Origin of the sequence: Alloyangia pacifica (genome assembly GCF_900116195.1) — a bacterium.
GTDB classification, from domain to species: Bacteria; Pseudomonadota; Alphaproteobacteria; order Rhodobacterales; family Rhodobacteraceae; genus Salipiger; species Salipiger pacificus.
Genome location: NZ_FOZW01000011.1, coordinates 114,244 through 170,519, shown reverse-complemented (window position 1 = coordinate 170,519; position 56,276 = coordinate 114,244). Strand labels below are relative to the sequence as shown.

Here is a 56,276-nt window from a genome sequence, read left to right as displayed (position 1 = left end):
GCCGGCGTGGTGATCGAGACCCTGCAGACCCGCGTCGCCGAGGACGGCCTCGATTTTCCGTTGATGTTCGGGGCCCGCGGCTCCGCGATGATCGGCGGTGCGCTGTCTACCAACGCGGGGGGCTCTAACGTGCTGCGCTACGGCAACGCCCGAGAGCTCTGCCTCGGGATCGAAGCCGTACTCCCCTCGGGCGAGGTCATCCACGCGCTCGGAGGTCTGATCAAGGACAACCGCGGATATGATTTCCGCAACCTGCTGATCGGCGCCGAAGGGACACTGGGGATCATCACCGGGGCCGTGCTGCGCCTCGTGCCGACGCCCAAGGTCCGTGCGACGGCGTTCCTCGCGCTGGATGGCATCGATCAGGCTCTGCACGTCCTCAATTGCTTGCAGGATGCCTCCGGCGGACAGGTCGAGGCGTTCGAATGGATGCCCGGCGTGACGGTAGAGGCCATCCGGTCCGTCATGCCCGAGCTGCGGGCGCCTCTGGAGCAAACCGCGGAGACCGGGATTCTGGTCGAGCTCGCCTCGACCCGGGCCTCGGATGCGGCGATGGACGAGAGCGGCGAGGTGGCGCTGCAGACGACGCTGCTCTCGGCAATCGAGGGGTTGATGGAAGAGGGGGGCGTCATCGACGGGTTCTTCGCGACTTCCGAGCAGCAGCGCCGGGACCTCTGGCACCTGCGCGAGGCGACGCTCGAAGCGCTGGTCAAGCTCGGCCCCTTCGTGGCGCTGGATGCCTCCTTGCCGCTGTCCCGAGTGCCGGAATTCCTGTCGCGCGCGGACCCGCTCGCCGAGGCGGCACGATTGCGCGTGCTTCCCATCGGCCATCTCGGAGACGGCAACCTCCACTATTCGGTCGTCGCGGCCGAGGGGCACGACTGGGATCCGCAGCGCGTCGCCGCCTTTTCCTCGCAGGTCTATGACCTTCTCGAGGACTTGGGGGGCTCGTTCAGCGCCGAGCACGGCATCGGCCGCTCGAAAGCCGCGACGCTGGCGAAGCGCAAAGAGCCATCGCAATTCGCATTGATGCGGGCCATCAAGGCCTCTGTCGACCCGCAAAACATGCTGGGAAGCGGGATCTTCTTTCCCTTGGAGACATGACGGTCGGCCGGGGAGGGCGCGTCATCGCGCTCAAAAGAAGCACGCATAAGTTCATCAGAATGAAATTGATGTGACATATCGCTCGGTGTCCCTTAGAATGGCATAGTCCGGCGGCGCGCCGGGCCGACTTGGGGAGCGCTGCGATGAATGAGGTTGCTGGACAGTTTTCGGCGGACTGGGAACCGGCGTTGACCGAGGCCCCGCGGGCGCCAGCGTTCATCGTCACGCTCTATGGCGACGTGGTCGAGCCGCGCGGCGGCATGCTCTGGATGGGCACCTTGATCGAGTGCTGCGCAGTTCATGGCCTCAACGAAAGCCTCGTGCGCACTGCGGTCTCGCGCCTGGTCGGGGCTGGCCGCCTCGAGGGTGTCCGTATCGGGCGACGGAGCTACTATCGCTTGTCCGATGCGGCGAGGGACGAGTTCCGGGACGCCGCACGCCTGTTGTTTTCACCTGTTCCTGCACCGGACGACTGGCTTCTGTGCCTGTCCGACGGCCTGCGGGAGGCTGATTTGCCCGGCGCATGGGCGCGCCTCTCGCCGAACGTCGCCATCGCCCCCAACCGCGAAGACGTGGCGCCGCTTGACGGCATCCTGATGCGGGCGAAGCATCTCGACGGGCACGGCGATCTGCGATCCCTTTCGCGCGAAAGATGGGCGCTCGATGACGTGGCGACTGCCTACGAAAGTTTCGTGAAGCGGCATAGCGGGCTGCTTGAGCGGATCGACGGCGGGGCGCATTTGAGCGCGGCGGAGTCGCTCGCCTTGCGGCTTCGCCTTGTTCACGACTACCGGCATGCGGCGCTCATCGATCCGCGTCTGCCGCGCGCTGCCTGGCCGCAGGATTGGCCCGCCGAGCGTGCTCGAAAGCTTTTTGTCGCCGCCTATGTCGGTTTGTCGGATCGGGCGGATGCCTATGTTGGTGCCGAATTTGTCAATAATGACGGGATGTTGATGGCGCGTAACGAGGAGACGGATCGGCGGCTGTTCCAGCTCAAACGGGAGGCAGCGGCCTAGAGGTTCGCGGGAAGGGCGCCCATAAACATCACGCCAGTGGCCAAGACGGCTATTAACACGTGCTGTATTCCGTGCTAGATAACTGACCGAACGGTCGGTCATTAAAGGTCGACATCGATTCTCGAGGGAGGAGATACGGATGTCTGAGGCATTCATCTGTGACGCGGTACGCACCCCCGTCGGCCGATATGGCGGGGCACTTTCCGGCGTCCGTGCCGATGATCTGGCTGCCGTGCCGCTTTCTGCCCTGATGGCGCGCAATGCGTCGGTGGATTGGGCCAGCGTGGATGACATCATCCTCGGCTGCGCAAACCAGGCAGGGGAAGACAACCGCAACGTGGCCCGCATGGCGGGCCTGCTGGCGGGTCTTCCGATCGAGGTGCCCGGCACCACGGTCAATCGCCTCTGCGGCTCGGGCATGGATGCCATTGGCCTGGCCGCGCGCACCATCCGTGCCGGTGATGGCGACCTGTTGCTCGCCGGCGGTGTCGAGAGCATGAGCCGCGCGCCCTTCGTGGTGGCCAAGGCGACCTCGGCCTTTTCGCGCAATGCCGAGATGTATGACACCACCATCGGCTGGCGCTTCAAGAACCCCAAGCTCGACAAGGTGTTCGGCACCCATTCGATGCCCGAGACCGCAGACAACGTGGCCGAGGATTACGGCGTCAGCCGCGCCGATCAGGATGCTTTTGCCGTGCGCTCGCAGGACCGCTGGGAGGCCGCGCACAAGGCCGGCGTCTTCGCCGAGGAGATCGTTCCGGTGACAATCCCGCAGCGCAAGGGCGAGCCGCTTGTGGTTGATACCGACGAGCACCCGCGTCCCGGCACCACGGTCGAGAACCTGGCGCGGCTGCGCGGCGTCAACGGTCCCGATCTCAGCGTCACCGCGGGCAATGCCTCGGGCGTCAACGATGGCGCGGCGGGGGTGATCGTCGCCTCCGAAGCAGCGGCGGCGAAGAACGGCCTCAGCCCGCAGGCGCGCGTCGTTGCCATGGCGGCGGCGGGCGTCGCGCCCCGCGTCATGGGCATCGGTCCGGTTCCGGCGACCCGCCGGGTCCTCGCCCGTGCCGGGATGACGCTGGACCAGATGGACGTCATCGAGCTCAACGAGGCCTTCGCGGCGCAGGGGCTCGCGGTGCTGCGAGAGCTCGGCCTGCCCGACGACGCAGCCCATGTAAACGCCAATGGCGGTGCCATCGCCATGGGCCACCCGCTTGGCATGTCCGGCGCGCGGCTCGTCCTGACCGCGACCCGGCAGCTGCACCGCACCGGCGGCCGCTACGCCCTCTGCACCATGTGCGTGGGCGTGGGGCAGGGGATCGCGATGATCCTCGAACGTATCTGACCCCTCAGCAAGGAGGCACGACCATGTATGCACAGATGGTGAAATCGGAAGGCATGAAGTCGCTCGAGGAGATGAGCCCCGAGGAGCGCGCCTTTCAGGAGCGGGTCGACCGCGGCGAGAAGATCGAGCCCAAGGAATGGATGCCCGAGGGCTACCGCAAGACGCTGATCCGCCAGATCGGCCAGCACGCGCACTCGGAGATCGTCGGCCAGCTGCCCGAGGGCAACTGGATCACCCGCGCGCCGACGCTGGAGCGCAAGGCGATCCTGCTCGCCAAGGTTCAGGACGAGGCTGGGCATGGGCTCTACCTCTATTCCGCCGCCGAGACGCTGGGCGTGTCGCGCGACGAGCTGTTCGAGAAACTGCACTCGGGCGCGATGAAGTACAGCTCGATCTTCAACTACCCGACGCTGACCTGGGCCGACATGGGTGCGGTGGGCTGGCTGGTCGACGGCGCGGCGATCATGAACCAGGTGCCGCTGCAGCGCACCTCCTACGGTCCCTACAGCCGTGCGATGATCCGCATCTGCAAGGAAGAGAGCTTCCACCAGCGGCAGGGCTACGCGATCATGATGAAGATGGCGCAGGGCACGCCCGAGCAGAAGGAAATGGCGCAGGATGCGCTGAACCGCTTCTGGTACCCCTCGCTGATGATGTTCGGCCCGTCCGACAAGGACTCGGTGCACTCCGCGCAGTCGATGGCGTGGAAGATCAAGATGAACACCAACGACGAGCTGCGCCAGAAATTCGTCGACGAGACGGTGCCGCAGGCCGAGTACCTCGGTCTCACCGTGCCCGACGAGACGCTCAAGTGGAACGAGGAGCGCGGTCACTACGATTTCGCCGAGCCCGACTGGGCCGAGTTCTTTGAGGTGATCAAGGGCAACGGCCCCTGCAATGAAGAGCGACTCGGCGCGCGGCGCGAGGCCTGGGACAAGGGCGCGTGGTTCCGTGACGGGCTAACCGCCTATGCCGAGAAGGCCGCCGCCCGTCGCGCGGCTTCGAACGTCGCCGCCGAATAAGCGCATCGAGGAGGATGTGACATGACCAAGAAAGAATGGCCGCTCTGGGAGATCTTCATCCGGGGCCAGCACGGGCTGAACCACCGCCACGTCGGCAGCCTGCACGCACCGGATGCCGAGATGGCGATCAAGAACGCCCGCGACGTCTACACCCGCCGCAAGGAAGGCGTGTCGATCTGGGTGGTGCCCTCGGCGGCGATCACCGCCTCGGCGCCCTCCGAGAAGGGCCCGCTCTTCGATCCGGCGGAAAGCAAGGTCTATCGGCACCCGACCTTCTTCGACATCCCCGACGAAGTGGGGCACATGTGATGCCCTCGCTTCCCGATGCCGCAACGCCGGATGTCGCCCGGCTCGCCGAGCGCGCCGCAGCCGCGCAGTCGCATGATCCGCATATCGCGGACGTGGCGCTGAAACCCGCCTTCTTCGACTGGCTGTGCCGGATGGGGGACAATTCGCTGATCCTCGGCCATCGCATTTCGGAATGGTGCGGCCATGGCCCGGTGCTGGAGGAGGACATTGCGCTGGCCAACACCGCGCTCGACCTGATCGGCCATACCCAGATGTGGCTCGGCCTTGCCGCCGAGGTCGAAGGGTCAGGGCGTAGCGCCGATGACCTCGCGTTCCTGCGCGACGCGATGAAGTTCCGCAACCTCAAGCTGGTCGAGCTGCCGAACGGTGACATGGCGGTGACGCTGATGCGCGAATTCCTGTTCGATGCCTTCCATTACGAACTGCTGACCGCGCTGACCAAATCGTCGAGCCCGCGCGTGGCCGAGATCGCCGCCAAGGCGCTCAAGGAGGTGTCCTACCACCTCGAGCGGTCGTCGGATCTGGTGGTCCGGCTGGGCGATGGCACCGAGGAAAGCCACGCCCGGATGCAGGCGGCGCTGAACAAGGTCTGGGGTTACACCGGAGAGATGTTCGCCGCCGACGCGGTGGATGACGCTGTGGCCGAGGCCGGCATCGCGCCCGCGCTCGCGGACCTACTCCCGCTCTGGCAGCGCACCGTGGCCGAGGTGCTGGACGAGGCGACGCTCAGCCAGCCCGAGCAGCGTTTCGACGCGCAGACCGGCGGCAAGCAGGGGCGGCACACCGAGCACTTGGGCTACATCCTTGCCGAGATGCAGTTCCTGCAGCGCGCCTACCCGGGCGCAAGCTGGTAAGGCCGATGACCGCGGTTCTGCCATCCACCGAGCAGGTCTGGGACTGGCTGGGCGAGGTGCCCGATCCCGAGATCCCCGTGGTCTCGGTTACCGAGCTCGGGATCGTGCGCGAGGTCCGCTGGGAAGGCGAGACGCTGGTGGTGGCGGTGACGCCGACCTATTCCGGCTGTCCCGCCACCTCGGTGATCGACCTGATGATCGAGACCCAGCTGCGCGAGAAGGGCATTACCGACCTGCGGCTGGAACGCCGGTTGTCGCCGCCCTGGACCACCGACTGGGTGACCGAGGCCGCGCGTGACAAGCTGCGCGCCTACGGCATCGCCCCGCCGGTGGACGGCACCGCATCAGACGGTCTGATGGCGGGCCGCGCGGCGCGGCTCTCGGGCCGGTCGAACCTGGTGATTGCCTGCCCGCGCTGCGGCTCTTCCCACACCGAGCGGGTCAGCCAGTATGGCTCGACCCCCTGCAAGGCCAGCTACCGCTGCCGCGACTGCCTCGAGCCTTTCGACTACTTCAAGTGCCACTGAGCCATTCCGGTGCCCCGGCGGGGCATCCCCTAGCTACGTCCCTGTCCAGACAGGAGGAGGTCTGACATGCCCCGTTTCCATCCCCTCGAAGTGACCGACGTCCGCCGCGAGACCCGCGACGCCGTGGTGGTCACGCTCAAGCCGCGCGACGAGGACGCGGAGAATTTCGGTTTCACTCAGGGCCAGTACCTGACCTTCCGCCGCGATTTCGACGGTGAGGAGCTGCGCCGCTCCTACTCGATCTGCGCCGGGCTCGACGAGGGTTGCCTCAAGGTCGGCATCAAGCGTGTTGATGGCGGCGCCTTCTCGACTTGGGCCAATGAGGATCTGAAACCCGGCGACACGCTTGACGCTATGGTGCCGCAGGGGCGGTTCTTCAGCGTGCTCGACCCGTCGAGCGCCAAGAGCTACCTCGGCTTCGCCGGCGGCTCCGGCATCACGCCGGTGCTGTCGATCATCAAGACCGTGCTGTCGCGCGAGCCGAATGCCACCTTCACGCTGGTCTACGCCAACCGCCAGGTCGGCTCGATCATGTTCCGCGAGGAACTGGAGGATCTTAAGAACACCTATCTCGGCCGTTTCTCGGTGATCCACATCCTCGAAAGCGAGGGACAGGAGATCGACCTCTTCACCGGGCGCATCGACGCCGAGAAGATGGACATGCTGTTCCGCCTCTGGATCGATGCCGAGAGTGTCGACACCGCCTTCATCTGCGGCCCCGAGCCGATGATGCTGACCATCGCGGAAAGCCTGCGCCAGGCCGGGCTGACCGATGCGCAGATCAAGTTCGAACTCTTCGCCTCGTCGCAGCCGGGCCGCGCCAAGAAGCGGGCGGTCTCGCAGCAGGCCGCTGCCGCGGGCAACACCTGCGAGGTTTCGGTCACGCTCGACGGCGCGACGCGGACCTTCCAGATGCCGAAGGACGGAACCGCCGTGCTCGATGCCGCCATCGAGAACAACATGGACGCGCCCTATTCGTGCAAGGCGGGCGTCTGCTCGACGTGCCGCGCCAAGGTGCTCGAAGGCGAGGTCGAGATGGAGATCAACCACGCGCTCGAGGACTACGAGGTTCGCGCCGGCTACGTGCTGTCGTGCCAGTGCATTCCGCTCTCCGACAAGGTGGTGCTCAGCTATGACGAATGACACCGACACCATGCCCATCGCCGACTATCTCGCGCAGGGCGGCAAGCTGACCTCGCCCGAGAACGTGCCGCCGCGCTACCGCGGCGAGCTGTTGCGGCTGATGTCCTCCTTTGTCGACAGCGAGCTGGCGGGTTCGGCCGGCTTTGCCGAGGCGATCAACTGGGCGCCGGGGATCAAGGCGCGCATCGCCGCCAGCCGGATCACGCTGGAAAAGGCCGACCATGCCGAGCGCGTGCTCGATCTGATGGAGGGCTTCGGCACCGACAAGGCGCTCTACGAGCGGGCGCACGACTGGGCCGCGCGAGAGAGCCGCGACAGCACGCTCGAGGCAAAGCGCTACGGCGGCGACATGCGGCTCTCGGTCTTCCACTACCCGCTGACGGGCTGGACCGACGCGGTGGTGATGAACGTGCTCATGGGGCTCGCGACGCAGCACGCCGTGGGCGAGCTGGCGCGCTGTTCGTACCAACCGCTGGCCGAGGTTCTGCGGGACATTCTCCCGCGCGAGAAGCGGCACATGGAGCTGGGGATCGAGGGGCTCGAGCGGATCGGGGCGACGGACGAGGCGCGGGCCTCGGTCGCCTACTGGATGCCGCGCGTGGCCGAGACCTTCGGCCCGGCCGTGTCCGAGCGCTTCGAGAAGCTCAAGGCCATGGGCCTGCGCCACACGGACAACGAGACGCTGCGCGCTGCGTGGCGCGCCGAGGCGGAAAGCACGCTTTCCGGCCTTGGCCTGAACTGAACAGGAAGGACGAGCAAATGCTGGACACGGGACGCACCGCGCGCCGCCTCGAGAGCTACGTGCAGGGCGCATGGCGCGCCGGGCAGGGCGAGGGCAAACCGCTTGCCAATGCCGCGACCGGGGAGGTGCACGCCTATATCGGTTCCGACGGGCTCGATTTCGCCGGAGCACTGGACTGGGGCCGCGAGGTCGGCGGCAAGGCGCTGCGCCAGTACACCATCCACGAGCGGGCGCTGATGCTCAAAGAGATCGGCCTCAAGCTCATGGAGATGAAGGACGAGTTCCACGCCGAGAGCCTCGCCACCGGCGCCACCGCCCGTGACGCCTGGCCGGATATCGACGGCGGCATCGGGACCATGCTCACCTTCGCCTCGAAGGCGCGGCGCGAGCTGCCGAACGCCAAGGTCATCCCCGAGGGCGCGGTCGAGGGGCTGTCGCGCGACGGCAGCTTCGTCGGTCAGCACATCCTCGTGCCGATGCAGGGCGTGGCGATCCACATCAACGCTTTCAACTTCCCGGTCTGGGGGATGCTGGAAAAGATCGCCCCTGCGCTGATCGCCGGCATGCCGTGCCTCGTCAAACCCGCCTCGGCCACCGCCTACCTGAGCGAGCTGGTGGTGCGGCGCATCCTCGAGATGGGCATCCTGCCCGACGGCGCGCTGCAGATCATTTGTGGCGGCGTCGGCGATCTTCTGGACCACGTGACCGGGCAGGACATCGTCACCTTCACCGGCTCGGCCACGACCGGGCGCAAGCTGAAATCGCATCCGGCGATCGTTGAAAACTCGGTGCGTTTCACCATGGAGGCGGACAGCCTCAATGCCGCGATCCTCGGCCCGGACGCGGCCCCCGGCACGCCGGAATTCGATCTCTTCATCAAGGAAGTGCATCGAGAGATGACCGCCAAAGCGGGGCAGAAATGCACCGCGATCCGCCGCGTTCTCGTTCCCAAGGCGCATGAGCAGGCGGTGATCGAGGCGCTGTCCGAGCGGCTCGGCAAGACGCCGCTGGGTCTGCCGGACGATGCCAACGCCCGCATGAGCGCGCTGGCCTCTCTGGGTGACCGTGATGGCGTGCGCGAGAAGATCGCCGAGATCGCCCGCGAGGCGGAGATCGTCTTCGGCGATCCGGCCAAGGTCGCGCTGGTCTCGGGCGACGCCGAGAAGGGCGCTTTCCTGAACCCGGTTCTGCTGCGCTGTGCCGACCCGATGAACGCCTCCGCCCCGCATGACATCGAAGCCTTCGGCCCGGTGGCGACGGTGATGGCCTACGAGGGGCTGGATCAGGCGATCGAGATGGCGATGATGGGCAAGGGCTCGCTGGTCTCGTCGGTCTTCACCAATGATCCCGACGTGGCGGCGGAACTGGTGATCGGCGTCGCGCCCTTCCACGGGCGGGTGATGCTGGGCAACCGCGACAGCGCCAAGAGCTCGACCGGCCACGGCGCGCCGCTGGCGCCGCTGGTGCATGGCGGGCCGGGCCGCGCCGGCGGTGGCGAGGAGATGGGCGGCATGCGCGGGGTGAAGCATTTCATGATGCGCACCGCCGTGCAGGGCACACCGAGGCTGCTCTCGGCGGTCACCGGCGAATGGGTCGCGGGCGCACCTGCCGAGCAGGGCACCCACCCGTTCCGCAAGTCGCTGGCCGAGCTGAGCATCGGCGACCAGCTGGTCACCGAGCGCCGGGTGATCACCGAGGAGGACGTGGAGCACTTCGCCAACTTCACCGGCGACACCTTCTATGCCCACATGGACAGCGACGCGGCCAAGGCGAACCCGTTTTTCGACGACCGCGTGGCGCATGGCTACCTCATCGCCTCCTTCGCGGCGGGTCTCTTCGTGCAGCCCGATCCCGGCCCGGTGCTGGCCAACTACGGCGTCGACAACCTGCGCTTCCTGACGCCGGTCTACTTCGGCGACAGCCTGCAGGTGCAGCTGACCTGCAAGCAGATCAACCCGCGCGAGGGCACGATCTACGGCGAGGTGCGCTGGGATTGCCGCGTCACCAACCAGAACGACGAGGTGGTGGCCGAATATGACGTGCTGACCATGGTGGCCAAGAGCTGGCCGCTGCCGCAGGAGGGTTGAACATGGCGATCTGGTCCTGGGACGGGGTGGTGCCGGTGGTGGCCCCCTCGGCCTTCGTCCATCCCGAGGCGGTTCTGATCGGCGACGTGATCGTGGGGGCCGGCTGCTATGTCGGCCCCGGCGCGGTGCTGCGCGGTGATTTCGGGCGGATCACGCTGCACCCGGGGTCCAACGTGCAGGAGACCTGCGTCGCCCATGCCTTTCCCGGCAAGGATGTCGTGGTCGAGGAGCGCGGCCACGTCGGACACGGCGCGGTGCTGCACGGCTGTCACATCGGGCGCAACGCGCTGGTGGGGATGAACGCGGTGGTGATGGATGAGGCGCTGATCGGCGAGAACAGCATCCTCGGCGCCATGGCCTTCGTGCGGGCGGGGACGGAGATCCCAGCCAATGTGATGGCCGTTGGCTCGCCCGCCAAGGTGCTGCGCGAGCTGACCGAACAGGAGATCGACTGGAAGTCGCGCGGCACGGATGTCTACCGGCAGCTTGCGGTGGACGCCAAGACCAAGCTTGCCCCGGCGCAGCCTCTGACCGAGGTGGAGAAGGGGCGCCGCCGCGTGACGGCGCCCGAGTACGACCCGCTTGTGGTCGAACGCGCGGCGCTCAGCGGACGGCCTTGACCCCCTCTAGGATCAGGGTCGTCGCCACGCGGGCATAGTCCTCGCGGCTGATCTTGCCGCCGTCGCGGAACCACATGTAGACCCAGTTCATCATGCCGAAGAGCGACATGGTGACCGGCATCAGAAGGGGCCGCTCGGGCGTGTCGAGCTGCGGGTGTATCTCGTTCAGAACGTTCGAGAAGTGCTTGACGATGCGGCGCTCGATCTTGGTGATGCCGGCTTTCTGCTCGTCCGACAGCGCAGGGCCGGCGTTGAGCTGGACCTTGTGCTGGTCGTCGGCGCCCTTGTAGGCGTCGAGCACGGTCATCACCAGCTTCTCGAGACGCTCGCGCGGGGGCAGGGCGGGGTCGTCCGCCTCTTCCAGCGCCGCGTCGAGTTCGTCGAGATGTCCCTCGATGATCGCGAATATCAGCGCGTCCTTCGATGGGTAATAGTGGTAGAGCAGCGACTTGGAGACCCCGGCCTCGGAGGCGATCTGGGACATCGACGCCTTTTCCATGCCCTGCGTCGCGAAGACGTTGGCGGCGGTCAGAAGCAGCTGGTGCTGCTTTTCCTCGAAGTCGCTGGCGCGCGTTCTTGCCATATGCGCGAATGCTCCTCTTGGTCCGGCGGGGGAATGGCGGCGCGCCAGTCCTTAGCCGCCGGACGGGGTATTTTCTAGTCTGCCCGGAGGTTACTTCGGGCGGTTGTCGACGACGCGCTTGGCTTTGCCTTCGGAACGGGCAACGCCCTCGGGATCATGCACCTCGATCTTTGTCGAGACGCCGACCACCGACTTGATGTGATGCGACAGCTCCTTTGCCGAGGCGGCGCGGGCGTCGGCATCGCAGCGGGCCGGGGTGCATTCGACGTGCACGGTCATGATGTCCATGCGGTCCTTGCGGCCGAGCTCGATCTGGAAGTGCGGCGCGAGGCCCTCGCATTTCAGGATTTGCTCCTCGATCTGCGTCGGGAAGACGTTGACGCCGCGCAGGATGATCATGTCGTCGCTGCGGCCGGTGATCTTCTCGATCCGGCGCATCGAGCGGGCGGTTCCCGGAAGAATGCGGGTGAGGTCGCGGGTCCGGTAGCGCACCATCGGCAGACCTTCCTTGGTGAGCGTGGTGAACACCAGTTCGCCCATCTCGCCGTCAGGCAGCACCTCGCCCGTCGTGGGATCGATGATCTCGGGGTAGAAGTGGTCTTCCCAGACGTGCAGCCCGTCCTTGGTCTCGACGCATTCGTTGGCGACGCCGGGGCCCATGATCTCGGACAGGCCGTAGATGTCGACCGCGTGCATGTCGAAGGCCTGCTCGATCTCCTCGCGCATGGCGTTGGTCCAGGGCTCCGCGCCGAAGATGCCGACCTTCAGCGAGCTCTGGCGCGGGTCGAGGCCCTGGCGGCGGAATTCGTCGAGGATCGAGAGCATGTAGGAGGGCGTGACCATGATGATCTGCGGACGGAAGTCCTGCATCAGCGTGACCTGGCGCTCGGTCATGCCGCCGGAGATCGGCACCACGGTGCAGCCGAGACGTTCGGCGCCGTAGTGGGCACCAAGGCCGCCGGTGAACAGGCCATAGCCGTAGGCGACGTGGCAGATGTCCCCCTTGCGGCCGCCCGAGGCGCGGATCGAGCGCGCCATGCAGTCGGCCCAGGTGTCGATGTCCTTCTGGGTGTAGCCGACCACGGTGGGCTTGCCGGTGGTGCCGGACGAGCCATGGATGCGCACCAGCTGCTCACGCGGGACGGCGAACATGCCAAACGGGTAGGTGTCGCGCAGGTCCTGCTTCATGGTGAAGGGGAACTTGGCGAGATCGGCGAGCGTCTTGAAGTCATCCGGATGCGCGCCGTGCTCGTCGAAGCGTTTGCGATAGAAGGGAGAATTCTCGTAGGCGTGGCGCAGCGACCAGGCCATGCGCTTCTGCTGAAGCGCGGAAATCTCGTCACGGCTGGCGATCTCGATCGGATCGAGGATCTCCTTCATGGGGGTCATGTCAGTCATGGTCTCTCCTCCCTTCAAAGGTCAGCCCTCCGCCCGCGTTTCGGGCAGCAGTGGCCGGTTGAGCGTCCGCGAATGGCCGCGGAATTCTGCGATGACGGTCCCGTCCTCCCGGGTGATCGTCACGTCATAGATGCCGGAGCGGCCCTTGCGCGACACCTCGCGCGCGGTGGCCGTCAGCCGATCCCCGAGCGCGCCCGGGGTGATGTAGGTGACCGAGCAATGCTGCGCGACGGTCATCTCGTTGTAGGTGTTGCAGGCAAAGGCGAAGGCGCTGTCGGCGAGCGTGAAGAGATAGCCGCCATGGGCATTGCCGTGGCCGTTGGTCATCTGATCGCTCAGCTCCATCTCGAGCGTCGCATGGCCGGGCGCGATGTGGGTCAGCTTCATGCCGAGCCGCTGCGAGGCGCTGTCGGCGTTCCACATTTCCTTGGCGCAGGCCTCGGCGAGATCCTGGGCGGTCATGGTCTGACTGTCCTTCATGGCTCACTTCCCCCGGAAGCTGGCGGGACGTTTCTCGAGAAAGGCGGTCACCCCCTCGGCGTAGTCGTCGGAGCGGCCCGCCTCGCGCTGGCAGTCTCGCTCGCGGTCGAGATGCGTGTCGAGATCGTTCGTCGCGGCCTCGTGGATCAGCCGCTTGGTCAGCCCCAGCCCCAGCGTCGGCCCGGCGGCGAGCTTTGCGGCCAGCGCTTCGGCTTCGGGGATCAGCGCCTCGTCAGCCAGTGCCTTCCAGATCAGCCCCCAGTCGGCGGCGGTCTCGGCCATCAGCGGCTCGGCGGTCATGGTCAGCGCCTTGGCGCGCGGCTCGCCGAGGATGCGGGTCAGCGACCAGCTGCCGCCCGCATCGGGGATCAGGCCGATTTTCGAGAAGGCCTGGATGAACTTCGCCGACTTCGCCGCTAGGACGATGTCGCAGGCAAAGGCGATGTTGGCCCCGGCGCCCGCCGCCACGCCGTTCACGGCGCAGATCACCGGCTTTTCCAGTGAGCGGATCAGGCGGAGCGTGGGATTGTAGAAGGTCTCGATCGTGTGGCCGAGGTCGGGCTTCGGCCCGCCCTTTCGCGGATCGCGGTCGCCGAGGTCCTGCCCGGCGCAGAAGCCGCGCCCGGCACCGGTCAGCAGCACGGCGCGAATCGAGTCGTCATCGTGCGCACGCTGGATTTGAGCGCGCAGGGCAAGATGCATCTCCTCGTTGAAGGAGTTCAGCTTTACCGGACGGTTGAGCGTCAGCTTCAGAACGCCGGAATCCAGCTCCGCCAATACGGTTTGCGATGTCGTCATGTAATCCTCCCAGCCCCCCTCCACGGGGCCTGTGACATTTACCGTTGCATAAACCGACCGGACGGTCAATGATACTGGTTAAGCTTTGGGAGGAGCCATGACAGACCTGTTCACCCGCCATAAACCGCTGCTGGAAAGTGCCCTGAAGGCGCTGGAAACGCGCGAATTCTGGACTCCGTTCCCCGAGGTCCCGAGCGGGAAGATCTATGGCGAGACCGCGAAGGAAGAAGGCGAATCGTCCTATGCTGCCCTGCTTGGCAGCGCCTTCGATCTACCCGGCCACCCCGAGGAGGGGCGCGTTGGCTCCGAGGTCTCGCCCTGGGGGGCCGAGCTTGGCATCACCTATCCCGCTGCGGCGCCCGAAACGCTGGTCGCCGCCTCCGAGCAGGCCGCGCCCGCCTTTGCCGATTCTTCGGTCGAGGTCCGGACCGGCGCGCTGCTCGAGGCGCTGGTGCGGCTCAACAAGATGAGCTTCCTGCTCGGCCACGCCACCATGCACACCACCGGCCAGGCCTTTGCCATGGCCTTTCAGGCAGGCGGTCCGCACGCGCAGGATCGCGGTCTGGAAGCGCTTGCCATGGCCTATTCCGAGCTGACCCGCAGCGCCCGTGATGCGGTTTGGGAAAAGCCGCAGGGCAAGCACGCGCCGCTGGTGATCGAGAAGCACTGGGAACTGGTGCCGCGCGGCATCGCGCTGACCGTGGGCTGCAACACCTTCCCGACCTGGAATGGCTATCCGGGGATCTTTGCCAGCCTCGCCACTGGCAACCCGGTGATCGTCAAGCCGCACCCGCGCGCCATCCTGCCGCTGGCGCTGACCGTGCGGGTGCTGCGCGAGGTGTTCGTCGAAGCTGGCCTGCCGCAGGACGCGGTGCTGCTCGCCGTCGATACGCCGGATGCCCAGATCACCAAGGAGCTTGCGGCACATGAGAAGGTGGCACTGATCGACTACACCGGTTCCACAGCGTTTGCCGACTGGATCCGTGCCAACAGCCGCGCGCAGGTCTTCACCGAGGAGGCCGGGGTGAACTCTGTCACCATCACCGGCACCGACGACTTCGCCGGCATGTGCGCCAACCTCGCCTTCTCGCTGTCGCTCTACTCGGGGCAGATGTGCACCTCGCCGCAGAACCTCTACATCCCGCGCGGCGGGATCGACACGGATGAAGGCGAAAAGACCTTCGATGCGGTGGCCGAGGGGATCAAGCAGGCGATCGACGCGCTGCTCTCGGATCCGGCGCGCGCCGCCGGGGTCTGCGGCACCATCGTCAATCCCGCTACGCTTGAACGTATCGCTTCCGCGCGTGGCGCGGGCCGGGTGATCCGCGACAGCGCCGAGACCGGCCACGGACGCAGTGCCACGCCGCTCATGGTGGTGGTCGAGGGTGCCGACGGCCCGCAAAACGACGAATGCTTCGGCCCGGTCTCGTTCCTCGTGCCCTGTGACAGTGCCGAGGACGCCATCGCCCGCGCCGCCTGCGTCGCCCGCAGCAAGGGCGCAATCACCGCCGCGCTCTACGCGACCGACGAGGCACTCATCAGACGTGCCGCCAAGGCCTTTGCGCAGGCGGGGGTGAACCTTTCGGTGAATCTCACCGGCAATATCTACGTGAACCAGTCGGCGGCCTTCTCCGACTTCCACGTCACCGGGGCGAACCCGGCGGGCAATGCCAGCCTGACCGACGCCGCCTTCGTCGCGCCCCGCTTCCGGCGCGTGATGATCCGCTGGCCAAAAGCGGCCTGACGGCGCCCGGCACCCGATACAAGACGGACACCAATCTGGGAGGAGTTACCATGATGTCCAAGACCACCACCGCGCTTGCCACCCTGGCCGCGCTCGGCGCCCTGACCGGCGCCGCGCAGGCCGAGATCCGCCTCGGCGTCAGCGTTTCGGCCACCGGCCCGGCGGCCTTCCTCGGCGACCCCGAGGCCAAGACCATCGAGATGCTGGTCGAGCAGCTGAACGAAGAGGGCGGCATCAACGGCGAGGAGATCGCGCTGACGCTCTACGACGACGGCGGCGATCCCAACAAGGCGCGCACCTTCGCCACCCGCCTCGTCGAGGATGACGAGGTCGTGGCGATCCTCGGCGGCTCGACCACGGGCACCACCATGTCGATCCTGTCGGTGGCAGAGGACGAGGGCATTCCCTTCATCTCGCTGGCCGGCGCGATCTCGATCATTGACCCGGTGCGCGAGTTCGTCTTCAAGACCCCGCACACCGACCGCATGGCCTGCGAGAAGATCTTCACCGACATGCAGGCGCAGGGCATCACCAAGATCGGCATGATCTCGGGTACCGACGGGTTTGGCGCCTCGATGCAGGCGCAGTGCAAGGAGGTCGCGGGCGATCACGGCATCGAGATCCTCGCCGACGAGACCTACGGCCCGCAGGACGCCGACATGACCCCGCAGCTGACCCGCATCCGCAACACCGACGGTGTGCAGGCGGTGCTGAACCCGGGCTTCGGCCAGGGCCCGGCGATCGTCACCCGCAACGTCGCGCAGCTCGGCTTCGAGATCCCGCTCTACCAGAGCCACGGGGTCGCCTCGGACGCCTTCATCGATCTCGCCGGGGCCGAGGCCGCCGAGGGGCTGCGCCTGCCGGGCACTGCCCTTTTGATCGCCGACAAGCTGGCCGAGGACGACGCACAATACGAGGTGGTGACCTCCTACACCGAGGCCTACAAGGCCAAGTACGATCAGGACGTCTCGACCTTCGGCGGCTACGCGCATGACGCCTTCGCGCTGATCGTCGACGCCATCACCCGCGCCGGTGACAGCGAGGATCCGCAGGCGATCCGCGACGCACTGGAAGAGACCAGCGGCCTGGTCGGCACCACCGGCACCTACAGCTTCTCGCCCGAGGATCACCTCGGCCTCGATCTCAGCGCCTTCCGGATGCTGGAGATCAAGGACGGCGACTGGCTGCCCGTCGAGTAACCCCCTCCGGCTCCGGGCCCCGTGCCCGGAGCCGCATCCCCAAACCGCTAAGCTCTGGGAGCCCCAATGGACGCCCTGCTGCAATTCCTGTTCTCCGGTCTGACCGTGGGCGCCGTCTACGCGCTCGTGGCGCTGGGATTCACCATCATCTACAACGCCTCCGACGTGGTGAACTTCGCCCAGGGCGAATTCGTCATGCTGGGCGGGATGATCACCGTCTTCACCTATCAGGCCGGGCTGCCGCTGCCGCTCGCCGCCGTTGTCGCGATCCTCGTGACATCGGCCATCGGCGTGGCGCTGAACAAGCTGGCCATCGAGCCGGCGCGCGGCGCGCCCGTGGTCTCGCTGATCATCATCACCATCGGCGCCTCGATCGTGATCCGCGGCGCGACGCAGCTGATCTTCGACAAGCAGCTGCACCGCTTCCCGTCCTTCTCGGGCGACGATCCGATCCACGTGCTGGGCGCGACGATCCTGCCGCAGAGCCTGTGGGTGATCGGCGGCGCGCTGGCGGTCTTCGTGGGCCTCTGGATCTTCTTCACCCGCACCCTGACCGGCAAGGCGGTGCTTGCCACGGCCAACAACCGCGTCGCGGCGCAGCTGGTCGGGATCAATACCGGCTGGGTTATGACCCTGTCGTTCGGGCTTTCGGCGGCCATCGGCGCCTTCGCCGGCGTGCTGGTCACCCCGATCACGCTGGTCGGCTATGACGTCGGCGTCGCGCTGGCGCTGAAGGGCTTTGCCGCCGCCATGCTCGGCGGCATGGGCAACCCCAAGGGCGCGCTGGTGGGCGGGCTGCTGCTTGGCTGCTTCGAGGCGCTGACCGCGGGCTATCTCAGCTCGCAATACAAGGAGGCGGTGGCCTTCATCGTCATCCTCGCCGTGCTCTTCGTCATGCCGCAGGGCCTCTTCGGCAGCAAATCGACGGAGCGCGTGTGATGACCGGACGCAACAAATGGATTTCGCTCGGCGTGCTGGCGCTGCTCATCGCGCTGCTGCCGCTGTTCTTCCCCTCGGGCTACTACTACCGCGTCGGCGCGCTGATCTTCGTCAACGCGCTGTCGGTGGTCGGACTGGTGATCCTGATCGGCTATGCCGGGCAGATCAGCCTCGGGCACGCGGGCTTTGCCGGGATCGGCGCCTATGCCTGCGCGCTGGCGCCCGAGCACCTCGGGCTGCACCCGGCGCTGGCGGTGCTGCTCGGCGCCGTGGTCTCGGGCGTCATGGCGGCGCTGATCGGCAAGCCGATCCTGCGGCTCAAGGGCTACTACCTTGCAGTGGCGACTCTGGGCTTCGGCATCCTCGTGTCGATGGTGCTGACCAACGAGCGCGCGCTGACTGGGGGGCCCGACGGGATGAACGTCGCCGACCTCGGCCTGCGCGGGTTGCTGCGCGACATGGGCTGGCGGCTTTCGGGCGGCGAGTTCTGGTACATGATCTGCGGCGTGGTGCTGCTGGTCGGGGCCTGGCTGGCGCTCAACCTCTTCGACAGCCCTTCGGGGCGCGCCATGCGGGCGCTGCACGGCTCGGAAGTCGCGGCCTCCACCGTCGGCGTCGACGTGCCGCGCCAGAAGCTGCGCGCCTTCGTGATCTCGGCGGTCTACGCCTCGGTCGCGGGCTCGCTGCTGGCCTTGCAGAACGGCTATATCACGCCGGATGTGGCGGGCTTCATGCATTCGGTCGAGATGGTCACCATGGCGGTGCTTGGCGGTGTCGGTTCGGTGCTGGGCGCGACCTTCGGCGCGGCAATCCTGACGCTGCTGCCGCAGGTGCTGACGGTCTTCGCCGAATACGAGCAGCTGGTGCTGGGTCTCGTGATGGTGCTGGTGATGATCTTCCTGCCGCAGGGGCTCTTGCCCTCGATCGCGCGGCGCCTGAAGGGGAGGGACGAATGAGCCTTCTGGACGTACAGGGCCTCGGCATCAGCTTCGGCGGGCTGAAGGCGGTCAACGACGTGAGCTTCAAGGTCTCGCCGGGCGAGATCGTCTCGGTCATCGGGCCGAATGGCGCCGGCAAGACCACGCTCTTCAACATGATCTCGGGCGTCTACCAACCCGGGCGCGGCTCGGTCTCGCTGAGCGGCACCGAGGTGACGGGGGTGGCCCCCAACCGGCTGGCCGAGATGGGTCTGTCGCGCACCTTCCAGAACCTGCAGATCTTTCAGGAGATGACGGTGCTCGACAACGTGCTGGCGGGCTATCATCTCTCAGAGCGCGGCTCGGTCTGGGCCGACCTGCTGTCGCTGCCGGGGATGCGCCGCCGGGCTGCGGAGGCTCGAGAAGGGGCGCGCAGGCTGCTGGAGCGCGTGCGGCTCGACAAGGCCGCCGAGCAGGTGGCGGGCAACCTCAGCTACGGCGCGCTGAAGCGGCTGGAAATCGCCCGCGCGCTGGCGCTGAACCCCAAGATCCTGCTGCTGGATGAGCCGGCGGCAGGCTGCAACGCCGTCGAGACCGAGGAGATCGACCACCTGATCGCCGAGCTTGCCGCCTCGGGCATCGCCATCCTGCTGGTCGAGCACGACATGAAGCTGGTGATGCGGATCTCGAACCACATCGTCGTGCTGGACCATGGCGAGAAGATTGCCGAGGGCGATCCTGCCACCGTCTCGCGCGACCCGGCGGTGATCGCCGCCTATCTCGGCACCGAAGAGGAGGAGCCTGCCCATGCTGACGGTTGAGGGGCTGCGCTCGCGCTACGGGCGCATCGAGGTGCTGCACGGGCTCGACCTCGAGGTCAGCTCGGGCGAGATCGTGACCGTTGTGGGCGCCAATGGCGCCGGCAAGACGACGCTGCTGAAGTGCCTTTCGGGCACCCAGCCGGTGAGCGACGGCAGCATCGTCTTCCGCGGCGAGAGCTTCGCCACCGTGCCCGCCCACAAGCGGCTGAAGCGGGGGCTGGCGCAATCGCCCGAGGGGCGGCAGATCTTCACCAATCTCACGGTCGAGGAGAACCTGCGCCTCGGAGCCTTCCTGTTCACCGATGAACGGGTGGATCGCGACATGGCCGACGCCTTCGCCATGTTCCCGATCCTCAAGGAAAAGCGCAATCTCGCGGCGGGCGGGCTCTCGGGCGGGCAGCAGCAGATGCTGGCCATCGCCCGCGCGCTGATGGGCCGGCCGCATTGCCTGCTGCTCGACGAGCCCTCGATGGGTCTGGCGCCGCTGCTGGTGGCGCAGATCTTCGAGGTGGTGAAATCGCTCAAGGAGCGCGACGTGACGGTGCTGCTGGTCGAGCAGAACGCCTATGGTGCGCTCAAGATCGCCGACCGCGGCTACGTGATGGAAACCGGGCGGATCACCATGACCGGTGCCGCGCCCGATCTCATCGCCGACCCGCGCATCCGTGAAGCCTATCTGGGACTCTGAACCATGACACTCCTGACTGTCCGCCGCGACGGCGAGATCGCCGTCGTCACCCTCGACAACCCGCCGGTGAACGCGATCTCCGAGGCTGTCCGAAAGGAGCTCTTCGAGATGGTGGGGCAGATCGACGCCGACCCCGGGCTGCGGGCCGCGGTGCTGATCTGCGCCGGGCGGACCTTCCTCGCCGGGGCGGACGTGCGCGAGTTCGGCAAGCCGCCGGTCGAGCCGCACTTGCCCGACGTGGTGGACCGGATCGAGGCGGCGGAAAAGCCATGGGTCGCGGCGATCCATGGCGCGGCGCTCGGTGGTGGCTTCGAGATCGCCATGGGATGCCGCTTCCGCGTCGCGGTGGAGAGCGCCCGGGTCGGCCTGCCGGAAGTCACGCTTGGCGTCATCCCCGGCGCCTCCGGCACGGTGCGCACGCCGCGGCTTGCGGGTGTCGAGGCAGCGGTCGAGCTGGTGACCAGCGGCCGGCCCCTCTCCGCCGCCAAGGCGCAGAAGGCGGGACTCTTGGATGCCGTGGTCAGCGGCGATCTCGAGAGCGGTGCCGTTGCCTTTGCCCGCAAGGCGCTGGGGGCGGATCTGCCGATGCCGGTGTCAAAACGCCCGCTGGAGCAGATGCCCGAAGAGTTCTGGCAGGGGGCCCGCAAGACCGCCTCCAAGGCCGGACATCAAGCCCCGCTGCGCGCGCTGGACAGCATCTGCTTTGCCACAGAGCACGGTTTCTCCGAGGCCATGGCGCATGAGCGCGAGACCTTCCTGGACCTGCGCGGCTCGGACGAGGCCGCGGCGTTGCGCCATGTGTTCTTCGCCGAGCGCGCCGCGCCGAAACCGGCGGCGCTCAAGGGCATCGAGCCGCGTCCCTTCAAGAGCGTCGGCGTCATTGGCGGCGGCACCATGGGCGCGGGCATCGCCGGTGCCTGCCGCGAGGCCGGCATGGAGATCATCCTCATCGAGCGCGATGCCGAGGCGGTGGCGCGGGGTCTCGACAACGTCGGCAAGATCTTCGACGGCGCGGTCAAGCGTGGCAAGATCTCCGAAGAGGGCCGCGCCGAGCGCATGGCAGGCGTGCGCGGCAGCAGCGACTATGCCGAATTGGCGCAGGTCGACCTGGTGATCGAGGCGGTGTTCGAGGAGATCGGCGTGAAGCGCGCGGTCTTCGCCGAACTGGGCCGCGTCTGCCGGAGTGATGCGTTGCTGGCGACCAATACGTCGTACCTCGATCCACGTGCCATCGCCGAGGGTCTGCCGAACCCCGAGCGTTTCATCGGGCTGCACTTCTTCAGCCCTGCACATATCATGAAGCTGCTCGAGATCGTGCCGACACCGGACACTGCGCCGGACGTGCTGGCCACTGGCTTCGCGCTCGGGCGCGCGTTGAACAAGATGCCGGTGCAGGCGGGCATCTGCGAGGGCTTCATCGGCAACCGCATCCTCAAGCGCTACCGCGCCGAGGCCGAGGGGCTGGTCTTGCAGGGCGTGGCGATCTCCGAGATCGACGCGGCGATGCGTGACTACGGTTTCCGCATGGGGCCCTTCGAGGCGCAGGATCTGGGCGGTCTGGACATTGCCTTCCTGCAGCGCGAAGGCGCGCGGGCGGCGGGGCGGGAGGTGGCCGAGACGCTGGGTGACGTCCTCGTGCGGGCCGGGCGCAAGGGTCAGAAGACGGCAGGCGGCTGGTACGACTACGCCGAGGGTGATCGGACACCGCAGCCCTCCGCCGCGGTTTCGGAGTTGCTCGGCGAGCGCATCTCCGGATCGCTCGACCTCCCGCGTAGCGAGATCGCCGAGCGGCTTGTCGGCGCAATGGCGGCGGAAGGCCAGGCGATCCTCGACGAGGGCATCGCGCAGGCGCCGCAGGACATCGACCTCGTGGAGGTCCACGGGTACGGATTTCCACGTTGGAAAGGTGGACCGATGTTCGCGGTCGCTGCGTCGTAGCACAGGCTCCGCAATGGTGCCTCCTTGGAGGGAGGCTCCTTCGCGGCTTGAGGGGTGAGGTGAGCGCGTGAGCCACCCCAAGCGGTCCAAGTTGCACCATTCGAGGTTGCGCTGAGGGAGGTCGCTACCGATGGGCAAATGGGCGCTCGCGCGACAGGTCCCGCTATCTCGGTTTTATCATGTCCTCTTTGAGGGAACCCGTCCTGCCCCCTGCTGAACCTCCCATCTTGGATTGGTGCGCCGGGGCAAGTGAAGCCGGAGGTTCAAGGCAGGACATCGCGCCTAGGGCGCGAAAGTACGGACCCCGCTCTCGGCAAGACACGCCGCAAGCGCGGGGTCCGGAGCCCGGTCGCTGACCAGCGTATCCATCTCTTCAAATTGCGCCACGACGTCCAGCTGCGTGAGCCCGAACTTGCTCGCGTCGATGAGGAAACGGCAGGCTGCCGACTGCCGCATCATCGCGCGTTTGACGGCGGCAAAACCTTCGACGGCCTCGGTCACCCCAGCCTCGCTGAGGCCCGCCGCGCCGAGGAAACAGGCGTCCACCTGGTAGCGGGCAAGGTAGTCACAGGTGTCGATGCCGACGACGGCGGCTTCCTGCGGCAGGTAGTTTCCCGGCGCAAGGATCACGCGCGCGCTGGCGCTCTGGCCGAGGATCATGCCGATCTGCAGGCTGTTGGTGATCGCGGTGACGCGGGTCTCTGCAAAGGCAAGCAGCCGGGCGAAGACCATGGTCGTCGAGCCCGCGTCGATCATGACCGTGTCGCCGTCGCGCACCAGCGACGCGGCGAGACCGGCCAGGCGTTCGCGCTCCACGACACGTTCCTGTCGGCGTTCGTCCAGATCGCGATGCGCGCCGGGATGGGTGGCAGAGGCTCCGCCATGGGCGCGCTCCAGCAAGCCCTGGCGTTCCAGATCGCCCATGTCACGGCGCACGGTTTCGGTGGTCACGCCGAACAGCGTCGCGAGCTCGGCAACCCGGACATGGGGCCGGAGCTTGAGCTGGAGCAGGATCTGCTCGTGCCGCTCGCGCTTCTTCATGCGATGTTGTGTGCTCGGCTGCTCCACCCCTGATCGCGCTCCGCCTGTTGTATCCGGAAGTTTGAATATCGCAGATAAATACGACAGATTTATTGCACTTCCAACATAAAGGTGATGTGATCCCGCTGGACTGGCCGGAGGACACAGGGGCCAGACGCACATAATGCCCTTTGGGAGGAGGACATCACCATGCTTAGGCACACCACGAGTCTGCTCGTGTCGCTGGCCCTGTCGGCCGGTGCGGCATTTGCTCAGGAAGAAACCGCGGCGCTCGACAGCCAGTACACCGACTCCGACGGTGACCTGGTCGCCGACGCGCCCGCGGATGCGGGCGATCTGAAGGATCCCGGCACCCTGGTCTTTGCCTATACGCCGGTCGAGGATCCGGCCATCTACGAGGACATCTGGGAGCCGTTCATCGCCCATCTCGAAGAGGTCACCGGCAAGGACGTGCAATTCTTCGCGGTGCAGTCCAACTCGGCCGAGGTCGAGGCGATGCGTTCGGGTCGCCTGCACATTGCCGGCTTCTCGACCGGGCCGACGCCTTTCGCGGTGAACCTTGCTGGGGCGGTGCCCTTCGCCATCATGGGAGCCGACGACGGGCAGTTCGGCTACAAGCTGCAGATCTACACTCAGGCCGACAGCGACATCAAGGAGGTGCCCGATCTTGCCGGCAAGCGCATCGCGCATACCTCGCCGACCTCGAATTCGGGCAATCTGGCGCCGCGCGCGCTGTTCCCCGACCTGGGCGTGGTGCCCGACACGGATTACGAGGTGGTCTATTCGGGCAGCCATGACCAATCAATGCTTGGGGTTGTCGCTGGCGACTACGACGCCGCGCCCGTCGCCTCGGAAGTGGTCGATCGCATGGCCGAGCGCGGGCTCTACGATCCCGCCGAGGTGCGCATCGTCTGGGAGAGCGATCCCTTCCCGACGACCTCCTATGCCTATGCCCATGATCTGACGCCCGAGCTGAAGGAGAAGATCGAGCAGGCCTTCTTCAGCTTCGACTTTGCCGGCACCGCGCTTGGCGAGGAGTTCAGCGGGGTCAGCAAGTTCATTCCGATCACCTACAAGGATCAGTGGAAGGTCATCCGCCAGATCCAAAAGGCGAACGGCGTCGAGTACACACCGGCCGGCCTTGCTGCAGAGTGACCTTACAAGACCGGAGCCGGGGTCTCGTGCCCGGCTCCGGCATGGAGTCTCCACATGTTGAAGATCACCGACCTGGTCAAAAGCTACGGCAGCGGCGCACCGGTGCTGAAGAACCTCGACCTGACCATCGAGGGGGAAAGCGTGGTGTCGATCATCGGCTCCTCGGGGGCCGGGAAATCCACCCTGCTGCGCTGCATCAACCGCCTGGTCGAGCCGACCTCGGGCAGCATCGTGCTGAACGGCACCGAGCTCACCAACCTAAGGGGCCGCCAGCTGCGCGCCGCGCGGCGCAAGATCGGCATGGTCTTCCAGGGGTTCAACCTCGTCGACCGGCTGACCGTGATGGAGAACGTGCAGTCCGGGCGGCTGGGATACATCTCGACCTGGGCCGCGATCATGCGACGCTACCCCAAGGAAGACATCCGCCGCGCCTACGAGCTGATGGAGCGCGTCGGCATCGCGCAATACGCCAACACCCGCGCCGACCAGCTGTCGGGCGGCGAGCGCCAGAGGGTCGGCGTGGTCCGGGCGCTGATGCAGGACCCAGAGATTCTGCTCGCCGACGAGCCCACCGCCTCGCTCGATCCCAAGACTTCCGAGCAGATCATGGGGCTGCTGCGCGATCTCGCCGGTGAGCTGAAGCTGCCGGTGCTCATCAATATCCACAACGTGACCGAGGCCAAGAAATACACCGACCGCATCGTCGGCATGCGCTTCGGACGGATCATCTTCGACGACCTGCCTGGCGCTCTCGACGAGGAGGCGATGGAACGGATCTATTCCGGCAGCCCCCATGCCGACCGCGGTGGCGACCTGCGGGAGGCGTCATGAGCCAGCACCCCGACACCTGGCGCAAGCCGCCCGTCATCGCCAACCCGCTGCTTCGCTGGGCCGTGTATCTTGGTGCTCTGGCCTATTTCGGCTGGGTCGCAGCGACCATGCCGATTGACTGGGCGCGGGTCGCGCAGGGGATCGAGCGGGCCGGGCGCATCTTCGGCGGGGCCTTTCCTCCGAGCTTCGAGCGCAGCGGCCTGCTGATAGACGGCTTCCTGGAGAGCCTGAAGATCGCCATCCTCGCCACCGTCGGCGGCGTCGCCCTGTCGATCCCCATCGCCTTCATGGCCGCGCGCAATGTCGCGCCGCTGCCAATCTTTTACCTCGGCCGGGCGATCATCATCATCGCCCGCAGCTTCCATCCGGTCATCGTCGCGATCATCTTCGTCAAGGCGGTCGGCTTCGGACCCTTCGCCGGCGTGCTGACGCTGGTGGTCTATTCCATCGGCTTCGTCGCCAAGATGCTGGCCGAACGGATCGAGGAGATCGACTTCGGCCAGGTGGAGGCGATGCGCGCCGCCGGAGCGCCCTACCTCTCGACGCTGGTCTACGCGATCTTTCCCCAGATCATGCCCCGGCAAATCGGGCTGACCATCTATCAACTCGACTCCAACCTGCGGGCCTCGGCGGTGGTCGGCATCGTCGGCGCGGGCGGCATCGGCGCGACGCTGGCCAATGCCTTCGGGCGCTACGACTATGATTTCGCGCTCGCCATCACCATCGTCATCGTCGGCGTGATCCTCGTCTCCGAGGCGATCAGCGGCCAGATCAGGAAGCGCATCGCATGAGCAGCATCTCCGAGCAGTTCGGGCGCGAGGACTGGTCGCGCCATACGCCGAAGGAGAAGGCCCGGCGCTTCGGTGTCTTCGCGGTCTGCGCCCTGGCGGTCTTCTGGGCGCTTGGCTCGATCGAGATCATCTGGGCCTGGGTCTGGGATTCACCGAGCCAGATGGCCGACCTCTTCGGGCGCATGTATCCGCCCGACGCCAGCAATCTCGGCAGCATCCTTCGCGTGCTGTGGGAGACCGTGAACATTGCCACCTTCGCCACCGCGCTGGCGGTGATCGTCTCGCTGCCGGTTGCCTATATCGCGGCACAGAACACCACGCCCAACCGTGGCACGCTCTGGCTCGGGAGGCTGATCCTCGTCAGCTCGCGGTCAGTCAACACGATCATCTGGGCGCTGCTCTTCGTGGCGATCTTCGGCCCCGGCATCGTCGCCGGCGTCGTGGCGATCATGTTCAGGTCCATCGGTTTCATCGGCAAGCTGCTGGGCGAGGCGATCGAAGAAATCGACACCCGTCCGGTCGAGGCGCTGGAAGCGACGGGCGCCTCGCGCTTCAAGGTCATCGCCTATGCCATCGTGCCGCAGGTCATGCCGACTTTCTGGGCCGTGGCGATCCTGCGCTGGGACATCAACCTGCGCGAGTCGACGGTGCTGGGACTTGTCGGTGCGGGCGGCATCGGGATCATCCTGCAAGGCGCCATCGACACGTTCAACTGGCCCGAGGCCGCGACCGTCCTGCTCGCCATCCTGGCGCTCGTCGTTTTGGGCGAGATCGTCTCGGCCTTCCTGCGTCGCCGCATCCTGTGAGCGGGGCGCGCGACAGGGCGGCGGCGACCGCCTTCGAGGCCTATCTCGGCGTGCGGTCCCGCCTTCCGGCGGCGGAATTCGAGGCAGGTTGGCAATCGGCGGAGAGCCTGGCCGAGATCGCCGGGCCCTTCGATCTCGTTCTGCTCGATGCATACGGGGTGCTGAACGTGGGTGAATCCCCGATCCCGGGCGCGGCGGAGGCCATCGCTGCGCTCCGGGCGGCGGGCAAGGCGGTGGCTGTGGTGTCCAATTCGGCCGCCTATCCCAAGCGGGTGATGATGCAGCGCTACGCGCGGCTCGGCTTTGACTTCGCGCCCGAAGAGGTGGTGACCAGCCGCGAAGCGCTCCTGGCGCATCTGGCGCGCGCGCCGCGCCTGCGATGGGGGGCGATGCTGAGCCCGGATAATGGCATGGAGGAATTCGAAAATATCGACCTGATCTTCCTCGGTGACGATCCCGCGGCCTACGCGGAGGCACAGGGTTTCCTGCTGATCGGCACGGATGGATGGACCGAGACGCGCCAGAGCATGCTGGAGGCCGCGCTGCGCGCGCATCCGCGCCCGGTCGTGGTCGGGAATCCCGACATCGTCGCCCCGCGCGAGACCGGCCTGTCGCTCGAGCCCGGGCATTTCGCACATCGCCTCGCCGATGCGGTCGGGATTGCGCCGGTCTTTCTCGGCAAGCCTTTCGCGGAGATATACACGCTCGCCCTAAGTCAAATCGCGCCGCAGATTGCGCCCGGGCGAGTGCTGATGGTCGGGGACACCCTGCACACCGACATTCTCGGCGGTCGCCAGATGGGTTTTGCGACGTCGCTGGTCACAGGGCACGGTGCGCTCCTCGGGCTCGACCCGGCAGAGGCGATCCGGCGGTCGGGCATCGTTCCGGATTTCGTCATCGCAAGCATCGGGGCCGCGAGGTGCCGTGCCTGAGCTCAGGGCCCTCGCGCACGTCGCGCCCGCTTCCACCAAAAGCATTCAGAACGGAAAGGTGCCGGTCAGCAAAACTGCCACTGAGTTCGGCATCCTTTCCCGCCATCCGCGCAGGGTCTTCGGGTGCCGCGGAGGACGCAGCTCGTGACCAAACCGCATGACCTGCGCCAAGGGTCAGTCCGGCGCTTCGACGAGAATCTTGACGTGCGATTTCTCGGCGACGAGTGCCTCGAACCCTTCGGCGACGATGGCGTCTATGGAGATACGCTTTGTCACCAGCTTGTCGGCGCTGAAATAGCCCTGTGTCATCAGCTCCATCACCGCGGGATAGACGTTGCGATAGGCGATGGTGCCCTGCAGTTGGCGCTCCTTTAGCACCGCCGTGTTGGGATGGAACGACGCCTCGCCCTCCCAGATCGACACGATCAGCGTCTGTCCCTCGTGTCGTGTGGCATCGATACATTGCGGCAGCACCTGCGGCACGCCGGTGACCTCAAAGGCGACGTGCACGCCGCCGGTGGCCGCGCGGATCGCCGCGACCGCGTCTTCGGACATCGGGTCGATCGCACTGGTCGCGCCAAGCTCCAGCGCCTTCTGCCGACGCACCTCGGAGGGTTCCACCACGTGAATCTGCGCGGCCCCGGCAACGCGCAGCGCCTCGACCACCAGCAGGCCGATCGGTCCGGCGCCAAAGACCGCTGCCATGTCACCCGCCTTGATCTTCGACAGCCGCACCGCGTGCAGCGCCACGGCGGCGGGCTCAACCAGCGCGCCCTGCTCCATCGACAGCGCGTCGGGCATCTTGTGCACCATGCGCGCGGGGACAACCGAATGGGCGGCGAACCCGCCATGCCCACCGGAGAGGCCGACGAAGCCCAACTGGTCGCACAGATTGTACTTCCCCTCTAGGCACGCCGGGCAACTACCACAGGCAAAGATCGGCTCGATGGCGACACGATCACCCGGAGCCAGCCCGGTCACGCCATCGCCCAGTTCGGTCACCACGCCGCAAAACTCATGGCCCATGGTGATCGGCGCCTGATCGTGGCTGAGCGGATGGTCCTCACCCACCGGTACGAAGATCGGGCCGGCGAGGTACTCGTGCAGGTCACTGCCGCAGATGCCGGTCCAGGCGACCTTGACCTTCACCTCGCCGGGGCCCGGGGCGGGCTCAGCCACATCCTCGACGCGGATATCCTTCACGCCGTACCAACGTGCTGCTTTCATGTGTCTTTCTCCAAGTCTTGAAAAGAGTATGCGCCCGGCCCGGGAGGGAGCCGGGCGCGAAATGCATCACGCCAGGTGATGCACTTCCTGCAGGCCGTAGACGGGGGTGTCCAAGCCCTCCATCCGGGCCTTCAGCTGCAGCGCGAGATAGAGAGAGTAGTGACGCGACTGGTGCAGGTTGCCGCCGTGGAACCAAAGGTTCTGCTGTTGCGTCGGCTTCCACATGTTGCGCTGCTCGCCCTCCCAGGGGCCGGGATCCTTGGTGGTGTCGGACCCAAGGCCCCAGACTTTGCCCACTTTGTCGGCGACCTCCTGGCTGATGAGGTCCGCCGCCCAGCCGTTCATCGAGCCGTACCCGGTGGCCATGACCACCAGATCGGCATCAAGCCGCGTGCCATCCGACAGCACAACCGCGGTCTCGTCGAAGTGGTCGACCTGGCCCTTCACCAGCTTCACCTCACCGTCGATGATCAACTGGCTGGCACCGACGTCGATGTAGTAACCCGAGCCGCGACGCAGGTACTTCATGAACAGCCCCGAGCCGTCGTCGCCCCAGTCGAGATCGAAGCCGGCCTTCTCCAGCCCGGCGTAGAACTCGGCGTCCCGTTCGCGCATCTGGTCGTAGAGCGGGATCTGGAACTCGTGCATGATCTTGTAGGGCAGCGAGGCGAAGATCATGTCGGCCTTTTCGGTGGTCACGCCGTTCGCCAGTGCCTCCTCTGAGTAGAGCGCGCCGAGCCCGATCTCCATTAGCGTGTCCGAGCGCACGATATGCGTCGACGAACGCTGAACCATCGTCACATCGGCATCCGCTTCCCAGAGCGCCGCGCAGATGTCATGGGCGGAGTTGTTCGAGCCCACCACGACCACCTTCTTGCCGCTCCAGGCATCCGGACCGTCATGCTGCGAAGAGTGCTGAATCGTACCTTTGAAGCTGTCCATCCCGGGAAACTGTGGCAGGTTCGGCTTGCCCGACATGCCGGTGGCGAGCACCAGTTGCGTCGGCTTCAGCACCACTTTCTCGCCGTCGCGATTGACCTCCACTGTCCAGGTCCCCGAGGCCTCGTCGAAGCTTGCCCTCTCGACCGTGGTGCGGGTCCAGTAGGGGATCTCCATGACCTTGGTGTACATCTCTAGCCAGTCGCCGACCTTGTCCTTGGGGGTGAACACCGGCCAGTTGTCGGGGAACTTGATGTAGGGCAGGTGGTCGTACCAGATCGGATCGTGCAGGCAGAGCGACTTGTACCGGCTGCGCCACTGGTCGCCCGGACGGTCGTGCTTGTCGAGAACGATGGTCGGCACGCCGAGTTGCCGCAGCCGCGCGCCAAGCGCGATGCCGCCCTGACCGCCGCCGACGATCACCGTATAGGGCTGTGTGTCGTAGCCGAGCGAGGCCTCCTCCGCCTCGCGCCGCTCCTTCCAACTGGTGCGGTTCTTCTGCGCGCCATGCTCGGCGCCCATCGGGCGGCGCGTGCCGCGGTTCTCCTCGAAGCCTTTGAGTTCCTGCAGCGCGGTGAGAAACGTCCAGATCCGGTCATCCTTCAATCTCATCAAGCCCCAGCCGCGTCCGGCAGCCGTCTCGAAGGTGATCCACGCGGTGATCACGCCGCCGTCCTCGGAAGGCACCTCGCCCGGCTGAATTTGGAAATTGCCGGGACGGGTCTGCGTGAGCTGCTGGCCGAGCATGTCGGCGACCCCCGCCGGGCCCTCCACCGTCTTGAGGTTCCAGCTGACCGAGATCAGATCGCGCCAGTAGCTGTCGGTAGCAAACAGGGCCGCTGCCGCGGCGACGTCGCCCTCCTCCAGGGCGGCGTTGAGCCGGTCGAGCACCTCCTGCGTGCGGCTCACGGTGGTTGAATCGAGCATCGCGTCTCCTCCTCTGCGCGTTGTTCTGCGAGGAGTATCGCGGGAGGCTGGCGCCGCGTTCTACGGCAGGTTGCCTCGGACTGCGCGAAAACCGGGCGCCGCGCTGCGGCATGTTGCGTGCGCAACGGCGCGCAACAGCTCAGCTTGGCGCCTGGAGACCGGCTTTGCGCAGGCGCCGCAGGACCGTAGAGCGATTGACGCCGAGGCGGCGCGCGGCGCGGGCCATATTCCAGCCGCAGGCTTCCATCACCTGCTCAAGCTGCTCCTCGGCATCCGGAGGTTCGGGCGTGCTGTCGACCGGCGCGGGCAGGTCGGGCAGGTCAATCACCCGCCCGTCACAGAGCGCAATGGCCACGTCGAGCACCTGCTCCAGTTCTCGCAGGTTGCCGGGCCACGAGCGACCGAGCAGCGCCGCACGAGCGGAGGGCGACAGCCGCATGTCCTCGGGCGCGCGCCGATGCAACACGCGGTCGAGCAGCCAGCCGAGATCGCGGCGCTGGCGCAGCGACGGCAGCCGCAGGGTCGCGCCGGCCAGCCGGTGGAACAGCGGGCCGGGCAACGCAAGAGCGGCGGGGTCGGCGCAGGTTGTCACGATCGGGCGCAGGCACGGGCCACCATCCAGAACGGCGGTCAGCGTCGGCGCAGTGCCTCCGGGCAAGTCCTCGATGCGGCGCAGCACGAGGGTGGTGGGGCCGGGCAGCGCTGCGGTGGCCTCTCGCAGTACGTCGGGCGACAGTCCGGCGCAGTCGAGAGACAGGAAGCCATTGGCAGTGCCGACCATGTGGATCGCATGGGCCAGCTTGGTCTTGCCGGTGCCGGTGGCACCGGTGATCAGCAAGGGCACCGAGGTGCGGGCCAGCTTTGCCGCCTGCGCCAGCAGTTGCGCCATCGCCGGGTCTTCTCCGGCAAGCCCCGCGAGAGGGCCGCCGCGGCGGCTGCTGCGCGGTGCGGTGCGCGGCGCCTGCGGCGCGATGGCATGGCCGAAGAGCGCACCGCCGTCACGCATCTCGATGATCCGCTCTTCTGTGGGACGGTCGCGCATCAGGTCGGGCAGATCGTCGACGCTCAGCCCCAGCACCTCGTCGATGCGCCGCCCGATCACCTCGCCGCCGTCTGGGAACAGTCGCCGAGCGGCCCGCGTGTAACCGAGTACGCGACCGCCGCCATCAAGGCGAACGGCAGCCTCGGGATCGACGTCGAGGAATTCCGGGCTGGCCGACAGGCGCAGCACCCAATCGCGGCGACTTTCGGCCATCAGATTCGCCATCTCCACGCGCCGCGCGGCATTGGTCACGAGGCTCATGGCAAGGTTCTGGCTGCGCTTGGGGGTCGGCGAGCGTAGCAAGGAGATGTCAAGCACCGCCGCGAGCCCGCCGAGACTGTCGAAGATCGGCGCGGCGGTGCAGCTGAGCGTGGTGTGGGCATTGCCGAAATGGTCGTCCTGATGGACCGTCACCGGTTCTTGCGTGACGATGCAGGCGCCGACACCACAGGTGCCGGCAAGGCTTTCGGACCAGTTCGAGCCAAGGTAGAGCCCGGCTGCCCGCAGATCGTCGACGAAGAGATCATCGCCGAAGAAATCGACGCAGACGCCCTTGGCATCGGTGAGCAGCAGCACGTAGTTCTGCCCCGCGACCTGCCGGAACAGGCTCTGCAGGCTGGACCGCGCGGCCCCGATCATCCATTCCGCCTGCTTGCGATGGTCGCGAAGTTCGCTCTCGGTCACGATGTAAGCGGGGTCGCGGCGCATGGGATCCATGCCGTAAAGCTCGACGCACCTCCGCCAAGAGGCTGAAACGAACCCGTCCCGCCCGGTCTGAGAGCCTCCCAAGACCTGCTCGATCTCCTCGACATGTTTATGGTCGCGCATCGCTCCCCCTCTCCTCGGTGCCGAGAGTAGCACGGGGCGCGTTGCGGGAGAGGTCAGACTTTCGTTGGCTCGAGCGCCGGGCGGCTTTCTGCCCCGGGAGGGGGAGGACCAAGGTGGGTCAAGAGCCGCTCACCGACGTCCGAACCCCCAGACTGCGCGGTGCATCCAGCCCTCTGGTCGCACCGCTGTGTCCGGCATCAGACCCGGACACCCTCGGCGTTGAACAGATGCAGTGCCTCTTCGGGGAAGGAGACACAGACCGTCGGTCCGGGTTCGAGCCAGACACGGTCATGGGTGAGGACCTTGAACACCTCCCCCGCCAGCGTCAGGTGCAGAATGATACCGTGGCCCGTCGGCTCGACCAGCTCCACCGCAGCTTCGAGGCCGTCGGAGCCCGCGGGCGACAGCACCACGTGCTCGGGCCGGATGCCAAGCGTCGCATCCCCCATGGTCGCGGGCATCGTCTCGGGCAGGGCGACGCTGCGGCCGTCGTGCAGGTGCAGCTGGCGGTCGGCGATATTGCCCTTGAGGAAGTTCATTCCGGGCGAGCCGATGAACCCCGCGACGAAGAGGTTGGCGGGGCGGTCGTAGAGGTCTAGCGGGGTGCCGACCTGCTGGATGTGGCCGCCGTGCATGGCGACGATGCGGTCGGCTAGCGTCATAGCCTCGACCTGGTCGTGGGTGACGTAGATCGAGGTGGCGCCCAGCTCGCGGTGCAGCTTGCGGATCTCGGCGCGCATCTGCTCGCGCAGGCGGGCGTCGAGGTTCGACAGCGGCTCGTCGAACAGGAACGCCTTGGGCTGGCGCACGATTGCCCGGCCCATGGCGACGCGCTGGCGTTGGCCGCCCGAGAGCGCCTTGGGCTTGCGTTCGAGCAGCGCGTCGAGTCCGAGCTTGGACGAGGCGGCGCGAACCTTCTCGGCGATCGTCGGCTTGTCGGTCTTCCGCAGTCGCAGAGAGTAGCTCATGTTGTCGGCGACGCTCATGTGCGGGTAGAGCGCGTAGCTCTGGAACACCATGGCGATGTCGCGGGCCTTGGGGGGCAGGGCGTTCATCACTTTGTCGTCGATACGGATCTCGCCGCCGGTGATCTCCTCGAGCCCGGCGATCATCCGCAGGAGCGTGGACTTGCCGCAGCCGGAGGGGCCGACCAGCACGATGAACTCGCCGTCGCCGATCTCGAGGTTGATGTCGTCGAGCACGCGGATCGTGCCGTAGTTCTTGCTCGCGGAGCGGATTTCCATCGTGGCCATGGGGTTATCCTTTCACGGCGCCGGCGGTCATGCCTTGCACCAGGTAGCGTTGGATGAGCAGGAAGAAGAGGCAGGCGGGGATCAGCGCCAGCACGCCGGCGGCCATCATCTGCCCGTAGTCGACCGAGAACTTCGACACGAAGGTCAGCAGTCCGACGGGGAATGTGGCCTTTTCGCTGCCCGAGATCAGCATCAGCGCAAAGATCATCTCGGACCAGGCGGCGGTGAAGACGAAGCCCAGTGTCGCCGCGACCCCCGGCAGCGCCAGCGGCAGGATGATGTGGCGGAAGGCGGTAAAGCGGTCGGCACCGTCGATCATCGCGGCCTGCTCGAGGTCCGAGGGGATGCCGTCGAAGAAGCCCTGCATCAGGAAGGAGGCGAAGGGCACGTTGAAGGCGGTGTAGACGATGACAAGCCCGGTCAGGCTGTTGGTCAGCCCGAGCGGCGAGAGGATCTTGAAGATCGGCGCCACCAGCATGACCAGCGGGAACATCTGGGTGATCAGCAGCAGAGCTGCCAGCCAGAGCTTGCCGCGGAACTGAAAGCGCGACAGCGCATAGCCCATCAGCGCTGCGAGCACGGTCGAGACGAGCGCGGTGGAGCCCGAGACGATCAGGCTGTTGGCGAAGAAGCGCGGGAACTCGCTGTTGGCCAGCACGAAGCGGAAGTGATCCAGCGTTGTGCGCGAAGGCCACATGCGCACGCCTTCGGAGTAGAGCAGGTCGTTCGGGGTCACCGAGACCTTGAGCAGCCAGTAGAGCGGGAAGAGCGCGAAGGCGATGAAGCACAGGATGGCCGCGCGATGCGCCAGCGTGCCGAAAAGACGGGTCGCGGTCATGTCACTTGTCCCTGTTCGAGAGCTTCTGGCGGAAGACGAGAATGACCATGGAATAGGCCAGAAGAAGCGCCAGCAGCACCAGTGCGACCGCCGAGGCATAGCCGAAGTCGAGCCGCTTGAAGGCCTGGGTGAAGATGTAGCTGGCCACGGTCTGGGTGCGGTCGGCGGGGCCGCCGTTGGTCATCACGATGATCAGGTCGGCGAAGTTGGCGACCCAGACCGTGCGCAGCAGCACGGTGATGGCGATCACCGGTGCAAGGTAAGGCAGGGTGATCGAGAAGAAGCGCTGGATCGGCGAGGCACCGTCGATCGAGGCGGCCTCGTAGAGATCCTTGGGAATCGACTGCAGCGCGGCCAGCAGCGTGATGGCGAAGAACGGAATGCCCCACCATGTTGCGGCAAGGATCGGGCCCCACATGGCGATGCTCGGATCGGCGAGGATGTTCGAGGGCTCGTCCATCAGCCCCAGCGCGAACAGCCAGTGCGGGATCGGCCCGATCACCGGGTTGAAGAGCCAGGCCCAGTTGAGGCCCGCAAGGAAGGTCGGCACGGCCCAGGGCAGGAACACCAGCGATTGCGCCAACCCGCGCCCGGCGAACGGCACGTTGAGCAGCAGTGCGAGGATCAAGCCAAAGGCGAGCTGGAAGAAGACGCTGGCGCCGGTCCACCACAGGGTGTTGCGCAGCGCACGCAGGAAGGCATCGTCCTGGCCGAGCGTCTTGAAGTGCTCGAGGCCGACGAAGCCGCCGGAGAAGGGATTGAGAAGCTGGATGTCCCGGAAAGCGTAGGAGATGCCGAGGATCAGCGGCACCAGCATCACGGCGGTGATCAGGATCAGCACCGGCGCGCAGTAGAGCCAGGGCTCGAGCGTCACGGCGAGGCGCTGGCGCAGCGGACGCCGGTAGGTGGCAGGGATGGGCGTGGCGGTCATCGGTCCTCCGGGGGAAGGGGTGAGCCGGACGCGCACGTCCGGCCCGCGTTTTCAGGTCACTTGGCCCATTACTTTGCGAGATGCTTTTGCTGCGCCTTGGTCAGGTAGGCAGCCCACTCGGAGGCCAGTTCCTGCGGGGTGATCTCACCCAGGAGGGCCTTCTGGCCGGACGCGATCGCCATGGAGTCCTTGAAGTAGGCGAACTCCTCCAGGTAGGTCGGCATGACCGTCGGCACGACGTTCTCGTCGGCCAGCGCGTCAAACCAGCCCTTGAAGGCGGGCGCGGCGTAGAACTCGTCTTCCTCGGCGGACTTCAGCACCGGCAGCGCGCCGATCTTCTTGTTCCAGGCGATGTTGCCCTCGGGGCCCTCGAGCTGGGCGATCAGCTCCCAGGCGAGGTCCTTGTTTTCGGAGGCGGACATCATCGACCAGCCCGCGTAGCCGATCGTCGGGAAGGCCTTGCCGTCCGGGCCCTTGGGCATCGGGATCACGCCGTACTGGTCCTCGGACATACGTTCGGCGATGGCGATGAGCGCGTCGGGGTCCTGATCGAGGAAGGCGCAGGTGCCGGAGTAGAAGCCCGCGACGATCTCGTTGAAGCCCCAGTTCACGCTGTCCTTCGGTGCCAGGCCGTCCTTGTAGAGATCGACGTACCACTCGATGCCCTTGACCCAGCCCTCACTGTCCATGGTCGAGGTGCCGTCCTCGTTGAAGAAGGCGTTGTCGCCCGCCATGGTCGCACCGGCCATCATCCAGCCGTTCAGCCCGCCCGGACCGCCCCGCATGCAGTAGCCCGACTTGCCGGGAAGCGCCGAAATCGCCTCGGAGGCAGCGCGGAATTCCTCGAGCGTGGTGGGCGGTGCCTCGACACCTGCCTCCTTGAGCAGGTCCTTGTTGTAGAACAGCGCCCGCAGGTAGAAGCCGTAGGGCAGCATGTAGGCGGTGTCGTCGATGTCGCGGCCGAGTTCCAGCGCGCGGTCGGTCAGATCCGCGGTGGTGTCCCAGTCGGCGAGATAGGGCTCAAGGCTCTCCAGGAGGCCGTTGTTGGCGTAGAGCGACAGCCAGGTGTCGGGCATCTCGACCACGTCGGGCAGATCGCCAGCCGAGACCATGGTGGCGAACTTCTGGAAGGCTTCGCCCCAGGGCAGCGAGATGATCTCGACCTTGGTGTCGGGGTGCGCTTCCTCGAAGCCTGCGACGATCTGCTTGAGCGTCTCGGTGCGGGCCGGGCTGGTGATCACCTCGACGAGGCGCAGCGTGGTCTCGGCGCTCGCCGCACCACTTGCCGCCAGCAGCGCGAGGGCGCTGGCACTGAGCAGTTTCTTCATGGTCGTCTCCCTGTTGATTTTCTGTTGGTGGTTTGTTGGATTGGCGCGGCCCGGCCGGGCCGCCGCCGCAGGTTATTGCGCGGCCTTGACCTCCGACGGCTGCCCTGCGGCGGCAATCGCCGCTGTCAGATCGCCCCAGAGCGCCTCGGTGCCTTCGAGCCCGATATGCAGCCGGACCGAGCGCGAGGAGATGCCGAATTCATGGGCCGAGTTGGGTCTGGCCTTCTGTTCGAGAACGACGTCTCCGGGGACCACGAGGCTCTCGTGCCCGCCCCAGCTCACGCCGAGCTTGAACAGCTCGAGCGCATCGCAGAAGCGGCGCAGGTCGATCCCTTCGCGGAAGATGAATGAGAACAGCCCGGTGGTGCCGCGTAGCCCCGCTGGCAGCGGCGCGAGGCCGGGGTGCATGACGGTTTCGACCACGTCGAGCGCAGCCAGGCGTCGGGCGATCTCCAGCGCGCTGTCCTGATGCGCCGCGACGCGCAGCGGCAGCGTGCGCAGCCCGCGCAGCAGCAGCCAGGCGTCCATCGGGGCGATGCGCCCGCCGAGATAGGGGTAGATCTCGCTCCGCACCCGGTCGACATTTTCCTTGGAGCCGGCAATCACGCCCGCCACCACGTCGCTGTGCCCGCCGATGTATTTCGACGCCGAGTGCACCACCAGGTCGACGCCCAGCTCAATCGGGTTCTGGAAGACCGGCGTCGCCCAGCTGTTGTCGATCACCGAGAAGACGCCGTGGCGCTTCGCGGCGGCGGCCAGCACGCCCACGTCGAGCGGCTCCATCACCCAGCTCGTCGGGCTTTCGAGGTAGAGCAGCTTCGCCCCGGGCAGCGCCGCCTCGACCGCCTGTGGGTCGGTGCCGTCGACGTAGTCGACGGTGATGCCCATGCGCGGCAGGTAGGTGCCGAACAGGCGGAAGGCATCGGGGTAGACGTTGCGGACCGCGACCACCCGGTCGCCGGGGGCGACATTGCTCAGAACCGAGGCCGAGATCGCTGCCATGCCCGAGGCGAAGGCCAGCGCGTCCTCGGCTTTCTCCAGCTGCGCCAGCTTTTCCTCGAAGGCGCGGACGGTGGGGTTGAGGCCGCGGCTGTAGATCGGCCGGGTGATCTCGCCGCGGTAGGCGGCGATCATCTCGTCGTAGCTGTCGAAGGTGAAGAGTGAGGTCTGCACGATCGGCGGCACGACGGCGTCGAGGATGCTGTCGCTGTCATGGGCGGCGATCAGCCGGGAGGCCTCGTAATGGTCGTTCATGGGCGCATGTTCCTGATGTCCTCCTCGACAACGTCGAGGATCTTGCGTGTTTCTTCCGCCGCCGCCGCGGTGTCTCCGGCGCAGATCGCGTCGAAGAGGGTGCGGTGATACGGGAAGGAGCGGGCGGCGAAATCGGGTCGGTCGAAGGGGCGGTCCCAGAACCGTTCGAGGATGTCGTGCATCTGCTCCAGCAGCTGCCGGAACAGTGGATTGTGCGCGGCGTCGTAGATCGTCATGTGAAAGGCGAAATCGGCCTTGCCGCTGCCGCCTTCTCGGTGGTGCGTGCGCTCCATCTCGTCGAGCGCCGCCTCCATGCGCTGGATGTCCTCGTCGGTGCGGCGGCGCGCCGCGGCGACGGAGGCCTCGATCTCGATGCCGCGCCGCACCTCCAGCGTCATCAGCAGCGCCTCGGCCAGCCCGTCTGCCGAAAGGCTGAGCGGCATGTAGACCGTCTCCGCCGAGATTTGCCGCAGCAGGTAGGTGCCCGAGCCGATCCGCGCCTCGACAATGCCGAGCGCCGAGAGCTGGCTGACCGCTTCGCGGAGGCTCGATCGTCCGACCTTTAGCGCGGCAGTCAGCTCGCGCTCGGGCGGCAGCCGGTCGCCGGGCTGGAGGTTCTGCTGGGCGATGTAGCGCGCCAAGGCGTCCATGATCTGGCGGCTCCGCCCAAGGGGAGGAAGAGCGGAAAGCGCGTCATCGGGGGCGTCTGGAGAGGGAGGAGTGTCGTTCATATTGGTAATAGGTCAGACCAATTTGAGTCGCGCAACACTTTTTGCAGTCCCGAAGGTGGCCGTCCGGATGGCTGGGAGGTCGCGCGAAACGCACCCTGTGGAACGCCTGGTTGGGCGATCGAGCATTGTACGGCGATCCTCTCGGCGCAGCTCGGGCTGGCCATCACCTGTCGGTTGCGCTTGTTGCAGACGTGCTACTGCCCGGAATTCATCGCACGGAAGGGCCGCGACCGGATCGAGCAGGTGGGGGCGAAAACCGCCTGCATCGAGCCGGGGGCACCCTGGGAAACGGCTATTGCGAGAGCCTCAATGCGGGTGTTCGGGTCGAGCTTCAGAAGGTCGAGGTGGCCTGCTCACTGAGAAAGGCGCAAATGCTCAACGAAAGATGGCGCTCTAGGATATCAGATCCCGGCGGCGAAGACCCTCTTACCAGTAGATCGAAGGCCCGCCACGCATTCGCATTTGGCTCGGACCACGCGTTGCGGTCACCTTGTTCAAGGCGCTTGACGGAAACGGTCGTGCCAAGTGAAGCCAACGCGGCGTGATTACAGCTTCGGGGAAAAGAAGCTGCTGTAGTAGCAGTTCTTCTTTGCAAGGTCCGCAATGTGTTTCCGGAACTCCGAGGTTCTATCGCTCTTGTAGAGGACGGAATATTTCACATGCGGAAGCCTGCCCTCGGTGGGAAGGCGTCTGAGATGGCCAGCATCTATCAGCGGTTGCGTCACCGGAACCGGCAGATAGCTAATTCCGAGCCCCGACACGGTGAAGCCGATCTGCGCGACGAGGCTTTCACATTGCATCGTTCTGTTTGAATGAAAATTCTGCTCTTCGAGCCAGCGGTTGTAGATAATGCCAGTGCCGGACCGGTTCCCCTGAACGAGTAGGGTAAAATCTGCCATCTGCTCCTGCCTGAGAGGGATGTCCCCCGGATAGAGGCTGGGGGCAACCATCCAGGCATTCTCGACCGGGGCGATCGGCAAGCGCACGCAGCGGCTGTCATCGAAGACGTCCGGCACGATGATCAGGTCGATGGAATCCTCGATCAACCGTTCGAACAAGGTGGCGCTCAGTTCCACTTCGGGCTCGATGCTGACCCGCGGGAATTCCGATCGGATGACACTGACCAGCTTGGGCAACCAGGTCATCGCGGTGAGCTCGGTGACACCCAGACGAAGGCGGCGAAACATGACCTCATTCGAGCTGGCGCGTTCGATCATCTGGTCGCGATCACTCAGCAGCTTCTTGGCGAAGGAAAGGATCTCATTGCCTTTGTCGGTCAGACGTGCGGTGCGCCTCGAGCGGTCGAAAATCTCGATCTGGAACTGGGCCTCCAGCTCCTGCACGCGTTTCGACACCGCTGACTGGGTGGTACAGAGCTTGTCGGCGGCGGCAGCGAAGCTGCCGAGATTGGCGATCCAGTAGATGGCTTCGAGTTGCTTGAAGGTGATCATGCCGCGCCTGTCCGGGTAGGTCTGCCGTGGAATACATTCTCATAGCGCATGAGAAGCCGCGTGCCCACATGAGTTAAAGAGACCAGTCGGAGAGGCGCGGCGCCTCTACGCTGCGTAGGGGGCGATACCGCAGCCGCTGTCGGCAATGCCCGCGCGGATCGCATGGGCCAGCTCCAGCGCGCTCGGCGTGTCGCTGTGCACGAGCACCGAGTCGACCTCGATCGGGACCATTTCCCCGGTGGTGAGGCGCAGCATGCCGGTTGCAAGCGTCTCCGCGACCCGTTCGCGGACCGCCTCGGGATCATGGATCAACGCGCCTTCGATGCCGCGCGGTGCCAGCCGGCCCGGGGCGCTGTAGCCTCGATCGGCGAGGAAGGAGCGGACGACCGGCAGGCCGAGCGCCTCGGCGGCGCGGGTTGCTTCGGTGTCGGGCAGGCCGATGAAGGTCAGCGCAGGGTCCACGGCCTTGACCGCCCGCAGGAGGGTCTTCGCGACATCCGCGTCGGCGAAGGAGAGGTTTCCCAGTGCGCCATGGAAGTTGAAGTGGGTTAGCGTCCTGCCTCGCAGATGCGCCACGCCCTGCAGGGCACCGAGCTGCGTGACGGTCATCAGCTCGAGCTCGCGGTGCGTCATCGGCATCGGACGCCGCCCGAACCCCGCGCGGTCGGGAAACCCGATATGGGCGCCGATACGCACGGAATTTTCCGCCGCGAGGTCAATGGTCTCGCACATGACCTCCGGGTCTCCAGCATGGCCGCCGCAGGCGATGTTGGCAGAGGTGATGAGCGGCATCAGCTCGGCGTCGGGGGCGATGCGGTAGGGGCCGAAACCTTCGCCGAGGTCCGAGTTCACGTCGATCTGTCGCATGTGTCTCAGGCTCCGGTCGTGATCTTGAACGCGGGGCTGCCCCAGCCAAGGAGGCTGTCGGCCTCGGCAAGCTGCTCGGTGACCGTGCCGTCGCAGGGGGCGGTCAGGGTGTTGCGAACCGGGCCGGCTGTCAGGAAGGCAAGAATGTCGCCCTTGGACACGGGCTGCGGCAGCCCGGCGATCTGCGGCTGGAACAGTCCCGGCGTCTCCGCCGTGGCGAGAACCGCCGCGTCGTCGGAGGGCCCTGCCGGCAAGTCCTCGGCATTGGCGCAGGCCGCCTCGCCGAAGCGAAGCTCGATACGGTCATCCGGCAGGCCGAAGGCCAGCGCGGTGACGCCGAAGCGCCGGGACACGGCCAGGATGTCCTCGAGGGTGCAGAGGTCGGCTGTCATTTCCATGCGGCTTATCCCTTTCGTTGATGTGAGGTTGCGCGGCGGACTGCCGAGATGAGATCATCTTCCCCGCGGCGCGCTGCGCGTGCCTCCGCGGCGGAAATCTCACGAAAGCGCAATGTGCTGCCCAGCGTCGCCTGCGCAAGCAGTGGCAGGTCCGCGTCGATGACGACCCCTAGCTTCGGATAGCCCCCGACGGTGTTGGCGTCCAGCATCTGGATGACCGGCCGTCCCGAGGGCGGGAGTTGGATCGTTCCGGGCAGGATGCCGTGAGACAGCAGCTCGCGGCGGATCGTCGGCACCATCTCCGGCCCGTCGAGGCGATAGCCGATCCGGTTGCTGGCCGGCTCGATCGTCCAGCCGGTCGCGCAGAACAGGGCACGGGTTTCGTCGTCGTGGTCGGCCCACTCCATGGCGGGCACGAAGCGGACCTCGGTCTCACCCGAGCCGTCGGCCCAGAGATCGGGCCAGGCGCGGGGGCTGAGCCCGAAGTCCAGGGCCCGCGAGCCCGTGACCTCCGCCGCCGTGGTCAGGATGTCCCCGGTCTTCAGTGCGCGGCCGTCGTGGCCTCCGAAACCGCCCTTGGCATCGGTGGCGCGCGACCCGAGCACCTCGGGCACGTCGAGGCCCCCCGAGACGGCGATGTAGCCGCGCATCCCGGTGCGGCTGTGACCCATCCTCAGCACCTGTCCCGGCAGGAGGGTCCTCGCCCACCAGCGGGGCAGGGGGCGGCCGTCGAGCGTTGCGCCAGTATCTGCCCCGGCAAGCGCGATGGCGACGGGCTCCAGCGCCTCGAAGGAGAAACCGCCGAGCGTGATCTCGAGGCCGGCGGCCTCCTCGGCGTTGCCGAGCAGCGCGTTGGCCACCCTCAGGGCGCGGCGATCCATGGCACCGGAGCGCCCGACACCGATGTTCGCAAGGCCGCTTCGTCCGAGGTCCTGGACCGTCGCACCGAGGCCGGGTGTTAGAATGCGGATCATGCGGAGACCTCCTCGACGCTGAAACGCAACTGGTCGCCGGGTTGCAGCAGCGCGGGCTCGTCGCGGGCATGGTCGAAGAGGCTGACCCGCGTCGCGCCGATGATGTGCCAGCCCGAGGGCGAGGTGCGGGCGATCACGCCCGCCTGTTCGCCGCCGATCACCACGCTGCCTTCCTCGACACGTTGCCGCGGTGAGGATCTGCGCGGCGTGGCGAGCCGCGGGTCGAGCCCGCCCAGGTAGGGAAATCCAGGCTGCGAGCCGAGCGCAAAGACGGTGTAGGTGGGGGCGCTGTGCAGGGCGACGACCTCGTCGATGCCAAGATCATGGCACGCCGCGAGCTCCGCCAGGTCCTCGCCGCCCGCGCCGCCGTAGTGCACGGGGATCTCGACGAGCCGGCCCTCTCCCTCGGCGGGCCGGGTCTCGCTCCAGAGTTCCGGCAGGCGCGCGGCGGTTTCCGCCACCTCCGCCCGCGGATCGAAACGCAGAAGCAGCGAATGCACGCCGAGCACGGTTTCGGTCACGCCGGGAAGATCGCGGCAGCTGCGGTCCAGCGCCCAGTACAGCCGCTGGACGTCGAGCGACATCGGCCCGCCGCTCTGGATCAGCAGGGCGCTCTCGCCCATCTCGGAGACATGCGCTGCGGGGGTCGTCATGTCAGGCATCCGGAGCATCAAGATGTTCGATGAAGTGGATCGTCTGCGGACCCTCCCGGAACGCGGGATGGCTCAGCAAGCGGCGGTGCAGGGGCGCATTGCTCTGGATGCCGTCGATGCGCAGCGCCGCGAGGGCATCCATCATCCGGTCGATGGCCTCTGTTCGGTCGCGGCCAGAGGTGACGAGCTTGGCCACCATGCCGTCGTAGTAGGGTGGCACCTCGGCTCCGGGCTCGAGATGGGTTTCGACCCGGATGCCGTTTCCTGCCGGAGGAATGAAGTCGCGGACCCGGCCCGGCGTCGGCGCAAAGGTCTCGGGGTCCTCGGCGTTGATCCGGCACTCGACGGCGTGCCCGTGCAGGGCGATGTCTTCCTGGCGGAGGGTCAGCGTTTCCCCCGCCGCGATGCGCAGCTGCCATTGCACGATGTCGATCCCGGTGATCGCCTCGGTCACGCAATGCTCGACCTGCAGGCGGGTGTTCATCTCGATGAAGAACATCTCGCCATCCTGGTAAAGGAATTCGAAAGTCCCGGCCCCGGCATAACCGAGATCGCGGCAGGCGCGCAGGCAGGCTTCGGCGGTGGCGTCGATCAGGGCGCGGGAGACGCCCATGGCCGGAGCTTCCTCGATGACCTTCTGGTGACGACGCTGCATCGAGCAGTCACGTTCCCCGAGGTGCACGGCGTTGCCATGGGTGTCCGCGAGGACCTGGATCTCGACGTGGCGCGGCCGGTCGAGAAAGCGCTCCATGAACAGCGTGTCGTCACCGAAGGCGCTGCGCGCCTCGGCGCGCGTCGTCTTCAGCGCCGCCGCAAGATCGTCCGGCTGGCGCACTACGCGCATGCCGCGCCCGCCGCCGCCGTGGGCGGCCTTGACGATCACCGGATAGCCGATCCCCGCCGCCAACGTGCGGCAGGTGTCGATATCTTCCGGCAGCGGATCGTTGGTGCCGGGCACGCAGGGCACGCCCGCGTCGGTCATGACGTTGCGGGCGGCGATCTTGTCGCCCATCTTCGCGATGCACTCCGCCTGCGGACCGACGAAGGCAAGCCCGGATTCCACGCAGAGCGCAGCGAACTCGGGGTTTTCCGACAGCAGGCCATAGCCGGGATGGACCGCGTCGCAATCGCTTGCCAGGGCAGCGGCGATGATGCGCGGCATGTTCAGGTAGCTGTCCGCGGTGGCGGCCGGTCCGACGCAGACCGCGAGGTCGGCGGCGCGCACGAAGGAAGCCCCGGCATCGGCGGTGCTGTGGATCTGAACGGTCTCGATCCCGAGCGCGCGCGCGGCGCGCTGGATGCGCAGGGCGATCTCGCCGCGGTTGGCGATGAGAAGGCGCTTGATCATGCCGCGACCTCCCGGATCAGGAACAGCGGTTGCCCGGGGGCCACCATGTCTCCGGCGGCGACCAGCACCTCCGCGATCATGCCGTCGCGTTCGCTGTCAATGTTGGTCATCATCTTCATCGCTTCGATCACCGCGACCGTGGTCCCCGCGGCGATCTTGTCGCCGACGGCGACGAGGGCAGGCTCGCCCGGTGCCGCGGTCAGATGCACGATCCCGGCCACCGGGGCGACGACGGCATGCGTCGCGGTGTCTGCCGGTGTCGCCTGCACGGGGGCGGGCGGCTCGGCGCCTTCTGTCCGAAGAGTGTCACCTGCCGGGGTCGAGGCAGCCGGACCCGGCGCGAAGTTGACGTCGAGGCTCCAGTCGCCGCGCTGGATCCGGACGGCATCGAGCCCATGGGCCCTGCCGAGGCGCAGCAGGTCCTCGTACTCGGACAGGGTCAGGGGAACATTCCGGTGCGCCATATTACTTCGCGTAGGCCCCGGTATAAGTTCCCGCCTCGATCGAGGCGAGGATCTCGGCCTCCTTGCGGGCCTGGGCCTGCGTCGCGGCCAGTGTTGCAGGGGCCTCGTCGGGCCGGATCGCGACGATTCCGTCGGAGTCGCCGAGGATGATGTCGCCGGGGTGGACCAGCATCCCGCCGACCGTCACCGGCACGTTGATCGCGCCCGGGCCGTTCTTGTAGGGTCCGAGGTGAATGACATTGCGTGCGAAGACCGGGAAGTCGCCTCCGGCGATCTCGTCGATGTCGCGGATCGCGCCGTCGAGCACGAAGCCGGCCGCGCCGCGCTTGCGGGCGATGGCCACCATGATGCCGCCGATCAGTGCGCGATCCTCGTAGCCCGCACCGTCGACGACGATGACGTCGCCCGGCTGCACCAGATCGAGGGCGCGGTGGATGTAGGCGTTGTCGCCCGGTGCCGTCTTGACCGTCAGCGCGCGGCCGGCCATCGGCGCAGCCCCGTGGAACGGCCGCAGGCCGATCGCGCCGCGCAGGCGGTCAAGGTTGTCGCTGACGTTGGCGACGGCGCATTTGCCGAATTCCGCGATCAGCTCTAGGTCGGCCGGCTGCGCGGCGGCGAAGGATGTCGGGGTCATGCCTGGTCTGCCTTCTCGAGGGTCTGGGGCGCGGGCGTCAGCTGCGCCACCGCCGCGGCGATGGCCGCGACGCCAGCGCGGATGTTTTCGTTGGACGCGGCGAAGGACAGTCGCAGGAAACCCGGCGTGCCGTAGGAGGTTCCGTCCATGACCGCGACCGAGGCCTCGTCGAGCAGGTAGTCGACAAGCTCGATGTCGGTGGCGATGCTGCGTCCCGCGGGCGTCACCGTGCCGAGCAGGTCGCGAACGTCGGCGAAGACGTAGAAGGCGGCATCAGGCAGCGCGCAGGTGATCCCGGGCGCGGCGTTAAGCCCATCGACGATCAGCTTGCGGCGCTCGGTGTAGGCGGCCAGCATCTCGTCCACCGCGGGATGCTCGGTCTCCAGCGCGACGGTTGCCGCGGTCTGGGCGAAGGCGCAGGGGCAGCTCGTCGATTGGCTCAGAAGCTTGGTCACCGCCTTGATCACCTCGACCGGACCGGCGGCATAGCCGACGCGCCAGCCGGTCATGGCATAGGCCTTCGACATGCCGTTGACGACGACGCAGCGGTCCTTCAGCGCAGGGGCGATGGCGGTCGGAGTGATGGTCCGGTTGCACTCGTAGAAGATCTTCTCGTAGATCTCGTCGGTCAGCACCGCGACTTGCGGATGCCGCTCCAGCACCTCCACCAGCGCCAGCCATTCGCCCTTCGTGTAGACCGCGCCGGTCGGGTTCGACGGCGAGTTGACGATCAGCCAGCGGGTGCGCTCGGTGATTGCTGCTTCGAGGATCTCGGGGGTCAGCTTGAAGTTCACCTCCGGCCCACAGGTGGCGATCACCGGCACGCCACCGTTCAGCGAGACGATGTCCGGGTAGCTCACCCAGTAGGGCGTGGGAACGATAACCTCGTCGCCCTCGGACAGGGTCGCCGCGAGCACTTCGAAGATGAGCTGCTTGGCGCCGTTGCCGATCACGATCTCCGAGGGATCATAGGTCACGCCGTTCTCGACCTCGAGCTTGCGCGACACGGCCTGGCGTAGCGCGAGCTTGCCCTGTGCCGCGGTGTAGTGCGTATCGCCGGAGCGCATCGCCTTTTCCGCTGCGGCGATGATGTGCTCGGGCGTGTCGAAATCGGGTTCTCCGAGGCAGAAGTCGAGAATGGTCCGCCCGGCCGCCTCGAGCTCAAGCACGCGCTGCTTGGCCGCCATGCTGGGCGAGGGGCGCAACTTCTGCACCTTGGCGGAAATGGGGATCGGCATTGAAGAACCTCTTTGGTTTCAGTCGGTCGGGGGCTCTCCGAGGCAGTCGGAGGAGCGACGTTCAGGGGCCGCCGGGTGCAAGGGTCCGGCAGCGTTCGCCCCGTGCCTTAGGGCAAGGCTGGCCAGTCCCGTGCCCGAAGGCACGGGGGGAGGCGGGACGACGCGAGAGTGGATCAGCCGCCGGTCACCAGGTCGGGAACGACCGAGACGATGCCGGGGAAGATTGCGAGCACCAGCACGAAAACGAGCATGATGGTGAAGAAAGGCAGGGCAGCGCGGACGATCTCTCCGAGCGGCTTGCGGGTCAGCCCCTGCAGCACGAAGAGGTTCATCCCCACGGGCGGCGAGATCTGCGCGAGCTCCACCATCAGGATCAAGAAGATCCCGAACCACAGGCTGTCGTAGCCGGCGGCGGTGACCAGCGGCAGGACGATCGGAATGGTCATCACGATGATCGACATGCCCTCAAGGAAGCTGCCAAGGACGATGTAGATGACGATCAGCAGGACGATCAGCATCAGCGGCGACAGGTTGAGCCCGTTGACGAAGTCGGACACCGCACGCGGCATCCCTAGGAAGCCCATGGCCATCGAAAGGAAGGAGGCCGAGGCGATAATGAGTCCGAGCATCGAGACGGTGCGGGAGGTACCTATCGCAGCGTCGCGCAGTGCCCGCAGCGACAGCGAGCCTTCGAAGGCCATGATCACGACGGTGGCGAAGACCGCGAAGGCGGCGGCTTCGGTCGGACTCGCCAGGCCGCCATACATCGACCCAAGTACAGCCAGGATCAGCACGAGGAACGGCAGGAGCCGGGGTAGGCCGCCGAAGCGCAGCTTCCACAGGGCTTTGCGGTCGATGCTGTCGGTCCGGCCAACGATGCCGGGGGTCAGTTTCGCGCGCAACATGACGTAGCCGACGAAGCTGAGCGCGAGCAGGAGGCCGGGCAGGATGCCCGCGGCAAAGAGCTTCAGCACAGAGGTCTGGGACAGCACGCCGTAGACGATCATGATGATCGACGGCGGGATCAGGAAGCCCAGCGTCCCGGCCCCAGCGAGAGTGCCGATGACAAGGCGCTCATCATAGCCGCGCTTTTGCAGCTCGGGGATGGTGATGCGCCCAATGGAAGTGGTGGTCGCGGCCGAGGAGCCCGAGATCAGCGCAAAGAGCGCGCAGCCGAAGATGTTTGTGTGCAGCAGCCCTCCCGGAAGATCACGCAGCCAGGGCTCCAGTGCGCTGAACACGCCGTTGATGAACTTCGTGCGGAACAGCAGTTCCGCCATCAGGATGAACAGCGGCAGGGCGAGCAGCTCGGGCGAGGAGAGGCCGTTCCAGACGGATTGCGCCAGCAGCTTTTCGACCGGCATGTTGCGGAAGATTTCGAGGCTGAGAATGCCGATGCCGGACAGACCGAGCCCGACCCAGACTCCCGAGCCCAGGATGGCGAGAAGAATGACGAAGGGGACAAGAACAGATGCGGTCATTTCGGGTCAATCCATGATCGGGGCGGGGTCGTCCTCGCCGGTCGTGTCGAGCTCGAGCTCCTTGCCGAGAAGCAGGGCGAGCAGCCGCAGCGCGATCTGCAGTGTCAGCACCCCGCAGCCGAAGACCACGAAGGCGGCCGGGATGATGAGCGGCGTGTCGGTGGTGGTGCCGGTGGTCCGACCTGACCAGAGGTAGCCGAGCGCAAGCTGCGTCATGGCGCTGGTGAGGAAAAGGGCGATGGCGAGGCCGATGAGGCCACTGATCCATTCGAAGGCCCGCGGGATGAGGCCGCGCAGCAGCGTCACCCGGATGTGGCCGCCAGTACGCAACGTCCACCCGGCGCCGAGGAAAACTGCCGAGATATGGATGAATACGGAGTATTCCCACACGAAATGCAGGCTGATCCCGGCGAACTTGCGCAGAAAAATCTCTGCAACGATCAAGACGACGATGCAGCATATCGCCAGACCCGACAGCAGTGAAAGAGCGTAGGACAGGCGGTCGACGGTCTTGATCATGGTGGGGGTTCTCTCGGTTGTCGGATCGTCGCGGGCCGGGAGGGCCCGCGACAGGGTCGTGTCAGAAGGGGTCAGCGGGCCTTGAAGCCGTCGACAACGGCCGTGGCCTCGTCACCCAGTTCTTCGAGCACCGCCGCGCGCAGCGGTGCTGCCAGATCAGCCAGCTCGGCACGCAGTTCGTCCGAGATCGGCGCGAGGGTCATGCCGTTCTCGGCCAGGATGTCCATGTTGCGGGCATCCTCGTCCTGGGCGGCCTGCCAGAATTCGGGCTGGAGCTTGTCGGCGATCTCGGTGATCGCAGTCTGATCGGCTTCGTCCAGCGCGTTCCAGCTGTCGAGGTTGACCGTCACCGCGTTCAGGTTCCAGGTCTGCCGGGTCGGGTAGCCGTACTCAAGGAATTCCCAGAAGGAGCCGTCGACCGCGGAGGGCGAGGAGGTCGCCACCGAGTCGATGGCGCCGGCCGCCAGCGAGGGGATCACCTCGCCCCAGGGCAGCTGCACCGGGGTCATCCCGGCAGAGGCGAAGACATCGGTCGAGGAACGGTCATACGAGCGGATCTTGATCCCTTCGAGCGAGGCCAGATCGGTGACCTCGGTCTTGGTCCAGATCTGCTGCTGCGGCCAGGGCATCGTGTAGAGCAGCTTCTGGTTGTTGGCTTCCATGATAGCTTCGAGCTTTTCGTGGAAGAAGTCCTCGAATTCCGCGAGTTCCTCGAAGGAGGAGATGAAGTAAGGAAGCGATGTCAGGCCGAGCAGCGGCTCGTCGCCGACCTGCTGGTTGAGCAGCATGTCACCGATCGGCACGAGACCGTCACGGACCGCGCCCAGCATCTCCGGGCCCTTGAAGCCGAGGGCACCACCGGGGTGCAGCGTGATCTCGACCCGCCCTTCGGTGGCATCCTTCACGTCGTCGGCGAAGGTTCCGGCGGCTACCGAGATGTAGTTCTCGGCCGGCCATGCAAGCGGAAGGTCCCAGTTTTCGGCTGCCGCGGGGGCGGCTGCCAGAGTCGCGAGCATGAGGCTGCGGTAGAGCATGATTTTTCCCTGAAGTTTGTGTTTGTCTTTGCGATCGAGTGTGAAGGAAAAACTAAGGCGCGTTTTTCTTTAAAAAAAGAGAATATAATTTTTATCAAAACATTCCTAAAAGCGATGCTTTTGCCGTTCGTCGATCGCGAGAGGCGCTTGGACGTACGAAGGAATTCAATGTTTGCCCTAGCTTGGACGACCACTCGCGCCTCTCTAAACAGCCCCGCAACTCCTCCGTGTTCGACCCCGCAACAAGCGGTTTTCCTCCTCTAGATCACAGCTTCGTGGGCTGCCGTGATAGCTTAATGTGTCGGCGGGAATGGCCCTTCACCGATCTTGATACATATGCTGGGACTAGATTAAATGTAATGATTTTCGATGCTTAGAGAAATTGGTCGTCGAGAGCTACACCGCGGCTTGGGACGTCACCAAGTGTCCCAAGAGGGGACCAGCAAGTTCAGCGGCTGGCCGGAGCGGCGGTGAGGATCTGCACATTGCTACCGCCTGGCGCCGCCTCAGCTTCGAATAATCCGGCACAGGCCAGTCGAGCCCGGCCATCTCGAGCAGGCTTGCGATCAGGTCGACGATTTGGCGGAGCGGAAGGCCGAAGCGAACTTTCAAGGTGAGAAAGGTCTGATTGCACTGCCGGAGAAGATCTCCGGGTGCCCAAGCTTACCGCGTCTCTCCGCGTAGCAGATCATCTCCGGATCGAGCCAGACCGGCAGCGACCCACGTCGCCGCAGCGAAGCGTTGCAGCCAGACCGGTTCGTCGTACCGTATCGGGGCGGCATCGAACTTGGGCATCCGAGCGATCTAACCCTAAGGGTTCCGGAACTGAATCCCTTTCACCGATATGTGCAACAAGGCCATGGCTCCTGACCCTAGCTCGGGCGCATCGCGACATTGCGGGCATCGTGCTGGGAGCAAACGTACAGGGAGAAGATGTGTACTCGGCCCCCATCGAAAACCTTCGTTGACCAGCAGACCGCGTTGGCTCCCAGGCAGGTGGGCCCCACAGCGCTGGGTATGGCACGTATGCCAAACGCGAGTTATTCCGCGGATATGTTTTCAACAATTTTCGTGAACTCCGGCAAGTGGAAGGCACGGACCTCGGGTTGATAGGTCGCTGCGCGGACCTCGACGAGACAGCTGTGCGCCGTGCAGCCCTGGCTCAGCTCCGAGGCGGGCACATCGGCCGTGAGCACGTTCGGATTGCCATGGCGTTCCACGCCGGTCTCCGGATCGGGATCGAACCAGGCGCCGGTCGATAGGCGCACACAACGCGGGGCCACCGTCGGATCGATGCACAGCCCGGCGAGACACCGACCGCGGCTGTTGTGGATCTCGACGATCTGCCCATGCGAGAGTCCGCGCCGCGCCGCTTCTTCGGGATGCATCGCGGCCGCCTCGCGATCCTTGATCTTGCCGCCCCGGCTGTGCGGCGAGGCATCCAGCTGGCTGTGGAGCCGCCGTTCGGGCTGATCGGATATCAAGTGGAGGGGCGTCTCTGGGCCCGCGCTGCCAAGCCATTCCTTGGGGGCCAGCCAGGTCGCGTGGCCGTGGCAGTCAGGAAGGTCCATCGCATGGATGGTTTCGGAGAATATCTCGATGCGGCCCGAGGGGGTCGAGAGCGCATGGGTCTCTGGATCGGCGCGGAAATCCGACAGCATGATCCGCGTCTGCGGATCGCGGTCGGCAAGGTCGATCATCCCGAGGGCGACGAATGCGTCATATCCGGGCAGGTCGACGCCCTCCGCTGCCCAGCGAGGGCGCAGTTCGGCATAGAGGTGACGCAACCAATCCTCGGCACTGCGTCCTTCGGTAAAGGCTTCGCCCAGCCCCATGTGCTCCGAAATCCCAGCGAAGATGTCGTAATCACTCTTTGCCTCGGCTTCCGGCGGGCAGGCGGCGCGGGTTGCGAGCAGAAGGCCCTCGAGCGTGGCATAGCCGATGTCGTCCTTTTCATGGCTCATCGAGGCGGGCAGCACGATGTCGGCTCGGCGCGCGGTGGCTGTCCAGGCCTGCTCGTGCACGATGATCGTCTCGGGCTTTTGCCAGGCCTGCTCCAGCCGGGCGAGGTCCTGGTGGTGGTGGAAGGGGTTGCCGCCGGCCCAGTAGATTAGGCGGATGTCGGGATAGTTGTAGTTGCCGCCGTTGTAGCGGAACGCTGCGCCGGGGTTGAGCAGCATGTCCGAGATGCGCGCGACCGGAATGAAGGCCTTCACCGGGTTGCGGCCCTGCGGGAAGCTCGGCCCCTTGAGGGCCGCATGGGGGCTGCCCAGCATGTTCTCGGCGCCGTAGCCGACGCCGAAGCCGCCGCCGGGCAGGCCAATCTGGCCAAGCATGGCGGCGAGGGTCACGACCATCCAGAACGGCTGCTCGCCGTGCTGTGCACGCTGCAGGGCCCAGGCGATGTTGATCATCACGCGCTTGCCGATCATCCGCGACGCGAGGGCGAGGATCCGCTCCGCGGGCACGTCGCAGAGCGGCGCGGCCCAGGTGGCGTCCTTGGGGGTGCCATCGGTTGCGCCGGTCAGATAGGCCTCGAATTTCTCCCAGCCCGTGCAGTAGCGGGAAAGGAATTTCGGGTCATGCGCCCGCTGGCGATGCAGCTCGTGCGCCAGTGCGAGCATTAGGGCGGTGTCACCACCAGGCCGGACCGGGATCCAGTCGACCGGGGCGCCGGTCTCAAGGTTGGTCGAGATTGGCGAGACGTTCACGAAGTCGACCCCGGCCGCCGCCATCTGGCGCAGCCCCTCGCGCACCCGGTGCCGCCCGACCCCGGCCTGCGAAATCTGCGCATTCTTTGCCGGTACGCCGCCGAAGGTCAGAAAGAGGTCGCAATGCTGCGCCAGGTCGTCCCAGCTGTTGTGATTGGCCATCAGCCAGTTCATCGGGGCCACGATATGCGGGAGCAACACCCGCGCCGCCGCGAGAGAGTAGCTGTCGCGATGTGCGACATAGCCGCCGATCACATTGAGGAAGCGGTGGACCTGGCTCTGAGCGTGATGGAAGCGTCCGGCCGAGGCCCAGCCGTAAGAGCCACCGAAGATGGCTTCGTTGCCATAGTCCCGGCGGACCCTGTCCAACTCGTCGCCGACGAGGCGGAAGGCGGTCTCCCAGTCGACCTCGACAAAGGGTTCCCGGCCACGCAACTCGGGATGTGCGCCCGCGCCCTTTTCCAGCCAGCTCTTGCGCACGGCAGGGCGGCGGACGCGGGTGGCGGAGACCTCGGGCGAGAGCTGGTGCAATCCGATCGGGCTCGGATCAGGGTCGCCGGTCAGGGGCTTGAGGCGGGGTCCACGGGCCCCGTCGTGGATTTCATAGGTGCCCCAGTGAGACATGGTGTAGCGCATCGGAGCCTCCGGTCAGTAGCCGCGTTCGGGATCGACGCGGTTGAGCATGTCCTGACCGCCTGACAGCCAGCGATCGAGATTGGTCATGAGCTGCTCGGAAAACAGCTCATGGTCGTTGCCGCCGACCCACGAGATATGCGGGGTGATGGTCACACGCGGATCGGCGTAGAGCGGGTGACCGTCGGGCAGGGGCTCGGGGTCGGTGACGTCGAGCGTCGCGGCACCGACCTGGCCCGACGCAAGCGCTTGGAGCAGGGCGTCCTGATCGACAATCGCGCCGCGCGCGACATTGATCAGGTGCAGGCCCGGCTTGGCGGCGGCAAAGACCTCTTTGCCGATCATGCCCCGGGTCTCCGGCGTTGCGGGCGCGGCGATCACCAGATGGTCTGCCACGGCGGCGACCGCGGCCGGATCTTGGCGGGTGTCGATGCCCTCGGGGATCGAGGTCCAGGGGCCGCGGCGGGTGGCGACAATCTTGACGCCGAAGGCACGGGCGCGCAGCGCAACCGCCTGGCTGATCGCGCCGAAGCCGACAAGCCCCACCGTCTGACCCGCCAGCGCCGGGAGGCCGAAGGCGCCGTCGGCTTTGCTCCAGTTCCCATCCCGCACGGCGCGGGAGGCGAGGGGCTTGCGGTGCTGCAGGATCGCCGCGAGCACGTATTCGGCGATCGCTTGGGTGGTAAGGCCGCGACCGCAGGTGACGACCCGGCCGCTGAGCAGCTCCGGCGGATAGGCCTCGATCCCTGCCGAGAGGCTCTGGACCCAGCGCAGGCTACCCGGAAGATCGAGAGTTGTGGGGGCACCTTTCCAGAACCGCGGCGCGGTGACCAGCGCTTCGGTGCCCTCGGGCAGTTGCCAGGCAGGGTGATCCGCGCCGGGGGTGATCACCTCGGGCGCGGCGGGGTGCGCGGCGAGCTGCGCGCCCACCTCTGGCCCCAGGTGGTTGACGATGCGCAGGGTCATTGCGGAAAGGCGTAGGGCACGGAGTCGGTGAGGTTGAGCCAGACGGTCTTGGTCTGCAGATAGGCGTCGATCATCGCGGCGCCGCCTTCGCGCCCGATGCCCGACTCCTTGAAACCGCCAAAGGGGGCGGTCTGCGAGACACCCTTGTAGGCGTTGACCCAGACCGTGCCCGCCTTGATCCCGCGCGAGAGCACCATGGCGCGGCGGAGATCGCGGGTCCAGATTCCTGCGCCAAGCCCGAAGGGCGTGTCATTGGCGATCTCCAGCGCCTCCTCCTCGGTATCGAAGGGGATGACCGAGAGCACTGGGCCGAAAACCTCTTCCTGGGCGATGCGCATGTTGCTGCGCACGTCGGTAAATATGGTCGGGGCGACAAAAAGCGCAGGACCGCCGGCAGGATCGGGCACGGGGGCGCCGCCACAGAGCAACGTCGCGCCATCCTCCTTGGCCCAGGCGATGCATTGCTGGATGCGCTCGAACTGCGGACGGGTCGCGACCGGACCGATATCGGTCTCAGGGGACATCGGATCGCCAAGGCGGATCTTGCCGGCGAGCTGGGCCATGCGCGGCAGCATCTTGTCCAGCAGCGGGCGTTGGATCAGCGCGCGGGAGCCCGCCACGCAGCTCTGCCCGCCCGAGGCGAAGATGCCCGAGACGATACCCTTGATCGCCATGTCGATGTCGGCGTCCTCGAATACGATGTTCGGGGACTTGCCGCCGAGCTCCAGCGTGACCGGAACCAGCCGGTCCGACGCGGCACGGTAGACCGCCCGACCACCTGCTCCGCCGCCGGTGAAGGCAACCTTGGCGACGTCGGGGTGGGCGGTCAGCGCGGTGCCCACTTCCTGTCCGAGCCCGGTGACCACGTTGATCACCCCCGGCGGGAAACCGGCCTCGCTGGCCAGCTCGGCGTAGCGCAAGGCCGAGACCGAGGTGTATTCCGACGGTTTGACCACCGCCACGTTGCCCGCCGCCAGCGCCGGAGCGAGCTTCCAGGTCAGCAGCATCAGCGGCGAGTTCCAGGGTGTGATCATCGCGATGATGCCGAGCGGCTCTTTCAGCGTATGCGCCATGAAACCGGGCTTGTCGGTGGCCAGCGTCGCGCCCGCGATCTTGTCGGCGAGACCGGCGTAATAGATGAGCCAGTCGGCGATCTTCTTGACCTGCGGCAGCATTTCCGAAAGCGGTTTGCCATTGTCGGTGACCTCGATCCGGGCGAGCTCTTCGGCGTTCTCGACGATGAGCTCGGCAAAGCGCCGGAGCAGGGCGCCGCGTTGCGGTGCTGTCAGGCGGGACCACGCGCCGGTGGTGAAGGCAGCCTTGGCTGCGGCGACGGCGCGGTCGACATCCTCGGGGCCCGAGCGCGCGATCCGCGCCCAGGTCTTGGTTGTATAGGGGTTCTCGGTTTCCAGGTATTGCCCGGTGGTCGGCGCAAGCCGGGCGCCGTCGATGAAATTCGTATAGTCTTGCATGGGTCTTCCTCAGCCGCGGGCTTTTAGCGAGCGGCGTTCGATGGTGGTGATGAGCCGGACCAGCGGCCAGAGCAGCGCCAGATACATCAGAGCGGCCAGGATCAACGGCGTGGTGTTGAACATGTTGCCCTGCGCCACCCGCGCCATGCGCAGCAGTTCGGGCATGGTGACCACCGAAGCGATCGAGGTCAGCTTGATCGACTCCAGGACGTTCGACATCAGGTCGGGAAGTACGTTGCGGACCGCCTGCGGCAGCACCACCCAGCGCATGGTCTGCGCGGTGCCGAGCCCGGTGGCGCGCGCCG

53 protein-coding genes and 1 pseudogene (2 of these 54 only partly in view) are annotated in these 56,276 nt (G+C 66.5%); 23 read left to right on the top strand and 31 right to left on the bottom strand.

Annotation, left to right across the window (positions count from 1 at the left end):
- The 11 genes from BM397_RS21335 to BM397_RS21285 all read left to right on the top strand — a co-directional run.
- Positions 1-1,104: the 3' portion of an FAD-binding oxidoreductase gene (locus tag BM397_RS21335; protein WP_092428291.1), read on the top strand. Its footprint begins 318 nt before the window's first position; the window shows 1,104 of its 1,422 coding nt (coding positions 319-1,422); its start codon lies beyond the left edge, outside the window; it ends in the stop codon at positions 1,102-1,104.
- A 143-nt stretch (positions 1,105-1,247) separates the two neighbouring features.
- The gene (locus BM397_RS21330; protein ID WP_092428289.1) at positions 1,248-2,120 is read left to right on the top strand and encodes a PaaX family transcriptional regulator C-terminal domain-containing protein; all 873 of its coding nucleotides are present in this window, start codon (positions 1,248-1,250) and stop codon (positions 2,118-2,120) included.
- 139 nt (positions 2,121-2,259) lie between these two features.
- A complete protein-coding gene (gene pcaF, locus BM397_RS21325) occupies positions 2,260-3,465 on the top strand; it encodes a 3-oxoadipyl-CoA thiolase (RefSeq protein ID WP_092428287.1) in 1,206 nt (401 codons plus the stop codon).
- A gap of 23 nt (positions 3,466-3,488) precedes the next feature.
- Entirely contained in the window at positions 3,489-4,487 is a 999-nt protein-coding gene (paaA, locus tag BM397_RS21320; RefSeq protein ID WP_092428285.1) for a 1,2-phenylacetyl-CoA epoxidase subunit PaaA, read from the top strand.
- 21 nt (positions 4,488-4,508) lie between these two features.
- Complete coding sequence (gene paaB / locus BM397_RS21315; RefSeq protein ID WP_092428283.1) at positions 4,509-4,796, top strand: 1,2-phenylacetyl-CoA epoxidase subunit PaaB; 288 nt, start codon at positions 4,509-4,511, stop codon at positions 4,794-4,796.
- Positions 4,796-5,650 (top strand): 1,2-phenylacetyl-CoA epoxidase subunit PaaC, encoded by an 855-nt coding sequence (gene paaC, locus BM397_RS21310; RefSeq protein ID WP_092428281.1) that lies wholly within the window; start codon positions 4,796-4,798, stop codon positions 5,648-5,650. The genes paaB and paaC overlap by 1 nt, the downstream gene beginning before the upstream one ends.
- 5 nt (positions 5,651-5,655) lie before the next feature.
- Positions 5,656-6,177 (top strand): 1,2-phenylacetyl-CoA epoxidase subunit PaaD, encoded by a 522-nt coding sequence (gene paaD, locus BM397_RS21305; RefSeq protein ID WP_092428279.1) that lies wholly within the window; start codon positions 5,656-5,658, stop codon positions 6,175-6,177.
- 66 nt (positions 6,178-6,243) lie between these two features.
- Positions 6,244-7,320, top strand: a complete 1,077-nt coding sequence (gene paaE, locus BM397_RS21300; RefSeq protein WP_092428277.1) for a 1,2-phenylacetyl-CoA epoxidase subunit PaaE — start codon at positions 6,244-6,246, stop codon at positions 7,318-7,320.
- Positions 7,310-8,062, top strand: coding sequence for a Phenylacetic acid catabolic protein (locus BM397_RS21295; RefSeq protein ID WP_092428275.1), 753 nt, complete (start codon positions 7,310-7,312; stop codon positions 8,060-8,062). The genes paaE and BM397_RS21295 overlap by 11 nt, the downstream gene beginning before the upstream one ends.
- 17 nt (positions 8,063-8,079) lie before the next feature.
- Positions 8,080-10,149, top strand: a complete 2,070-nt coding sequence (paaZ, locus tag BM397_RS21290; RefSeq protein ID WP_092428273.1) for a phenylacetic acid degradation bifunctional protein PaaZ — start codon at positions 8,080-8,082, stop codon at positions 10,147-10,149.
- Positions 10,150-10,151: 2 nt separating this feature from the next.
- Positions 10,152-10,769: an acyltransferase gene (locus BM397_RS21285; protein ID WP_092428271.1), complete on the top strand. Its 618-nt coding sequence runs from the start codon at positions 10,152-10,154 to the stop codon at positions 10,767-10,769.
- On the opposite strand, the gene BM397_RS21280 is transcribed toward BM397_RS21285, so the two are convergent.
- From BM397_RS21280 to paaG, 4 genes are all read right to left on the bottom strand, one after another.
- On the bottom strand, positions 10,753-11,352 hold the full coding sequence (locus BM397_RS21280; RefSeq protein ID WP_092428269.1) for a TetR/AcrR family transcriptional regulator: 600 nt from the start codon (positions 11,350-11,352) through the stop codon (positions 10,753-10,755). The two genes, BM397_RS21285 and BM397_RS21280, sit on opposite strands and share 17 nt — an antisense overlap.
- A 90-nt stretch (positions 11,353-11,442) precedes the next feature.
- Entirely contained in the window at positions 11,443-12,750 is a 1,308-nt protein-coding gene (paaK, locus tag BM397_RS21275; RefSeq protein WP_092428267.1) for a phenylacetate--CoA ligase PaaK, read from the bottom strand.
- Positions 12,751-12,771: 21 nt separating this feature from the next.
- The gene (paaI, locus tag BM397_RS21270; protein WP_092428391.1) at positions 12,772-13,212 is read right to left on the bottom strand and encodes a hydroxyphenylacetyl-CoA thioesterase PaaI; all 441 of its coding nucleotides are present in this window, start codon (positions 13,210-13,212) and stop codon (positions 12,772-12,774) included.
- Positions 13,213-13,233: 21 nt separating this feature from the next.
- Positions 13,234-14,028, bottom strand: coding sequence for a 2-(1,2-epoxy-1,2-dihydrophenyl)acetyl-CoA isomerase PaaG (gene paaG / locus BM397_RS21265; RefSeq protein ID WP_092428265.1), 795 nt, complete (start codon positions 14,026-14,028; stop codon positions 13,234-13,236).
- A gap of 97 nt (positions 14,029-14,125) precedes the next feature.
- Between paaG and paaN the strand changes: the two genes are divergently transcribed.
- From paaN to BM397_RS21230, 7 genes are all read left to right on the top strand, one after another.
- Positions 14,126-15,772: a phenylacetic acid degradation protein PaaN gene (gene paaN / locus BM397_RS21260; RefSeq protein WP_092428263.1), complete on the top strand. Its 1,647-nt coding sequence runs from the start codon at positions 14,126-14,128 to the stop codon at positions 15,770-15,772.
- A 50-nt stretch (positions 15,773-15,822) separates the two neighbouring features.
- Positions 15,823-16,971 carry an ABC transporter substrate-binding protein gene (locus BM397_RS21255; protein WP_425425968.1) on the top strand — a complete coding sequence of 383 codons (1,149 nt, stop codon included), beginning with the start codon at positions 15,823-15,825 and terminating at the stop codon, positions 16,969-16,971.
- A gap of 66 nt (positions 16,972-17,037) precedes the next feature.
- Positions 17,038-17,910 (top strand): branched-chain amino acid ABC transporter permease, encoded by an 873-nt coding sequence (locus tag BM397_RS21250; protein ID WP_092428261.1) that lies wholly within the window; start codon positions 17,038-17,040, stop codon positions 17,908-17,910.
- The gene (locus BM397_RS21245) at positions 17,910-18,866 is read left to right on the top strand and encodes a branched-chain amino acid ABC transporter permease (RefSeq protein WP_092428259.1); all 957 of its coding nucleotides are present in this window, start codon (positions 17,910-17,912) and stop codon (positions 18,864-18,866) included. Before BM397_RS21250 ends, BM397_RS21245 begins: the two co-directional genes overlap by 1 nt.
- A complete protein-coding gene (locus tag BM397_RS21240; RefSeq protein ID WP_092428257.1) occupies positions 18,863-19,648 on the top strand; it encodes an ABC transporter ATP-binding protein in 786 nt (261 codons plus the stop codon). Before BM397_RS21245 ends, BM397_RS21240 begins: the two co-directional genes overlap by 4 nt.
- Complete coding sequence (locus tag BM397_RS21235) at positions 19,635-20,336, top strand: ABC transporter ATP-binding protein (RefSeq protein ID WP_092428255.1); 702 nt, start codon at positions 19,635-19,637, stop codon at positions 20,334-20,336. The genes BM397_RS21240 and BM397_RS21235 overlap by 14 nt, the downstream gene beginning before the upstream one ends.
- A 3-nt stretch (positions 20,337-20,339) precedes the next feature.
- A complete protein-coding gene (locus BM397_RS21230; protein WP_092428253.1) occupies positions 20,340-22,274 on the top strand; it encodes a 3-hydroxyacyl-CoA dehydrogenase NAD-binding domain-containing protein in 1,935 nt (644 codons plus the stop codon).
- Positions 22,275-22,556: 282 nt separating this feature from the next.
- Here the strand turns inward: BM397_RS21230 and BM397_RS21225 are convergent, their stop codons facing one another.
- Positions 22,557-23,315: a DeoR/GlpR family DNA-binding transcription regulator gene (locus BM397_RS21225; protein WP_245696162.1), complete on the bottom strand. Its 759-nt coding sequence runs from the start codon at positions 23,313-23,315 to the stop codon at positions 22,557-22,559.
- 189 nt (positions 23,316-23,504) lie between these two features.
- On the opposite strand from BM397_RS21225, the gene phnD reads away from it, so the two are divergent.
- From phnD to BM397_RS21200, 5 genes are read left to right on the top strand one after another with little or no spacing between them, the layout of a single operon-like run.
- On the top strand, positions 23,505-24,470 hold the full coding sequence (gene phnD, locus BM397_RS21220) for a phosphate/phosphite/phosphonate ABC transporter substrate-binding protein (RefSeq protein WP_092428249.1): 966 nt from the start codon (positions 23,505-23,507) through the stop codon (positions 24,468-24,470).
- A 54-nt stretch (positions 24,471-24,524) separates the two neighbouring features.
- Positions 24,525-25,301, top strand: a complete 777-nt coding sequence (gene phnC / locus BM397_RS21215) for a phosphonate ABC transporter ATP-binding protein (RefSeq protein WP_092428247.1) — start codon at positions 24,525-24,527, stop codon at positions 25,299-25,301.
- Positions 25,298-26,092, top strand: a complete 795-nt coding sequence (gene phnE / locus BM397_RS21210; protein ID WP_092428245.1) for a phosphonate ABC transporter, permease protein PhnE — start codon at positions 25,298-25,300, stop codon at positions 26,090-26,092. The genes phnC and phnE (BM397_RS21210) overlap by 4 nt, the downstream gene beginning before the upstream one ends.
- Entirely contained in the window at positions 26,089-26,898 is an 810-nt protein-coding gene (gene phnE / locus BM397_RS21205) for a phosphonate ABC transporter, permease protein PhnE (RefSeq protein WP_092428243.1), read from the top strand. Before phnE (BM397_RS21210) ends, phnE (BM397_RS21205) begins: the two co-directional genes overlap by 4 nt.
- The gene (locus BM397_RS21200) at positions 26,895-27,830 is read left to right on the top strand and encodes an HAD-IIA family hydrolase (protein ID WP_092428241.1); all 936 of its coding nucleotides are present in this window, start codon (positions 26,895-26,897) and stop codon (positions 27,828-27,830) included. Before phnE (BM397_RS21205) ends, BM397_RS21200 begins: the two co-directional genes overlap by 4 nt.
- Before the next feature lie 174 nt (positions 27,831-28,004).
- Here BM397_RS21200 and BM397_RS21195 read toward each other — a convergent pair whose 3' ends face one another.
- From BM397_RS21195 to BM397_RS21070, 26 genes and pseudogenes are all read right to left on the bottom strand, one after another.
- Complete coding sequence (locus BM397_RS21195; RefSeq protein WP_092428239.1) at positions 28,005-29,057, bottom strand: 2,3-butanediol dehydrogenase; 1,053 nt, start codon at positions 29,055-29,057, stop codon at positions 28,005-28,007.
- 66 nt (positions 29,058-29,123) lie between these two features.
- Positions 29,124-30,923 (bottom strand): NAD(P)/FAD-dependent oxidoreductase, encoded by a 1,800-nt coding sequence (locus tag BM397_RS21190; RefSeq protein WP_092428237.1) that lies wholly within the window; start codon positions 30,921-30,923, stop codon positions 29,124-29,126.
- Between the two features lie 139 nt (positions 30,924-31,062).
- Positions 31,063-32,793 (bottom strand): sigma-54-dependent Fis family transcriptional regulator, encoded by a 1,731-nt coding sequence (locus tag BM397_RS21185; protein WP_092428235.1) that lies wholly within the window; start codon positions 32,791-32,793, stop codon positions 31,063-31,065.
- 197 nt (positions 32,794-32,990) lie between these two features.
- A complete protein-coding gene (locus BM397_RS21180) occupies positions 32,991-34,037 on the bottom strand; it encodes an ABC transporter ATP-binding protein (RefSeq protein ID WP_245696167.1) in 1,047 nt (348 codons plus the stop codon).
- Positions 34,038-34,050: 13 nt separating this feature from the next.
- Entirely contained in the window at positions 34,051-34,884 is an 834-nt protein-coding gene (locus BM397_RS21175; RefSeq protein WP_092428231.1) for a carbohydrate ABC transporter permease, read from the bottom strand.
- A 1-nt stretch (position 34,885) separates the two neighbouring features.
- Positions 34,886-35,815 (bottom strand): carbohydrate ABC transporter permease, encoded by a 930-nt coding sequence (locus tag BM397_RS21170; protein ID WP_092428229.1) that lies wholly within the window; start codon positions 35,813-35,815, stop codon positions 34,886-34,888.
- Between the two features lie 68 nt (positions 35,816-35,883).
- Positions 35,884-37,143 carry an ABC transporter substrate-binding protein gene (locus tag BM397_RS21165; protein WP_092428227.1) on the bottom strand — a complete coding sequence of 420 codons (1,260 nt, stop codon included), beginning with the start codon at positions 37,141-37,143 and terminating at the stop codon, positions 35,884-35,886.
- A 72-nt stretch (positions 37,144-37,215) separates the two neighbouring features.
- A complete protein-coding gene (locus tag BM397_RS21160; RefSeq protein WP_092428225.1) occupies positions 37,216-38,397 on the bottom strand; it encodes a PLP-dependent transferase in 1,182 nt (393 codons plus the stop codon).
- Positions 38,394-39,047 (bottom strand): FadR/GntR family transcriptional regulator, encoded by a 654-nt coding sequence (locus tag BM397_RS21155; protein ID WP_218124906.1) that lies wholly within the window; start codon positions 39,045-39,047, stop codon positions 38,394-38,396. Before BM397_RS21155 ends, BM397_RS21160 begins: the two co-directional genes overlap by 4 nt.
- Positions 39,048-39,673: 626 nt before the next feature.
- The gene (locus tag BM397_RS21150) at positions 39,674-40,579 is read right to left on the bottom strand and encodes a LysR family transcriptional regulator (RefSeq protein ID WP_092428221.1); all 906 of its coding nucleotides are present in this window, start codon (positions 40,577-40,579) and stop codon (positions 39,674-39,676) included.
- 105 nt (positions 40,580-40,684) lie between these two features.
- Positions 40,685-41,446, bottom strand: a complete 762-nt coding sequence (locus BM397_RS21145) for a LamB/YcsF family protein (protein WP_092428219.1) — start codon at positions 41,444-41,446, stop codon at positions 40,685-40,687.
- A gap of 5 nt (positions 41,447-41,451) precedes the next feature.
- Positions 41,452-41,844, bottom strand: coding sequence for a biotin/lipoyl attachment domain-containing protein (locus tag BM397_RS21140; protein WP_092428217.1), 393 nt, complete (start codon positions 41,842-41,844; stop codon positions 41,452-41,454).
- Between the two features lie 5 nt (positions 41,845-41,849).
- Positions 41,850-42,818, bottom strand: a complete 969-nt coding sequence (locus BM397_RS21135; RefSeq protein WP_092428215.1) for a 5-oxoprolinase subunit C family protein — start codon at positions 42,816-42,818, stop codon at positions 41,850-41,852.
- Positions 42,815-43,471: a 5-oxoprolinase subunit PxpB gene (pxpB, locus tag BM397_RS21130; RefSeq protein ID WP_092428213.1), complete on the bottom strand. Its 657-nt coding sequence runs from the start codon at positions 43,469-43,471 to the stop codon at positions 42,815-42,817. The genes BM397_RS21135 and pxpB overlap by 4 nt, the downstream gene beginning before the upstream one ends.
- Before the next feature lies 1 nt (position 43,472).
- Complete coding sequence (locus tag BM397_RS21125; RefSeq protein ID WP_092428211.1) at positions 43,473-44,819, bottom strand: acetyl-CoA carboxylase biotin carboxylase subunit; 1,347 nt, start codon at positions 44,817-44,819, stop codon at positions 43,473-43,475.
- Positions 44,816-45,283 (bottom strand): acetyl-CoA carboxylase biotin carboxyl carrier protein, encoded by a 468-nt coding sequence (locus BM397_RS21120; RefSeq protein WP_092428209.1) that lies wholly within the window; start codon positions 45,281-45,283, stop codon positions 44,816-44,818. Before BM397_RS21120 ends, BM397_RS21125 begins: the two co-directional genes overlap by 4 nt.
- A gap of 1 nt (position 45,284) precedes the next feature.
- On the bottom strand, positions 45,285-45,917 hold the full coding sequence (locus tag BM397_RS21115; protein ID WP_092428207.1) for an RraA family protein: 633 nt from the start codon (positions 45,915-45,917) through the stop codon (positions 45,285-45,287).
- Complete coding sequence (locus tag BM397_RS21110; protein WP_092428205.1) at positions 45,914-47,155, bottom strand: pyridoxal phosphate-dependent aminotransferase; 1,242 nt, start codon at positions 47,153-47,155, stop codon at positions 45,914-45,916. The genes BM397_RS21115 and BM397_RS21110 overlap by 4 nt, the downstream gene beginning before the upstream one ends.
- Positions 47,156-47,328: 173 nt before the next feature.
- Positions 47,329-48,636 carry a TRAP transporter large permease gene (locus tag BM397_RS21105; protein ID WP_092428203.1) on the bottom strand — a complete coding sequence of 436 codons (1,308 nt, stop codon included), beginning with the start codon at positions 48,634-48,636 and terminating at the stop codon, positions 47,329-47,331.
- A 6-nt stretch (positions 48,637-48,642) separates the two neighbouring features.
- Complete coding sequence (locus BM397_RS21100) at positions 48,643-49,155, bottom strand: TRAP transporter small permease (RefSeq protein ID WP_092428201.1); 513 nt, start codon at positions 49,153-49,155, stop codon at positions 48,643-48,645.
- A gap of 71 nt (positions 49,156-49,226) precedes the next feature.
- Complete coding sequence (locus tag BM397_RS21095) at positions 49,227-50,189, bottom strand: TRAP transporter substrate-binding protein (protein WP_092428199.1); 963 nt, start codon at positions 50,187-50,189, stop codon at positions 49,227-49,229.
- Positions 50,190-50,620: 431 nt separating this feature from the next.
- Positions 50,621-50,971 (bottom strand): annotated as a pseudogene (locus tag BM397_RS29770) (transposase); the annotation flags it as partial.
- Positions 50,972-51,229: 258 nt separating this feature from the next.
- Complete coding sequence (locus BM397_RS21085; protein ID WP_092428195.1) at positions 51,230-53,536, bottom strand: molybdopterin-dependent oxidoreductase; 2,307 nt, start codon at positions 53,534-53,536, stop codon at positions 51,230-51,232.
- A 12-nt stretch (positions 53,537-53,548) separates the two neighbouring features.
- A complete protein-coding gene (locus BM397_RS21080; protein WP_092428193.1) occupies positions 53,549-54,499 on the bottom strand; it encodes an NAD(P)-dependent oxidoreductase in 951 nt (316 codons plus the stop codon).
- The gene (locus tag BM397_RS21075) at positions 54,496-55,971 is read right to left on the bottom strand and encodes an aldehyde dehydrogenase (RefSeq protein WP_092428191.1); all 1,476 of its coding nucleotides are present in this window, start codon (positions 55,969-55,971) and stop codon (positions 54,496-54,498) included. Before BM397_RS21075 ends, BM397_RS21080 begins: the two co-directional genes overlap by 4 nt.
- A 9-nt stretch (positions 55,972-55,980) precedes the next feature.
- Positions 55,981-56,276, bottom strand: partial view of an amino acid ABC transporter permease gene (locus BM397_RS21070; protein ID WP_092428189.1) — the final stretch only. The gene runs 379 nt beyond the window's last position; 296 of the gene's 675 nt are visible here — the last part of the coding sequence; its start codon lies off the right edge, out of view; it ends in the stop codon at positions 55,981-55,983.

Coding starts and splice junctions, on each gene's coding strand:
- BM397_RS21180 (WP_245696167.1), bottom strand. CDS start 34,037: ATGGAAATCCGCTCCGCGAGCAAGAACTACGGCACGATCCGCGTGCTC.
- BM397_RS21255 (WP_425425968.1), top strand. CDS start 15,823: ATGATGTCCAAGACCACCACCGCGCTTGCCACCCTGGCCGCGCTCGGC.
- phnE (WP_092428243.1), top strand. CDS start 26,089: ATGAGCAGCATCTCCGAGCAGTTCGGGCGCGAGGACTGGTCGCGCCAT.
- pxpB (WP_092428213.1), bottom strand. CDS start 43,471: ATGACGACCCCCGCAGCGCATGTCTCCGAGATGGGCGAGAGCGCCCTG.
- BM397_RS21160 (WP_092428225.1), bottom strand. CDS start 38,397: ATGAACGACCATTACGAGGCCTCCCGGCTGATCGCCGCCCATGACAGC.
- BM397_RS21135 (WP_092428215.1), bottom strand. CDS start 42,818: ATGATCCGCATTCTAACACCCGGCCTCGGTGCGACGGTCCAGGACCTC.
- paaB (WP_092428283.1), top strand. CDS start 4,509: ATGACCAAGAAAGAATGGCCGCTCTGGGAGATCTTCATCCGGGGCCAG.
- BM397_RS21195 (WP_092428239.1), bottom strand. CDS start 29,057: ATGAAAGCAGCACGTTGGTACGGCGTGAAGGATATCCGCGTCGAGGAT.
- BM397_RS21120 (WP_092428209.1), bottom strand. CDS start 45,283: ATGGCGCACCGGAATGTTCCCCTGACCCTGTCCGAGTACGAGGACCTG.
- BM397_RS21240 (WP_092428257.1), top strand. CDS start 18,863: ATGAGCCTTCTGGACGTACAGGGCCTCGGCATCAGCTTCGGCGGGCTG.
- paaA (WP_092428285.1), top strand. CDS start 3,489: ATGTATGCACAGATGGTGAAATCGGAAGGCATGAAGTCGCTCGAGGAG.
- BM397_RS21295 (WP_092428275.1), top strand. CDS start 7,310: ATGACGAATGACACCGACACCATGCCCATCGCCGACTATCTCGCGCAG.
- BM397_RS21140 (WP_092428217.1), bottom strand. CDS start 41,844: ATGGAAATGACAGCCGACCTCTGCACCCTCGAGGACATCCTGGCCGTG.
- paaK (WP_092428267.1), bottom strand. CDS start 12,750: ATGACTGACATGACCCCCATGAAGGAGATCCTCGATCCGATCGAGATC.
- BM397_RS21175 (WP_092428231.1), bottom strand. CDS start 34,884: ATGACCGCGACCCGTCTTTTCGGCACGCTGGCGCATCGCGCGGCCATC.
- BM397_RS21230 (WP_092428253.1), top strand. CDS start 20,340: ATGACACTCCTGACTGTCCGCCGCGACGGCGAGATCGCCGTCGTCACC.
- BM397_RS21095 (WP_092428199.1), bottom strand. CDS start 50,189: ATGCTCTACCGCAGCCTCATGCTCGCGACTCTGGCAGCCGCCCCCGCG.
- phnD (WP_092428249.1), top strand. CDS start 23,505: ATGCTTAGGCACACCACGAGTCTGCTCGTGTCGCTGGCCCTGTCGGCC.
- BM397_RS21235 (WP_092428255.1), top strand. CDS start 19,635: ATGCTGACGGTTGAGGGGCTGCGCTCGCGCTACGGGCGCATCGAGGTG.
- BM397_RS21150 (WP_092428221.1), bottom strand. CDS start 40,579: ATGATCACCTTCAAGCAACTCGAAGCCATCTACTGGATCGCCAATCTC.
- BM397_RS21080 (WP_092428193.1), bottom strand. CDS start 54,499: ATGACCCTGCGCATCGTCAACCACCTGGGGCCAGAGGTGGGCGCGCAG.
- paaC (WP_092428281.1), top strand. CDS start 4,796: ATGCCCTCGCTTCCCGATGCCGCAACGCCGGATGTCGCCCGGCTCGCC.
- BM397_RS21185 (WP_092428235.1), bottom strand. CDS start 32,793: ATGCGCGACCATAAACATGTCGAGGAGATCGAGCAGGTCTTGGGAGGC.
- BM397_RS21110 (WP_092428205.1), bottom strand. CDS start 47,155: ATGCCGATCCCCATTTCCGCCAAGGTGCAGAAGTTGCGCCCCTCGCCC.
- paaI (WP_092428391.1), bottom strand. CDS start 13,212: ATGACCGCCCAGGATCTCGCCGAGGCCTGCGCCAAGGAAATGTGGAAC.
- BM397_RS21225 (WP_245696162.1), bottom strand. CDS start 23,315: ATGAAGAAGCGCGAGCGGCACGAGCAGATCCTGCTCCAGCTCAAGCTC.
- BM397_RS21105 (WP_092428203.1), bottom strand. CDS start 48,636: ATGACCGCATCTGTTCTTGTCCCCTTCGTCATTCTTCTCGCCATCCTG.
- BM397_RS21100 (WP_092428201.1), bottom strand. CDS start 49,155: ATGATCAAGACCGTCGACCGCCTGTCCTACGCTCTTTCACTGCTGTCG.
- BM397_RS21170 (WP_092428229.1), bottom strand. CDS start 35,815: ATGACCGCCACGCCCATCCCTGCCACCTACCGGCGTCCGCTGCGCCAG.
- BM397_RS21075 (WP_092428191.1), bottom strand. CDS start 55,971: ATGCAAGACTATACGAATTTCATCGACGGCGCCCGGCTTGCGCCGACC.
- BM397_RS21250 (WP_092428261.1), top strand. CDS start 17,038: ATGGACGCCCTGCTGCAATTCCTGTTCTCCGGTCTGACCGTGGGCGCC.
- paaN (WP_092428263.1), top strand. CDS start 14,126: ATGACAGACCTGTTCACCCGCCATAAACCGCTGCTGGAAAGTGCCCTG.
- paaD (WP_092428279.1), top strand. CDS start 5,656: ATGACCGCGGTTCTGCCATCCACCGAGCAGGTCTGGGACTGGCTGGGC.
- BM397_RS21245 (WP_092428259.1), top strand. CDS start 17,910: ATGACCGGACGCAACAAATGGATTTCGCTCGGCGTGCTGGCGCTGCTC.
- BM397_RS21190 (WP_092428237.1), bottom strand. CDS start 30,923: ATGCTCGATTCAACCACCGTGAGCCGCACGCAGGAGGTGCTCGACCGG.
- paaE (WP_092428277.1), top strand. CDS start 6,244: ATGCCCCGTTTCCATCCCCTCGAAGTGACCGACGTCCGCCGCGAGACC.
- paaZ (WP_092428273.1), top strand. CDS start 8,080: ATGCTGGACACGGGACGCACCGCGCGCCGCCTCGAGAGCTACGTGCAG.
- BM397_RS21085 (WP_092428195.1), bottom strand. CDS start 53,536: ATGCGCTACACCATGTCTCACTGGGGCACCTATGAAATCCACGACGGG.
- paaG (WP_092428265.1), bottom strand. CDS start 14,028: ATGACGACATCGCAAACCGTATTGGCGGAGCTGGATTCCGGCGTTCTG.
- BM397_RS21285 (WP_092428271.1), top strand. CDS start 10,152: ATGGCGATCTGGTCCTGGGACGGGGTGGTGCCGGTGGTGGCCCCCTCG.
- BM397_RS21280 (WP_092428269.1), bottom strand. CDS start 11,352: ATGGCAAGAACGCGCGCCAGCGACTTCGAGGAAAAGCAGCACCAGCTG.
- BM397_RS21145 (WP_092428219.1), bottom strand. CDS start 41,446: ATGCGACAGATCGACGTGAACTCGGACCTCGGCGAAGGTTTCGGCCCC.
- BM397_RS21115 (WP_092428207.1), bottom strand. CDS start 45,917: ATGACCCCGACATCCTTCGCCGCCGCGCAGCCGGCCGACCTAGAGCTG.
- BM397_RS21330 (WP_092428289.1), top strand. CDS start 1,248: ATGAATGAGGTTGCTGGACAGTTTTCGGCGGACTGGGAACCGGCGTTG.
- phnE (WP_092428245.1), top strand. CDS start 25,298: ATGAGCCAGCACCCCGACACCTGGCGCAAGCCGCCCGTCATCGCCAAC.
- BM397_RS21165 (WP_092428227.1), bottom strand. CDS start 37,143: ATGAAGAAACTGCTCAGTGCCAGCGCCCTCGCGCTGCTGGCGGCAAGT.
- BM397_RS21125 (WP_092428211.1), bottom strand. CDS start 44,819: ATGATCAAGCGCCTTCTCATCGCCAACCGCGGCGAGATCGCCCTGCGC.
- pcaF (WP_092428287.1), top strand. CDS start 2,260: ATGTCTGAGGCATTCATCTGTGACGCGGTACGCACCCCCGTCGGCCGA.
- BM397_RS21155 (WP_218124906.1), bottom strand. CDS start 39,047: ATGGACGCCTTGGCGCGCTACATCGCCCAGCAGAACCTCCAGCCCGGC.
- phnC (WP_092428247.1), top strand. CDS start 24,525: ATGTTGAAGATCACCGACCTGGTCAAAAGCTACGGCAGCGGCGCACCG.